Genomic DNA, 57,136 nt, shown 5'->3' on the forward strand with positions numbered 1-57,136 from the left:
AAGCGCCTCTGTCTAACGACAGAAGCGCTATATATAGTGAGATCTTTTGTAACTTATTCAGCTGCAGCCTCCTCAGTTGCAGGTGCCTCAGTTGCAGGAGCCTCCTCAGCCTTTGTTGCCTTGCGACTACGGCGAGTCTTCTTAGCAGCCTTAGGAGTCTTAGCCATGTTCTCATCAAAGTCAACGAGCTCGATGAAAGCAATCTCAGCTGCGTCACCCTGACGGGTACCCAACTTGATTACGCGAGTGTAACCACCAGGACGGTTAGCTACCTTCTCAGCTACCTCACCGAAGAGAGCCTTAACGGCATACTTGTTCTGAAGATAACGGAAAACAACACGACGTGATGTAGTTGTATCATTCTTTGAACGAGTGATTAATGGCTCAACATACTTCTTAAGAGCCTTTGCCTTTGCGAGGGTCGTAGTGATTCTTTTGTGCTCGCTCAAGATAAGAGATGAAGCCATGTTAGCCAACATCGCGTTACGATGAGAAGCAGTACGACCTAAATGGTTGAATTTTTTATTGTGTCTCATTTTAATTTTTGTTCTTTTTGGACAAAGGATGCATTAAGCATCCTTGTCTAATTTATACTTTGAAATATCAGTTCCAAAAGACAGATTCAGACTCTCGAGCAAATCATCAAGCTCTGAGAGCGATTTCTTACCGAAGTTGCGGAACTTCAAGAGGTCAGTCTTATTATACTGTACCAAATCACCAAGTGTCTCAACATCAGCTGCCTTCAAGCAGTTTAGAGCACGAACGCTGAGGTTCATGTCTACGAGACGAGTCTTAAGCAACTGGCGCATATGAAGAACTTCTTCATCAAACTCTTGATTGTTCTCCTGATCTGGGCTTTCAAGAGTAATCTTCTCATCTGAGAAAAGCATGAAATGATAAATAAGAATCTTCGCAGCCTCTTTCAGTGCATCCTTAGGACTAATGGAACCATCTGTCGTAACCTCAAGAACGAGCTTATCATAATCGGTCTTTTGCTCAACACGATAAGGTTCAACTGCGTACTTTACATTACGAATAGGGGTGTAGATGGAATCGATTGGGAGAACGTTAACATCTGTGCAGAATTGACGATTCTCATCAGCAGGAACGTAACCGCGTCCCTTATTAATAGTCAAATCAATCTGCATCGAAGCTTTGGCATCTAAATGACAAATCACCAAATCAGGGTTTAACACTTCAAATCCAGTCAGATACTTACCAATGTCACCAGCTTTGAATTCTGTAGAATTCTCAACGGTGATACTAACTTTCTCATTCTCGAATTCTTCTACTACTTGCTTGAATCGAACTTGTTTGAGATTCAAGATAATGTTGGTAACATCTTCCTTCACACCAGGAACTGAAGAGAACTCGTGCTCAACACCCGCAATACGGATGGTGTTCACTGCGTAACCCTCCAATGATGAAAGGAGAATGCGGCGCAAGGCGTTACCAATGGTCACGCCAAAGCCAGGCTCCAAAGGACGGAATTCAAATTTTCCGAACTGGTTATCAGCCTCCAGCATTACTACTTTATCAGGTTTTTGAAATGCTAATATCGCCATTAATTTAATGATTTATTTAGAGTACAACTCAACGATTAACTGCTCCTTGATATTCTCTGGAATGTCAGCACGCTCTGGCTTGTGCAAGAACTTGCCGCTCTTTGAATTATCATCCCACTCGATCCATGGGTACTTGCTATGGTTGAAACCTGCAAGTGCTGCTTCAATAACTTCGAGAGACTTAGACTTCTCACGAACAGCAACAACCATACCTGGCTTAACTGCAAATGAAGGGATATTAACTACCTTGCCATCAACAGTGATGTGCTTGTGACCAACCAACTGACGTGCAGCAGCACGAGTAGGAGCGATACCAAGACGGAACACCACATTATCGAGACGGCACTCAAGGCTCTGAAGAAGAACCTCACCAGTAATACCTTCAGCCTTTGCTGCCTTCTCAAACATATTACGGAACTGACGCTCTAATACACCGTAAGTGTACTTAGCCTTCTGCTTCTCTGCCAACATGACACCGTACTCAGACATCTTGCGACGACGATTGTTGCCATGCTGTCCAGGAGGGAAGTTTCTCTTGGACAAAACTTTGTCTGCGCCGAAGATTGGCTCACCAAAACGACGCGCAATTTTAGATTTCGGACCTATATATCTAGCCATAATATTAATAAAATGCTATATTGTTTGTATCAATGAATGCTATTATACACGACGACGCTTTGGAGGGCGACATCCGTTGTGTGGTAATGGAGTAACGTCTACAATCTCAGTAACCTCGATACCTGCACCGTGTACGGCACGGATAGCAGACTCACGACCGTTACCTGGACCCTTAACGTAAGCCTTAACCTTGCGAAGACCAAGATCGAAAGCTACCTTAGCACAATCCTCAGCTGCCATCTGAGCAGCATATGGAGTATTCTTCTTAGAACCACGGAAACCCATCTTACCAGCAGAAGACCAAGAGATAACCTGACCCTCGTTATTAGCAAGAGATACAATAATGTTGTTAAATGAGCTATGTACGTGAAGCTGACCCAATGCGTCAACACGTACGTTTCTCTTCTTAGATGTTGCTTTTTGCTTTGCCATAATTAATTTCCTCCTTAGAATTACTTAGTAGCCTTCTTCTTATTAGCAACAGTCTTCTTCTTACCCTTGCGAGTACGAGCATTATTCTTGGTGCTCTGACCGCGAACAGGAAGACCATTACGATGTCTAACTCCACGATAGCAACCAATATCCATCAGTCGCTTAATGTTCATTTGGATCTCAGAACGGAGATCACCTTCAACCTTGAACTCAGCGCCGATAATTTCACGGATCTTGGCTGCCTGATCGTCAGACCACTCGCTGACTTTCAGGTCACGGCTTACACCTGCCTTATCCAATATCTTTGCTGAACTACTTCGACCAATACCGTAGATATAGGTCAATGCGATTTCGCCACGCTTATTCTGGGGCAAATCTACTCCAACAATTCTTATTGCCATTGTTTAATAAAAAATTAATAAATTAATACCTTTGCGTTAAAAGCGGTGCAAAAGTACAACTTTTTTTTTTAACAGCCATACTTTTACAGAACTTTAACATTAGCCCTGACGCAATTTCATCTTAGGGTTCTTCTTGTTGATAACGAAGAGACGACCCTTACGACGTACAATTTTGCAATCAGCTGAACGCTTCTTCAATGATGCTCTTGTCTTCATAACCTTATATGTGATAATTATTTGTATCTAAAAACAATTCTACCCTTTGTCAAGTCATATGGACTCATTTCCACCTTAACTTTATCACCAGGTAAAATCTTAATGTAATGCATTCTCATCTTACCAGAGATGTGGGCAGTAATGTCGACACCATTCTCTAATTCAACGCGGAACATCGCATTTGATAATGCCTCTACAATTGTTCCATCTTGCTCAATAGCGGCCTGTTTTGCCATAATTAAAAATTTTGTCCTTCTAAATGTTCAACTTCTACGAATGAAGATAAAATTTCAGCTTTACCTTTTCGAACAACAATAGTATGCTCGTAATGAGCAGCCGGTTGACGATCTCTAGTAACTATACTCCATTTATCTGGTAGTATACCAATTTGACGGTCGCCCATAGTTATCATCGGCTCGATGGCTAAGCACATGCCTTCCTTTAACAAAATACCAGAGCCCCTACTACCATAATTACGTACCGGAGGATCCTCATGCATATCCTTGCCAATGCCATGACCTGTTAACTCCCGCACAACACCATAGCCATATTGTTGACAATGGCTCTGTACAGCGTAACCAATATCACCCAAATGTTTTCCTACTACAGCCTGTTCGATACCTAGATATAAAGATTCTTTAGTCACCTTAAGAAGTTGCTTAATATCAGAAGATATTTCTCCAACGGCAAAAGTATAACAACTATCTCCATTGAAGCCATTCAAAAGAGTTCCACAGTCGATGGAAATGATATCACCATCATTGAGAACGTCCTTTTCACTAGGAATGCCATGTACAACCACATCATTGATAGATGTACATATACTAGCGGGAAAAGGCTCTCCATATGGATTAGGAAAATTCTTAAACGTTGGAATTGCCCCGTGATCACGGATAAACTCCTCTGCTATCCTATCCAAATGGAGAGTCGTTACACCTGGTTTTATATGTTTACCTAATTCAACAAGTGTTTTACCAACTAACTGGTTAGCTTGTCGCATCAGGTTAATTTCATCCTCTGTCTTCAGAAATATCTTCATTTCAAAAGATAAAGATTAATATGCTGCAACACCACCCTGACGAGTATGACCAGAATTGAGAAGGCCATCATAGTGGCGCATAAGCAAATGACTTTCGATCTGCTGCAAAGTATCAATAACGACACCTACCAAAATCAACAGAGAAGTACCTCCGAAGAATTGTGAGAAGGCCTGCTGCACATCGAGAAGTCCTGCAAGAGCAGGCATAATCGCAATAAATGCAATAAATAATGAACCTGGTAAAGTAATACGAGACATTACGGTATCAATGTACTCAGCTGTATCCTTTCCTGGTTTAACACCTGGAATGAAACCATTATTGCGTTTCATATCCTCTGCCATCTGGGTAGGATTCAATGTAATCGCAGTATAGAAGTATGTAAATGCAATAACCAAGATTACATAAACAACATTGTAAAGCAAACTACGATTATCCATCAACTGCTGAACAACGCTACTAGCATTCTCAGACTGATAGCGAACTATAGCCAATGGAATAAACATCAAAGCCTGAGCAAAGATGATAGGCATTACGTTAGCAGCAAAAAGCTTCAAAGGAATGTACTGACGTGCACCACCATACTGCTTATTACCAACCAAACGCTTCGCGTATTGAACAGGGATTTTACGTGTTCCCTGCACCAAAAGAATTGAAGCACAGACAACAGCATAAAGAATCAGAATCTCTACGATAAACATAATCAAACCACCAGCGGAGATAGCCTGCAAACGCGAAGTAACCTCTTGAACGAATGCCTGAGGCAAACGTGCGATGATACCAATCATAATAATCAGAGAGATACCATTTCCAACACCCTTATCAGTGATACGCTCACCAAGCCAAAGGATGAACATACTTCCTGCTGCAAGAATGATAGTAGCTGGAATCATAAAGACTGTCCAGCTAATACCAGTTGCAAGAGCATTAGCAGCCTGCATCTTCAAATTCAAGAGGTAACTAGGAGCCTGAAAGACCAGAATGGCTACAGTCAGGACTCTAGTATACCATTGTATTTTCTTGCGGCCGCTCTCGCCCTCTCGCTGCATCTTCTGGAAATAAGGTACAGCGACAGCAAGAAGCTGCATTACAATTGAAGCTGAGATATAAGGCATAATTCCCAATGCGAAGATAGACGCATTAGAAAATGCACCACCAGAGAACATGTCCAAAAGCGACATAAGACCGCCAGAGGTCTGCGACTGTAATTTTTCCAACATGCTCGGATTAATGCCAGGAAGCACCACAAACGAGCCAAAACGGTAAATAGCCGTAAACAGAAGAGTGATGAGGAGTCTCTGACGGAGATCCTCTATCTTCCAACAGTTCTTTAGTGTCTCAATAAACTTTTTCATTTACTTAGATTATAGTTGCGTTACCACCTACTGCCTTGATTGCTTCTTCGGCAGTCTTTGAGAAAGCATTAGCTTCAACTTCCAATTTTGCTTTAAGTTCACCGTTACCGAGAACCTTAACGAGCTCCTTACCATTGGTAAGAGCAGCAGCCTTAAGTTCCTCAATACCGATCTTTGTAAGGTTCTTTGCTTCAGCAAGAGCCTGAAGAGTTGAAAGGTTTACTGCGAAGTACTCCTTATGGTTGATATTCTTGAATCCAGCCTTTGGAACACGACGCTGCAATGGCATCTGACCACCTTCGAAACCAATCTTTCTCTTATAACCAGAACGAGCCTTGGCACCCTTGTGACCACGTGTAGAAGTACCACCGAGACCAGAACCTGGACCACGACCAATACGACGACGTGAATGGGTAGAACCTGCAGCAGGTTTCAAATTATTTAATTTCATAATCGTTCCTAATTTATAAAGATTAATTAATCAACTACACTTACGAGGTGATGAACCTTACGGATCATACCACGGTTGCTAGGAGTATCCTCTACTTCAACAACCTGAGAAATCTTGTGGAGACCAAGACAAGCGAGTGTACGCTTCTGATCTACTGGAGCACCGATTTTACTCTTAATCTGCTTGACTTTAATTGTTGCCATATTCGATATTTCCTAATTAACCGTTAAATACTTTATCCATACTGATACCACGCTCACCTGCCACTGTGTATGCATCACGCATCTCAGCAAGAGCAGCAATAGTAGCCTTTACAAGGTTGTGGGCATTTGAAGAACCCTTAGACTTTGCAATGACATCCTTGATACCAACGCTCTCAAGAACAGCACGCATAGCACCTCCGGCCTTCAAACCTGTACCGGCAGCAGCTGGCTTAATGAGAACCTTAGCACCACCGAATGCAGTCTCAACCTCGTGAGGAACTGTACCCTTGAGTACAGGAACCTTAACCAAGTTCTTCTTTGCAGCCTCAGTGCCCTTAGCGATAGCAGCTGTAACCTCACCTGCCTTACCAAGACCGTAGCCGATTACGCCATTACCGTCACCAACAACGACGATAGCAGCGAATGTGAAAGTACGACCACCCTTAGTAACCTTAGTTACACGGTTGATAGCAACCAAGCGATCCTTAAGTACTTCTTCGTTATTTACTTTTACTTTATCCATTGCCATAATCGTTTAAAATTTAAGACCACCGTTACGAGCACCCTCAGCCAACTGCTTTACGCGACCATGGTAAAGATAACCATTACGGTCGAAAACTACTGCCTCAACGCCAGCAGCCTTTGCCTTCTCAGCAATGAGCTCGCCAACCTTAGTTGCCTGCTCCTGCTTAGGCATCTTCTCCAAACCAAGTGAAGAAGCTGATGCAAGTGTAGTGCCTGTCAAATCGTTAATAACCTGAGCGTAAATCTGCTTGTTAGAGCGGAATACACTAAGACGTGGACGCTCAGCTGTACCGTTCACACTCTTACGAATGCGGAACTTTATCTTAATTCGTCTTTCTACTTTCTTTGTTGTCATAATCGTAAATAATTAAAATTACTTAGCTGAAGCACTCTTACCAGACTTTCTGCGAATAACTTCACCCTTAAAGAGAATACCCTTACCCTTATAAGGCTCAGGCTTGCGGAAAGAACGAATTTTTGCACAAACGAGTCCCAACAACTGCTTGTCACATGACTCCAATGTCAAGATTGGGTTCTGGTTTCTTTCAGACTTAGTCTCAACCTTAATCTCCTTAGGCAACTGGATGAAAATAGGGTGAGTGTAACCCAAAGCAAACTCAATAATGTTGCCCTGGTTAGAAACACGATAACCAACACCTACCAATTCCAAAACCTTTGTATAACCAGCGCTAACACCAACAACCATGTTGTGGACGAGAGAGCGATACAAACCGTGGAAAGCCTGCTTCTGCTTAACATTTACAGGACTATTTTCATCGATTTCAAAGCTAATATGACCATCTGCATTGATAAACTTGATAGATGGATCAATCCACTGAGAAAGTTCACCCTTAGGGCCCTTTACTGTACAAACGTGTGAATCGTTGTCATAGTTTACAGTAACACCTGCAGGGATACTAATTGGCAATTTTCCTATTCTAGACATATAAAAGCCTCCAATTAATAAATATAGCAAAGAACCTCGCCACCGATCTTAAGATCAGAAGCCTCTTTGTCTGTCATTACACCTTTGGATGTAGATAAGATTGCGATACCTAATCCGTTAATAACTCTAGGCATGTCCTTGTAACCAGTGTACTTACGCAAACCTGGAGTAGACACGCGCTTCAAACACTTGATAGCGTTTTGCTTTGTAGTTGGGTTGTACTTCAAGGCAACCTTGATTGAGCCCTGAGGACCATCCTCTACAAACTTGTAGTTGAGGATGTAACCTTTCTCGAAGAGGATCTTTGTAATCTCTTTCTTCAAGTTAGACGCAGGAACTTCAACAACACGGTGATGTGCCATGATTGCGTTTCTGAGTCTTGTCAGATAATCTGCTATTGGATCTGTCATAAAATATAAATGTTTAATTAATCGGGACTACCCCGACAATATTAAATAAAAAAATTCTTTGCCTTTAAAGATTACCAGCTAGCCTTCTTTACACCAGGAATCAAACCTGCAGAAGCCATCTCACGGAACTGGATACGAGAAAGACCAAACTGGCGGATATAACCCTTAGGACGACCAGTGATCTTGCAACGGTTGTGAAGACGGATAGGGTTTGCATTCTTTGGGATAGCCTGAAGCTTACGAGCTGCCTCGTATGCTTCGGCTGGATCATTAGAAGTTGCAATAATCTTTTTCAGAGCTTCGCGCTTTTCAGCGTAACGAGCTACAAGCTTTGCACGCTTAATCTCGCGAGCTTTCATTGATTCTTTTGCCATATCTCTTAATCTTTATTTGCGTTCTTGAATGGAAGACCGAAAGCCTTCAAAAGAGCAAAACCTTCCTCGTCTGTCTTAGCAGTTGTTACGAAGGTAATGTTCATACCCTGAATACGATCAATCTCATCGATATTGATCTCTGGGAAGATGATCTGCTCTGTGATACCCAATGTGTAGTTACCACGACCATCAAACTTGCTCTCAATACCCTTGAAGTCGCGGATACGAGGAAGAGAAACACGAACGAGTTTCTCCAAGAACTCGTACATACGCTCACGACGCAATGTTACCATAACACCGATAGGCATCTTCTTACGAAGCTTGAAGTTTGCGATATCCTTCTTAGAATATGTAGCAACAGCCTTCTGACCGGTGATAGCAGTAATCTCATTGATAGCTACGTCAACAAGCTTCTTGTCCTGAGTAGCGTCACCGAGACCCTGGTTGATGACAATCTTCTTCAATACTGGAATCTCCATAGCAGAAGAATAGTTGAACTGCTTCTGAAGAGCTGGTGCGATTGTCTCCTTATATACTTTCTTTAACTGTGCTGTATCCATTACTTGATTTCCTCCCCTGACTTTTTAGCGATGCGAACAACGTTTTTACCCTCATGCTTGATAGCAACGCGAGTAGCCTTGCCACTCTTAGGATCGATCAAACTCAAATTTGAGATATGAATAGGAGCCTCCTGCTTTACGATGCCTCCCTGAGGATTCTGAGCAGATGGCTTAGTGCTCTTAGATACCATGTGCACACCCTCAACGATGGCACGGTTCTCGTCAACGAGGACCTTGAGCACCTTACCTGTCTTGCCCTTATCAGCACCGGCAATAACGATAACGGTATCGTCTTTCTTAATATGTAACTTACTCATTACTTTTTACTTTTTTAATATTAAAGAACCTCAGGTGCCAAAGAAACGACTTTCATATTAACTGCACGAAGCTCACGAGCAACAGGACCGAAGATACGGCTACCACGAAGCTCACCTGCATTGTTGAGCAATACACAAGCGTTATCGTCGAAACGGATATATGAACCGTCAGGACGACGAATCTCCTTCTTTGTGCGAACAATCAAAGCCTTTGATACTGCACCCTTCTTCAAATCACTTGATGGCATAACGTTCTTGACAGCAACGACAATTACGTCACCAACACTTGCGTAACGACGGCCTGTACCACCGAGAACTCGAATGCAGAGAGCCTCGCGAGCGCCGCTGTTATCACATACTGTAAGTCTTGATTCAGTCTGTATCATAATTACTTAGCTTTTTCTACGATTTGTACTAATCTCCATCTCTTTGTCTTAGACAGAGGACGAGTTTCCATGATCATAACTGTATCACCTACGTTAGCCTCATTGTTCTCGTCATGCGCATGGTACTTCTTTGTCTTCTGGACAAACTTACCATAAATAGGGTGCATCTCCTTGAACTTAGCTGCAATAACAATGGTTTTATCCATCTTGTTGCTGATAACAACACCCTGTCTTACTTTTCTTAAATTTCTTGTTTCCATCTGGACCATTATTATTTGTTAAGTTCTCTCTGACGAAGTTCAGTTTTCATACGTGCGATATCACGACGAGCAACCTTAATCTCTGATGGATTCTCAAGTGGAGTAACATTGTGGTTGATCTTCTTCTTGTTCAAAGCGTCAACAGCTGCCTCCAACTTCTCAACCAATTCCTTGGTCTCGATATTTTTAATTTCTGCAATCTTCATAATTAAGCGTTTTTATCGTAATCACGTCTAACAATAAACTTAGTCTTCACTGGAAGTTTCTGAGCACAAAGGCGAAGGCCTTCTTTAGCGATATCGAAACTTACACCCTCTACTTCGAAGAGAATACGACCTGGTGTAACAGGTGCAACCCATCCTGCTGGATCACCCTTACCTTTACCCATTCGGACATCTGCAGGCTTGCGAGTGATTGGCTTATCAGGGAAAATTCGGATCCAGACCTGACCCTGACGGTTCATGTAGCGGTTCAATGCCACACGAGCTGCCTCAATCTGACGGCTATCGATCCACTTTGACTCAAGAGTCTTGATGCCGAAAGAACCGAATGCCAATTGTGTACCTCTGTGAGCGTTGCCTTTGTTGCCACGACCATCTTGAGGTCTTCTATATTTTACTCTTTTTGGCTGTAACATGATAGCTTTCTAAAATTTAACGGTTATTGTTTCTTTTACGATTACCACCACGGTTGTTAGAGCGACCGTTTCCACGGTTGTTATTATTGCTCTTGTTGTCCTGAGCGAAATTTGGAGTAAGATCAGCCTTACCATAAACCTCACCACGGCAAATCCAAACCTTGATGCCAAGCAAACCTACCTTAGTAAGAGCCTCGCACTGGCAATAGTCGATGTCTGCACGGAAAGTGTGAAGAGGAGTACGACCCTCTTTGTACATCTCCTTACGTGCCATTTCAGCACCGTTCAGACGACCTGTAATCTGAATCTTGATACCCTCAGCACCAGCACGCATAGTGTTAGCAACTGCCATCTTGATAGCGCGACGATAAGCAATCATGTGCTCAATCTGGCTCGCGATGTTCTTACCAACGATGGTAGCATCAAGCTCAGGCTTCTTAACCTCGAAGATGTTGATTTGAATCTCCTTCTTGTAGAGCTTCTTCAACTCTTCCTTCAACTTATCTACATCCTGACCACCTTTACCAATGACAATACCTGGACGGGCTGTGCAAATAGTAATGGTAACAAGTTTCAATGTACGTTCGATAACGATACGAGAAACACTTGCCTTAGCAAGGCGCTCGTTAAGATACTTACGGATTTTCTGATCCTCTACGAGGTTGTCACCGAAGTTCTTACCACCGAACCAATTTGAATCCCAACCACGGATAACACCAAGTCGGTTACTAATCGGATTAACTTTCTGTCCCATTCTACTTAATTATTTTTCGTCATTAGTTTTTGCATCAACAAAGAGAGTTACATGGTTAGAACGCTTACGGATTCTATAACCACGACCCTGTGGTGCAGGTCTCATACGTTTCATTGTAACGCCTTCGTCAACGAAGACCTTACTGATATAAAGCTCACCGTCTTCAGCCTTGCGATTATTCTTTGCTTCCCAGTTAGCGATAGCTGAACGGAGTAATTTCTCAACGTCAGCAGATGCCTGCTTCTTAGAGAAGCGAAGTACTCCGAGTGCACGGTTTACCTCCATACCACGAATCATGTCTACAACGTAGCGCATCTTACGTGGAGAAGAAGGAACGCCTACCAACTTAGCGAAGTACAAGTTTTTACGGGCTTCTTTCAATTTCTCAGCCGCAATATGTTTTCTTGCTCCCATTATTTACTTAAATTTTTAAATGGTTTAACCCTTAGCTTACTTTCTGTTACCAGAGTGACCGCCAAAGCGACGTGTTGGAGCGAACTCTCCAAGCTTGTGGCCAACCATATTCTCTGTAACATAAACAGGGATAAATTTATTACCGTTATGAACTGCAACAGTATGTCCTACGAAATCAGGAGATATCATTGAAGCTCTAGCCCATGTCTTAACAACATTCTTCTTGCCACTCTCGTTCATAGCGAGAATCTTCTTCTCGAGAGAAACGTTGATGTATGGACCCTTTTTAAGTGAACGACTCATAATTTACTCTTTATTTTTTGTTAGCTCTTTCGATAATATACTTGTTAGAAAGCTTCTTAGGTGCGCGAGTCTTAAGACCCTTAGCGTACAAGCCCTTACGTGAACGTGGATGACCACCACTCTGGCGACCTTCACCACCACCCATTGGGTGATCAACAGGGTTCATAACAACACCACGGTTGTGTGGACGACGACCCAACCAGCGTGAACGACCAGCCTTACCAGACTGCTCAAGAGCATGGTCAGAGTTACCAACACTACCAACTGTAGCCTTACAAGCACTCAAAATCTGGCGTGTTTCACCAGAAGGGAGCTTAATTACACAATAACTGCCCTCACGAGAAGTCAACTGAGCAAAATTACCAGCCGAACGAACCAACAAAGCACCCTGACCAGGACGCAACTCGATGTTGTGGATCACTGTACCTACAGGGATGTTTGCCAATGGAAGACAGTTACCGATTTCAGGAGCAGCCTCTGCACCTGACATCAAAGTAGCGCCTACCTGAAGTCCGTTAGGAGCAATAATGTAACGTTTTTCACCATCAGCGTAGTAAAGCAAAGCGATACGAGCCGAACGGTTTGGATCGTACTCGATTGTCTTAACAACTGCTGGAACACCATCTTTCTCACGTTTGAAGTCGATTAAACGATACTTCTGCTTATGACCACCGCCAATGTAGCGAACGGTCATCTTACCGGTGTTGTTTCGACCGCCGGTAGAACGCTTACCGTAAACGAGAGACTTCTCTGGCACGGATGCAGTAATATCCTCGAACGTGCCAATAACCTTGTGTCTTTGACCCGGAGTAACCGGTTTTAATTTACGTACTGCCATTTTTTATTTTAAATATTGCTGTAAAAATCAATTGTATCGCCCTCCTTAAGAGTAACGATTGCCTTCTTGAACGCATTCTTCTGACCCTTAACAAGACCTGCCTTTGTGTAACGAGCAGAGCGCTTGCCAGCGTAGCGAATAGTGTTCACGTCAACTACTGTAACATTATACAGACTCTCAACTTCCTTCTTAATCTCGAGCTTATTAGCCTCAGGACGAACAACGAAGCCATAGCGGTTAGGCTGCTTGTCTGTAATCTTGGTCATCTTCTCAGTAACCAATGGTTTGATAATAAATGCCATATTCTAATATCTCCTTTTTACTTTGTTAAGATCTGGTCGATAGTCTCAAGCGACTTTTCTGTAATCACTACAACATCTGCGTTCAAAATTTTGTACGAATTGACGTTAGATGCGAGGATAACCTCAGCGCGCTGTAAGTTACGTGCAGACAAATATACGTTTTTATTTGATTCTGGCAAAACAAAGAGTACTTTTTTGCCCTCGATTTTAAGATTCTTAAGAACACTTAAGAATTCTTTAGTCTTTGGAGCCTCGAATGTGAAATCTTCCAACATTACAATTGCGCTCTCCTGTGCCTTGTAAGACAAAGCAGACTTACGAGCAAGAATCTTTACTTTTTTGTTGAGCTTGAAGCGGTAATCACGTGGTTTAGGACCAAATACGCGAGCACCACCTACGAGTACAGGTGAGTTAATATCACCACGGCGAGCACCGCCACCGCCCTTCTGACGACCAAGCTTACGAGTAGAACCGCTCATCTCGCTTCTCTCCTTAGACTTAGCTGTACCCTGACGCTGGTTAGCGAGATACTGCTTTACGTCGAGGTAGAGAACGTGATCGTTAGGCTCAATGCCGAAGACTGCATCATTAAGAGCTACCTTGCGGCCGGTCTCCTGACCTTTGATATCTAATACGCTAACTTCCATTATTTCTCAATTAAAACAGTTGAACCTTTGCATCCAGCGAAAGAACCCTTAACGATAAGGAGATTCTGCTCTGGAATTACCTTTAACACCTGAAGGTTCTGAGTTGTTACTCTATCACCTCCCATTTGGCCGCCCATGCGCATACCCTTGAATACCTTAGCAGGGTAAGAACATGCACCAATAGATCCCGGCTTACGGGCGCGGTCATCCTGACCATGAGTAGACTGACCTACACCACCGAATCCGTGACGCTTAACAACGCCCTGGAAGCCTTTACCCTTTGATGTACCAATTACGTCAACGAACTTGCAGCCGTTGAAGATTTCAACTGTAATGGTGTCACCGAGGTTGTACTCCTCATCAAACTTGAACTCGGCCAAGTGCTTCTTAGGTGTTGTGCCTGCCTTCTTGAAGATTCCCATCATAGGCTGAGAAGTACGCTTCTCCTTAGCCTCGCCGAAACCTAACTGATAAGCCTTGTAACCATCCTTTTCTACGGTCTTAACCTGGGTTACAACACAAGGACCTACTTCGATAACAGTGCACGGAATGTTCTTACCGTCGGCACTGAAAACGGATGTCATTCCGATTTTCTTTCCAATTAATCCTGGCATTTCAATTTAATTTTTAATAATTAGACTTTGATTTCTACTTCTACACCACTTGGCAATTCAAGCTTCATCAAGGCATCAACTGTCTTAGCTGTTGAGCTGTAGATGTCAATGAGACGCTTGAAATCTGAGAGCTGGAACTGCTCGCGAGACTTCTTGTTAACGAAAGTACTACGGTTTACAGTAAAAATACGCTTGTGTGTTGGCAATGGAATAGGACCACTAACGATAGCGCCTGTTGCCTTTACAGCCTTCACAATCTTCTCAGCTGACTTGTCAACCAACTGGTGGTCGTAAGACTTCAGCTTAATTCTGATTTTCTGACTCATTTTTAAAATTAAGTTATTATTATATGAATTATTTTAGTCTAAAGGAAGAAGAGGTACGCTGCTTAAGAGTCATTCGCTAAGCAGCGCCTCATCTTACCGTTATTTCTTTGTTATTAAAGAAGTTCTGCGTGACCCTTAACCTCCTCCAACACAGCCTTAGCAATTGTTGAAGAAAGAGGTGCATGATGATCGTACTCCATAGAACTTGTTGCACGACCAGAAGTGATAGTACGCAAAGCTGTTACATAACCGAACATCTCAGCCAATGGAACCATTGCCTTTACGATGCGAGCACCGCTACGACCTTCTTCCATACCCTGAACGAGACCACGTCGCTTATTCAAGTCACCGATTACGTCACCCATGTTCTCTTCTGGAGTAACAACCTCTACCTTCATGATAGGCTCCATCAAAACAGGACCAGCCTTAGGGCAAAGTACCTTGAATGCCTGATGTGCTACCAACTCGAATGACAACTGGTCAGAGTCAACTGGGTGGAAGCTACCATCGGTCAAAGTTACCTTCAAACCTGTCATTGGGAAGCCACCGAGTACACCATTTGACAAACAGTCAGCGAAGCCCTTCTGTACTGATGGGATGAATTCCTTAGGAACGTTACCACCCTTAACCTCGTTGATGAACTGCAAGTCGCCCTCCTTGTAATCCTCGTCCTTAGGACCGATGGTTACATCGATACAAGCGAACTTACCACGACCACCAGACTGCTTCTTGTAAGTCTCACGGCTCTGAGCTGTCTTAGTGATAGCCTCCTTGTAGTTAACCTGAGGTTTACCCTGGTTACACTCAACCTTGAACTCACGCTTCAAACGGTCGATGATGATATCCAAGTGGAGCTCACCCATACCAGAGATGATTGTCTGACCGCTCTGCTCATCAGTACGTACTGTAAAGGTTGGATCCTCCTCAGCCAACTTAGCGAGACCGTTATCCAACTTAGCGATGTCAGCCTGGCTCTTAGGCTCAACTGCGATAGAGATTACAGTATCAGGGAATGTCATAGACTCCAATACAATTGGGTGATCCTCATCACAGAGTGTATCACCAGTACGGATATCCTTGAAACCAACACCTGCACCGATATCACCTGCGTCGATTGACTCCATTGGAATTTCCTGCTTAGAGTTCATCTGGAACAGACGGCTGATACGCTCGCGCTTGCCAGAACGTGGGTTGTAAACATAAGAACCAGCAACAACCTTACCTGAGTAAACGCGGAAGAATACCAAGCGGCCCATGAATGGGTCAGTAGCAATCTTAAATGCGAGAGCAGATGTTGGCTCATCCTCAGATGGCTTACGATCCTCTTCCTCTTCTGTATCAGGGTTAGTACCGATGATATTTGGAGTATCCATTGGTGATGGCAAGAATGCACATACATAGTCGAGCAATGGCTGAACACCCTTGTTCTTGTATGAAGAACCGAGCAACATTGGGCAGCATTCCATAGCGCAGCAACCCTTACGGATAGCAGCAAGGAGTTTCTCCTCTGGAATATCCTGACCATCGAGATAGAGCTCCATAACCTCGTCATCGAAGTTAGCAGCACCCTCAAGAAGCTTATCACGCCACTCTGCAGCCTCGTCAGCCAAATCTGCAGGAATTTCCTCTACGTCATACTCAGCACCCATAGTCTCATCGTGCCAGAGAATAGCCTTCATCTTGATCAGGTCAACTACACCCTTGAAGTTCTCCTCTGCACCAATAGGAATCTGAATAGCAATAGGATTAGCACCCAAGATATCCTTCATCTGCTGAACTGTCTCAAAGAAGTTAGCACCTGAACGGTCCATCTTGTTTACATAACCGATACGAGGTACATTGTACTTGTCAGCCTGGCGCCATACTGTCTCTGACTGTGGCTGTACACCGTCAGCTGCAGAATATGTAGCAACAGCACCATCGAGTACACGGAGTGAACGCTCAACCTCAGCAGTGAAGTCAACGTGTCCCGGAGTATCGATCAAGTTAATCTTATAAGACTTACCGAGATAGTTCCAGTTACAAGTTGTAGCTGCAGAAGTGATAGTAATACCACGCTCCTGCTCCTGGACCATCCAGTCCATTGTAGCAGCACCATCGTGTACCTCACCGATCTTATGAGTCTTACCTGTATAGAACAAGATACGCTCAGATGTTGTTGTCTTTCCGGCATCGATGTGCGCCATGATACCGATGTTACGTGTCAAATGTAAATCGCGATTTGCCATTTTCTTTTAAACCTATTTTATATGTTAAATTAGAATCTGAAGTGAGCAAATGCACGGTTAGCCTCAGCCATACGATGCATATCCTCCTTACGCTTGAAAGCGCCACCCTGATTGTTATAAGCATCCATAATCTCAGCAGCAAGCTTGTCTGCCATAGTCTTACCACCACGCTTGCGAGCGAAGCTGATAAGGTTCTTCATAGAGATACTTTCCTTACGGTCAGGACGAATTTCTGTAGGAACCTGGAAGGTAGCACCACCAATACGGCGGCTCTTAACCTCAACCTGTGGAGTAATATTATCGAGAGCCTGCTTCCAAATTTCAAGTGCAGACTTCTCCTCGTTAGCCATCTTAGCCTTTACGGTATCGAGTGCATTGTAGAAAATCTCATAAGATGTATTCTTCTTACCATCATACATCAAATGATTTACGAATTTAGAGACCTTCTGGTCGTTGAAGACTGGATCTGGGAGGATCACTCTCTTCTTTGGTTTTGCTTTTCTCATTTTTAATCGAAAAAATTTAAATTCTGCATGGGGCTGTATATCGTTCTTCAACACTCGCACCCGAGTATTTACTCAACCTGTTACTTCTCCAGCAAAACGTTTAATAAAATAATCTTTTTACCTAAACTCTCGACCTTCTCCGACCGTGAGTTTTCGGATTTCTTTTAATTTTGTCCGGATTTAGAATTACTTCTTAGCCTTTGGACGCTTAGCACCGTACTTAGAACGACGCTGTGTGCGGTTTGCAACACCTGCGGTATCAAGAGTACCACGAACGATGTGATAACGAACACCAGGAAGGTCCTTTACACGACCACCACGAACCAATACGATTGAGTGCTCCTGCAAGTTGTGTCCCTCTCCTGGAATGTAAGAGTTAACCTCCTTAGAGTTTGTCAAACGTACACGGGCAACCTTACGCATTGCCGAATTAGGCTTCTTTGGAGTTGTTGTGTAAACACGAACGCAAACACCACGACGCTGAGGACATGAATCCAAAGCTGGAGACTTGCTCTTGTCTACCAAAACTCTTCTGCCTTTTCTTACTAACTGTGAAATAGTAGGCATAATTTTACTTTTTAATTTATTATTTTGTTTTTTATTATTGTCTTATTTCCGTATAAGCCACCACATTATGGGGTTTTTCGGGGTGCAAAGTTACGATTTTTTCTGCAAACTACCTAATATTATAGGTAACTTTTGAAAAAGGATCCTAAATTTTAACTTTATATAACTATTAAAAACAAAACTTATAAAGAAAAAGTGGAATTTAGCAGGAAATTTAGTCTTAGTATGTATGTTCTATGGATTAAGCCTCACCTTTTGGTGTGCCGAATGGAGCGATAGTACGATCCTGCTGCTCTTCAGCCATCTTAATCTTACCGAAAGTCTGCTCATAATTATATACATTACTCTGCAAGGCCTGAAGCAAACGCTTAGCGTGCTCTGGTGCCATGATGACACGGCTCTTGATCTGAGGTGCCGGCATTCCTGGGAGTGCACAAGCAAAATCCAAAATGAAATCTGAGCTAGAATGGGTAATCAATGCCAAGTTTGAATATGTACCTTCTGCTACTTCTGGGCTGATACCCATCTGGAACTGATTCTGCTGTTCCTTATTCTTATTTTCTTCCATAATTTTATCAAGTTAATAGGGTTAAACTTTAATTTATGATGCAAATTTACAAATAATATCTGGAAAAAACGAATAATCTGCCAATTATTTTGTGTTAAAAGTCCTTTCACACTAAAACGCTTCAAAGACACAAGCTTAGTATGAAAGGACTTTTGAAATATAAATTCTTTTTTATCTGAAGAACCGGTCTGTCAGAAGCGGCTCTTCTCTGCATTACCAGCACCTGAGCCCTTATACTTTCTATGACCGGAATTGAATTTATAGACCACCCGGACACCAATTTCACGGGCACTATTATAACTATCCTTCGTCAAGGTTGCATGGTCACCATACATGGCCCATTGGTCTTTCTGACTTCTGAAGATATCTTCTGCATAGAAATTAACAGTCAAAGCTTCATCCAAAAATGTCTTAACCATTCGCATAGAGGCAAAATAACCAGAGCGATACCGGCGGAAGGCATTATAGGATGTAGTATTGGCATGAAGGGTCACCCATGAAGTCCAAGTAGAACTCAACTTAAACTTGTTGTTCCATGTAATACCCAAGGCAGGCTTCGACAAACCACGAGGAGCACCATATTTTTCCGCATCAAAAAAAGGCTTCTGAAAGAAGACTTGCCATGTAGGCTGATACCAATCGAACTTGGGAGCAGCTATGACATACGCTGTCATCGTCTGCTTGCTGGAAAAGTTCACATTTCTCAAGAAGGCTATATCCTGATGATTATAAAGGGTAACATACCAGATGATGGGATTGTCCTCATAAAGATACTCCACACCAAACGAAATCCAGTTGCACATCACATCCAATGAAACATCATGAGCAATGGTAGGACGAAGATAAGGATCGCCACCTTCATACATATAGCGATTATCATACTGCACCTCATTGCGCAAGGAACTATAAGAAGGACGCTTTGTCTTGCAGGTATACGCCAGAGATGCCGCCCATGGTTCCTTATTCCATGACAGGGTCAGGTTGGGAAACCAATTGCTATAATTCCTGCTAGGCTCTTCTTCATACTTACCGAAAGAATAATACTTGGCAGACACATACTCGTATCTCAATCCTGCATCCATTGAAAACGAGCCTAAAGGATATGAAAAGGCAAGAAATCCCGCCAAATTATCTTCCTTCATGTCGGTAGAAGCATCCGCCACAATACCTTCCGCATTGATATATTCTCCGCTACTGTGGGTATGGCTCACTTCGCTTCCTAACTCCAACTGCCCCTTGGCTATGGGATAAGAAAGAACCAGTTTGCCTGCAAGCAACTGATTATGGCGGCGACTCGCAGTATGGATTTCCCGATTTTCCAATACGGTAGCCTCTTCTGTTTCCAACATATCCCGCCCAGTTTTTTGCCAGAGACAGGTTCCATTAAAGTCTATTCCCAGTTTATTGACCTTTCCCACATAGTAAGCATTCAACTCATGGGTAGGACTACCTATATCATCGAACAATACTTTCTGTTTGATGATATCCACAGGTTGTCCCTCATTGAATATTTCCTGCTGTCCATCAACATGCCCTTTCGCATAGGGTTCGCATTCTAAATCATAAGAAGCACCGATAGAGTTTTCATCATTGAGGTCGTAATTGAAACCAAAGTTTACTTCTCCCATTGTATTGCGATAGGATAAGGGATCATACTGGTTTACGGTAACATTCTTCGTTCCTTCAATATGCTGAATTAGCGAAGTAGCCTCCTTATGCCCTCTTGTATATCCCCAAAGAGACCCAAACAAGTTGAGCTTTTCACTCTGATAATTGAGACTAAGCTGTTCTGACCCTCCCAGATATCCATTATACCATACCATGGAATTCAAGGATCCACTCACCCCTTCGCCCTGCTTCTTGACGGTTCGGATACGTATGACAGAGCTAACCGTGGCATCATATCTTGCACCAGGCGAAGTAATGATTTCCACATTCTTGATGGCATCAGACTTCAGGCGCTGCAATTCCCTGGAATCTCTCACCTGCTTATTGTTGATATATATAATAGGTGTACCCTTGCCATAAACGCTGATGACATCGGTACTACTTACATTGATGCGAGGTAATTGTCGGAGTACATCAACGGCATCTCCTACTTTTGACAAATCAGAATGCTGTATGTCTATGAGCATTCCTTCACGTCCCATCTTGAAAGAAGGCAATTTCGCCTTCACCGTAACACCATTGATATGCATGGTACTCTCCTTCAACACCACATTTCCGACTTTTCCCACATTATATATATTATATAAGGTGTAATAACCCACACAACTTACTTTGGCGAGAACCTTCTTCATGCCACAAGGTATCACGAAATTGCCGCTGGCATTGGTCACACCACCTGTGAGAAAGGAAGAATCCCTGGGATTAAGTAAAGCCACATTGGCAAACTCCACTGGTCGATGACGTTCATCAATCACCCGGCCCATCAATTTGGTAGGTTCCTTTTGGGTACATTCCACGAATATCAAGCTATCCTCTATCGTAGCCTTCATCGGATAAAATCCAAAGACCCGCCCCAAAGCTTCCTGCAAATCGAGATTACGGAAAGAGGTAGTGACGGTGAAATCTTCCAGTTCATTATAAATAAAACTGATTTTATATCGACGGGTTGCCTTGTCTAAATCCTTCAGGACTTCAGACATGGAACGGTTGCTATAGCTTCGAGAGATGCGCTGTCCAAACGATGCCTGTACCAACAGACACATCAGGAAAGCGAACATATATTTCTTCATAATCTTTATATTGATTTGATACATATTACAAATAAGCCAACTTGTAAACAGACCTGTCAGCGACAGGGTTATTCTACAACAAGTTGCTCATTGTCCAAAGAGAGAACTATCTGCTGTGAATGATTCAATTCATCCACTACACTCTGCAGACTGTTCTCGCTGTTCCATTCATAATAGAAACGAAGCTGCTTGGCTTCCTGGTTCTGGAACACAATCTTCACTCCATAATACTCTGCCATTTCTCCGAGCATCGTTTCTAAGGAAACATTGTCGAAAGTCTTATGCACAATTTCCTTCTTGACATCAGATGACGTAGCTTTATCACTGACAGCAGCAGTATTTGGACTGGATGCTACTTTTACCTGAGACGTATCCCCTGCCGATGTTTCTTCTACCTGACGATGCGAACTGAATGCATGAATGGCAGCAAAGGCGATACCAGACAGCAAACATACACCTATAAAGGAAGCAGCGAGTTTGCGCCAATCAAAACGGGACTTCACTACCGGATGCTGTTCAGCAAACAATTGCCATTCCTTATCTACATCCAAATCTTTCTCCGTCGCTTCTTTATCAAAAGCCATACGCATCTCCATCATCGTGAGATAGGTCTGGCGAGACTCCTCATCTTGGAGAATCTCTTTCATCTGAGACTCAGAATAATGCTCTGGGTGCTCAATCATGTCGATTACTTGTGTTAACTTATCCATTGTTCTTGGGATTAAAATGTTCTTTTATTCGTTTGATACCTTGAGCAAGATGCTTATAGACGGCAGCCTCACTGATACCTAACTCTTCTGAGATTTCATGATAAGTGAGTTTCTGGCGATAATGCATATTGACCACGCGCCGGGTTTGGAGCGTCAATTCTTCATCTACAAAACGAAGCATCTGATCTGCCTTGCTCATCTCATGGTCTATCTCGCGAATGATTCGGTTTTCATCATGCACGATATCTACCGTATGGTCCACTTTAAGACCAGCCTTGACCTTTTCGTGAAAGGTCATCTTTCTGAGATAATTCAAACATCGGTTTCGAGTAAGAACGAGAAAGTAACCTTCCGTACTTTTAGGTGGAAGCCGAAGCTTTCCACTGAGCAAATCTGCAAAAATATCGCTCACCACATCCCTTGCGGTCTCTTCATCGCCTAGAATCATCCTCGAAACGAGAAACATCTTTGAATAATGCTGGCGAAAAAGTTGTTCTATCTTTTCCATTTCTATTTTTATCTGTATTGTTTATCCCAAGAACACATCAAGGTACAAAATTCCCAACCCATGAAGAAGAAAAAATATAAAAAGTTAGCGCATAACGGTTGACCACCGCATGCACATCACCTGTCATGCAAGCGCATATCAGCTGATATGCAAGCGCACAACAGCTGTTGTGCGACCAGAGATACTAGCTTTTCCAAAAACTTTAGCTGTCTTTTCCAACAATATATCAATAGCATACAAAAGAAAAAGAGGGTGCATCATAATCTTATGACACACCCTCCTTATTATATATGTGACTCTATTCTACTGATTAGTCCACGATAGGAGTATCTGCATAGTCGAGTACATTCTTTCTATTAGCTTGCATACGCTCGTACTCTTCCTTAGAGCCGACGATGAGCTTCTCCCACTGACGGAGACCAGTACCTGCAGGAATCAAGTGACCGCAGATTACATTCTCCTTCATACCCTCAAGGTAATCAACCTTACCACGGATAGCAGCCTCGTTCAAGACCTTAGTAGTTTCCTGGAAGGAAGCAGCACTCATGAAGCTCTTTGTACCAAGAGCAGCACGGGTGATACCCTGAAGAATCTGAGTAGAAGTAGCAGCTACTGCATCACGAACCTGTACAAGTTTCTTGTCACGACGCTTCAAGGCAGAGTTTTCATCACGCAATCTGCGTGCTGTGATAATCTGACCTGGCTTAAGTTCGGTGCTGTCGCCGGCATCGGTAACAACCTTCTTACCCCAGATACGATCATTTTCCTCAGCGAAGTCGAGCTTGTCAACCAACTCCTGCTCCAGGAATGTGGTATCACCTGGATCGTCGATACGAACCTTACGCATCATCTGACGTACCACAACCTCGAAGTGCTTATCGTTGATAGCCACACCCTGGAGACGGTAAACGTCCTGAATCTGGTTAACGATATACTCCTGAACAGCAGTAGGACCCATGATGGCGAGGATATCGCCAGGAGTTACACTACCATCAGAAAGAGGAGTACCAGCACGTACAGCATCATGCTCCTGTACCAGAATCTGCTTAGAGAGAGATACGAGATACTTCTTCTGATCACCAGTCTTAGATGTTACGATGATCTCACGGTTACCACGCTTTACCTTACCCATGGTTACCTCACCATCGATTTCTGATACGACAGCAGGGTTAGATGGGTTACGAGCCTCGAGAAGCTCGGTAACACGTGGAAGACCACCGGTGATATCACCAGCACCACCAACCGCACGAGGAATCTTAACCAACACCTCACCAGTCTTGATAGTCTGACCATCCTCAACAATGAGGTGACCACCTACAGGGAAGTTGTATGTACCAACTACCTCACCATTAGCATCGATAACATCACAAGAAGGAACCATCGCCTTATTCTTTGAATCAGTGATGATCTTCTCCTCCAAACCAGTGGTCTCATCGACCTCGGCACGGTAGGTCTGATCCTTCTGAACGTCATTGAACTTCAATGTACCTGCATACTGGCTGACGATAACGGCGTTGAATGGGTCCCAACGGGCAATCACAGTATCCTTTTCAACAACTTCACCTTCCTTATGATACAGAGAAGAACCGTAAGGAACATTCAATGTAGCAAGGATGATGTTTGTATTTGGATCAACGAAACGGATTTCGGCCAAGTGGCTTACTACCTTCTCGCACTTGATATCATTTCCTTCCTCATCTTCCTCGATGAAAGGAACAGTGCTCAATTCATCAAACTCGATACGAGACTTGTTCTTCGCAGCAATCTTAGCATTGGCAGCAGCGTTAGACGCAATACCACCGGCGTGGAATGTACGGAGAGTAAGCTGAGTACCAGGCTCACCAATAGCCTGAGCTGCGATGACACCGACAGCCTCACCAAGCTGAACCATGCGGGCTGTAGCCAAGTTACGACCGTAACACTTCATGCAGACACCCTTCTTGCTCTCACAGGTAAGTACGGAACGAATCTCAACGCTCTCGATAGGAGACTCATCGATTGCCTTAGCCTTTGGCTCAGTAATTTCCTCACCTGCCTTGACTATCAACTCACCTGTAGTTGGGTGGATAATGTCATGAACTGATACACGACCCAGGATACGCTCATAGAGTGAAGAAATAATCTCATCACCATTCTTCAATGCTGTACATACCAGACCGCGCAATGTACCACAATCCTCCTCAGTAATGATGACGTCATGAGAAACGTCAACAAGACGACGAGTCAGGTAACCAGCATCGGCAGTCTTCATAGCGGTATCCGCAAGACCCTTACGGGCACCATGAGAAGCGATAAAGTACTCCAACACTGACATACCCTCCTTAAAGTTAGAAAGGATAGGGTTCTCAATGATCTGCGCACCCTCTGCACCAGCCTTCTGAGGCTTAGCCATCAAACCACGCATACCTGACAACTGCTTAATCTGATCCTTAGAACCACGGGCTCCGGAATCAAGCATCATGTATACAGCGTTGAATCCCTGGTCAGCTTCAGTCATCTCCTTCATCAAGATGTTACCCAAATCGGTATTTACGTGAGTCCATGCATCGATAACCTGGTTGTAACGCTCCTTGTTGGTGATGAAACCCATGTTATAGTTGTTGGTGATTTCCTCAACCTCCTTGCGGCCACGCTCAACGATAGCCTCCTTCTCTGGTGGGATAATGATATCACCAAGGTTAAATGACAAACCTGCAACGTATGCCATACGATAACCCAAGTTCTTGATACCATCGAGGAATTCACATGCCTCAGCCATACCTACGGCCTTGATTACACTAGAAATCAAGCCACGGAGAGTCTTCTTGGAGATGACATCGTTGAAGAATCCTACCTCATCAGGGATGATACCATTCACAATAACACGACCTACAGAAGTCTCAACCATACGCTTCTGAATCTTACCGTCAACCAAGTCGTCAACGACAACCTTTACCAAAGCGTGGAGATCACAACGCCCCTCGTTACGGGCAATCAAAGCCTCCTCAGGACCGTAGAATGTCAATCCCTCGCCCTTTGCACCTGGACGAATCTTTGTAATATAGTAGAGACCAAGCACCATATCCTGAGAAGGAACGGTGATAGGTGCACCATTAGCAGGGTTCAGAATGTTATGGCTCTGGAGCATCAGAATCTGAGTCTCCAAGATAGCCTCATTGCTCAATGGAAGGTGAACAGCCATCTGGTCACCATCGAAGTCGGCGTTGAACGCTGTACATGCCAATGGGTGCAACTGGATAGCCTTACCCTCAATCATCTTAGGCTGGAAAGCCTGAATACCGAGACGGTGAAGTGTAGGGGCACGGTTCAACATAACCGGATGACCCTTCATCACGTTCTCGAGGATATCCCAGATAACAGGCTCGCGACGGTCAACAATCTTCTTGGCACTCTTAACAGTCTTGACAATACCACGCTCAATCAACTTGCGGATGATAAATGGTTTGTAAAGCTCAGCAGCCATCAACTTAGGAAGACCACACTCACCCATCTTCAACTCAGGACCTACAACGATTACCGAACGAGCAGAGTAGTCAACACGCTTACCCAACAAGTTCTGACGGAAACGACCCTGCTTACCCTTCAAAGAGTCAGAGAGAGACTTCAATGGACGATTGCTCTCACTCTTGACAGCAGAACTCTTGCGAGAGTTGTCGAACAAGCTGTCAACAGCCTCCTGCAACATACGCTTCTCGTTTCGGAGAATCACTTCAGGAGCCTTGATTTCAACCAATCTCTTCAAACGGTTGTTACGGATGATAACACGACGATAGAGGTCGTTCAAGTCTGATGTAGCGAAACGACCACCGTCCAGCGGTACCAATGGGCGAAGCTCTGGAGGAGTAACAGGAATAATCTTCATGATCATCCATTCAGGCTTGTTAATACCCTTGCTGGCACGGAAACCCTCTACTACCTGAAGACGCTTCAAAGCCTCAGTCTTACGCTGCTGGCTAGAATCGTTGTTAGCTCGGTCACGAAGTTCGTATGACAGATTGTCGAGGTCTACATCCTGAAGAAGCTCATAGATAGCCTCTGCACCCATCTTGGCAATGAACTTGTTAGGATCAGAATCATCCAAACGATCATTTTCCTCGCTGATCTGGTTGTCGATAATGTCGATATACTCATCTTCTGTCAGGAGATCGAGCTTATGAGAACCGTTTACTTCCAATCCATCAGCATCTGTCTTACCTTCCATCACACCAGGCTGGATAACTACATACTTCTCGTAGTAGATAACAGCATCAAGTTTCTTGGTTGGCATACCGAGGAGGTAACCAATCTTGTTAGGAAGAGAACGGAAATACCAGATGTGAGCTACAGGAACAACGAGTTCGATGTGACCAGAACGCTCACGACGAACCTTCTTCTCAGTAACCTCTACACCGCATCGGTCGCAGACGATTCCCTTGTAGCGGATGCGCTTGTACTTACCGCAGGCGCACTCATAGTCCTTGGTAGGACCAAAAATGCGCTCGCAGAAGAGACCATCACGCTCCGGCTTGTATGTTCGATAATTAATGGTTTCAGGCTTAGTAACCTCACCATACGAATTTTCCAGGATCTCCTCAGGAGAAGCGAGACCGATGGTAATCTTCGTAAAATTATTCTTTACCTTTGTATCTTTTTTGAAAGCCATGTTTCTATATCTTAATTAGGGGTTCTCAAAATTAATCCAGCTTGATGCTCAAGCCAAGGCCGCGAAGCTCATGGAGCAATACGTTGAGTGACTCTGGAATGCCAGGTGTTGGCATTGGATCACCCTTCACGATTGCCTCGTATGCCTTGCTACGTCCTACAACGTCATCTGACTTGATAGTCAGAATCTCCTGCAATACGTGGCTGGCACCGAAAGCCTCGATGGCCCAAACCTCCATCTCTCCGAATCGCTGACCACCAAACTGTGCCTTACCACCAAGTGGCTGCTGAGTAATCAGAGAGTAAGGACCGATGGAACGTGCGTGCATCTTATCCTCAACCATGTGACCCAACTTCAAGAAGTAAGTCATACCAACTGTAGCTGGCTGGTCGAACTGCTCACCTGTCTCACCATCATAGAGGTAAGTAGAACAGAAGCGAGGCAAACCAGCCTTATCTGTCCATTCAGAAAGGTCTTCCAGCTTAGCACCGTCAAAGATAGGAGTAGCGAACTTAACACCCAACTTCTTACCTGCAGCACCGAGGATACACTCAAAGATCTGACCAAGGTTCATTCGAGAAGGCACACCCAATGGGTTCAATACCATATCAACAGGACGACCGTCTGCCATGAATGGCATATCCTCAAGACGAACTACCTTAGAAACGATACCCTTATTACCGTGACGACCAGCAAGCTTATCACCTACCTGAATCTTACGCTTCTTAGCGATGTAAACCTTAGCCATCTGAAGAATTCCTGATGGAAGCTCATCACCGATAGTAATAGCAAACTTGCGACGCTTCAACTCAGCATCAAGCTGCTTGTACTTGCGGATATAGTTCATGATCAAACGCTGGATCAAACCATTGGTATGGTCATCATCTGTCCAACCATTAGACTGAACACCATCATACTCCAGGTTCTTCAAGGCAGTAGCAGTGAACTTGCTACCTTTGGTAATGATTTCAGCACCTGTATAATCCTTGACGCCCTCAGAAGTCTTTCCCTCTGTCAGAGTGAGCAACTTATCAACGAGGATATCCTTCAAGTCGTCTCCCTTTGCCTCGTACTCCTCATCAATCTTTGCAAGTATAATCTTATCCTGCTTCTTGGATTCACGAGTCTTCACTGCACGTGAGAACAACTTCTTGTCAATAACAACACCACTCAAAGATGGATTAGCCTTCAATGAAGAATCCTTCACATCACCAGCCTTGTCACCGAAGATAGCACGGAGCAACTTCTCTTCTGGTGAAGGATCGCTCTCACCCTTAGGTGAAATCTTACCAATCATGATATCGCCTGGTTCAATTCTAGCACCTACGCGAACGATACCATTATCATCGAGGTCCTTTGTAGCTTCTTCGCTTACGTTTGGAATATCGGAAGTAAATTCCTCTACACCACGCTTAGTCTCACGAACATCAAGAGAATACTCGTCTACGTGAACAGAAGTCAACACGTCATCGCGAACCATGCGCTCAGAGATAACGACGGCATCCTCATAGTTATAACCCTTCCAAGGGATATAAGCAACGAGCAAGTTACGACCCAAAGCCAACTCACCATTTTCAGTAGCATAACCCTCAGTCAGGATATCGCCAGCCTTCACACGTTGACCCTTATTGCAGATAGGACGCAAGTCGATGGTCATATTCTGGTTGGTACGACGGAACTTAGGAATACGATACTCCTTCAAAGCAGGCTCGAAGCTTACGAACTCATCATCCTCTGTACGATCGTAAAGAATACGGATGGTTGTAGCATCTACATATTCGATAACACCCTCGCCTTCTGCAGTAACCATAGTACGTGAATCTTCACAAACCTGCTTCTCAAGACCAGTACCTACGATAGGTGCATCATTGTGAAGCAATGGAACAGCCTGGCGCATCATGTTACATCCCATCAACGCACGGTGACCGTCATCATGCTCCAAGAATGGAATCAAACCTGCTGATACAGAAGCAATCTGCTGAGGTGACACGTCAACATAATCAACGTCTGCAGGAGGAACAACTGGGTAATCAGCATCCTGACGGCACTTAACAACGTCACGGATAAATTCACCTTCTTCTGTCAAAGGAGCATTACCCTGACCAATAATCTTAGCCTCTTCATCCTCAGCGGTCAAGAATACGACATCAGCATTATCCATGTCAACCTTGCTGTCGTTAACCTTACGGTAAGGAGTAACGATAAAGCCAAGGTCATTGATCTTTGCATACATACAGAGAGAAGAAATCAAACCGATGTTTGGACCTTCAGGACTCTCAATAGGACAAAGACGACCATAGTGAGTATAGTGTACGTCACGAACCTCGAAACCTGCACGCTCACGAGACAAACCACCAGGACCGAGGGCAGAAAGACGACGCTTGTGAGTTACCTCAGCCAATGGGTTGGTCTGGTCCATGAACTGAGACAATGGGTTTGTACCGAAGAATGAGTTGATAACACTAGAGATGGTCTTGGCATTGATCAAATCTGTTGGTGTAAACACCTCATTGTCACGAACGTTCATACGCTCACGGATTGTACGGCTCATACGTGCCAAACCGATAGAGAACTGGTTAGCCAACTGCTCGCCAACGGTACGAACACGACGGTTAGACAAGTGGTCGATATCATCAACTGTAGCACTTGAGTTGATGAGCTGAATCAAATATTTGATAATCTCGATGATATCGTCCTTCGTCAAAACGCGGACATCCATATCTGTATCGAGACCCAACTTCTTATTAATACGGTAGCGACCTACCTCACCCAAATCATAACGCTTGTCTGAGAAGAACAAGTTCTGGAATACTTCGCGTGCACTGGCATCATCAGCAGGATCAGCATTACGCAACTGACGATAAATGTAGTTGACTGCCTCTTTTTCAGAGTTACTTGGGTCCTTTGCCAATGTATTGAAGATGATGGTAAACTTGTTAGCAGCCTCTTCATTCTTGTGAAGAAGAACAGTAGAAGCACCACTCTCAACAATCTCCTCGATGTTATCGACAGTCAACTCGGTTTCACGTTCCATGATAACCTCGTTACGTTCGATAGATACAACTTCACCAGTATCCTCATCAACGAAGTCCTCATACCAACTCTTCAGGACACGTGCAGCAAGCTTGCGACCGATAGCAGCCTTCATATTCTTCTTGTTAACCTTAACCTCCTCAGCAAGGTCGAAAATCTGGAGAATATCCTTATCCTGCTCATAGCCGATAGCACGAAGCAAGGTAGTAACAGGCAACTTCTTCTTACGGTCGATGTAAGCATACATCACATTATTGATGTCAGTAGCAAACTCAATCCAGCTACCCTTGAAAGGAATGATACGGGCAGAATAGAGAAGAGTACCATTTGCATGAACACCCTGTCCAAAGAACACACCAGGTGAACGGTGCAACTGAGAAACAACAACACGCTCAGCACCATTGATGACGAATGTACCGTTAGAAGTCATGTAAGGGATAGTACCCAAGAATACATCTTGAATGAAAGTACCGAAATCCTCATGGTCAGGATCAGTACAATACAGTTTCATCTTAGCCTTCAAAGGTACGCTATATGTAAGACCGCGCTCCAAGCACTCATCAATAGAATAACGAGGAGGGTCAATATAGTAATCCAAGAACTCAAGAACGAAATTATTACGAGTATCGGTGATAGGGAAATTCTCAGAGAACACCTTATACAAACCGTCATTCTTGCGTTCCTCAGGCGGAGTATCCAACTGTAAGAAGTCCTTAAAAGACTTTAACTGCACATCGAGAAAATCCGGATATGGGTACGGATTATGGACGCTGGCAAAATTTACTCTGTTATCAACAATTTTTGTAGCCATTAGAAGTTATTAAATGGGGTTTTATTAACATGATAATAAAAGACACAAAAAGGTTAGGACTCGCCTACTAGGAGAATCCTAACCATTATGTAAGAGATGTAATTAATCTAATTACTTGAGCTCTACCTTAGCACCAGCCTCTTCGATAGCCTTCTTAAGGTTCTCAGCCTCGTCCTTAGATACACCCTCCTTGATTGTAGAAGGAGCACCGTCTACGAGATCCTTAGCCTCTTTCAAGCCGAGACCACAAGCCTCCTTAACAGCCTTTACTACCTGGAGCTTAGCGCCACCAACTTCAGCGAGAACTACGTCGAAAGAAGACTTCTCCTCAGCTGCAGCTGCACCACCAGCAGCAGGACCAGCAGCTACAGCTACAGCTGCAGCAGCAGGCTCAATTCCATACTCGTCCTTGAGGACTGTTGCCAACTCATTAACTTCCTTAACAGTAAGATTTACTAACTCTTCTGCAATAGCTTTGATATCTGCCATTTTATTCTAAATTTTTATTTGTTTATACTATTAAAATTGATAACATTGTGATTGATTACTCAGGACGCTCGCCCAATGTCTTAAGCACACCGTGAATAGTGTTGCTTCCTGATTGAAGAGCAGAAACAACGTTCTTTGCTGGAGACTGGAGCAAAGCAACAATCTCTGCGATAACCTCGCTCTTGCTCTTGATTGCTGAAAGTTCTGCGAGCTTGTCTGCACCAACATAAAATCCTTCCTCTGCATAAGCAGCCTTCAATGCTGGGATGCCTTCCTTCTCGTATTCCTTCAACAACTTAGCTGGTACATTAGCTACGTTAGTGAACATAACTGCTGTAGTACCCTTCAAGCTGCCATAAAGCTCAGAGAAATCGATGTCTGATGCCTCAAATGCCTTGTGAAGCAAGGTATTCTTAACAACAACCATCTTAATCTCACTCTTGAAACACTTGCGACGAAGATTGCTTGTCTTCTCTGCATCCAATCCTGTAACATCTACAAGATAGAAGTGAGGGAATTCCTGAAGCAACTGTCCAAGTTTGGTGATGATAGTATCTTTAACTTCTTTCTTCATTTTACAAAACTTTTAGAGTTATTCAACTGATTTAGGATCAATCTTGATACCCTTACTCATAGTGCTAGAAATAAAGATACTCTTGATATATGTACCTTTAGCAGCAGCAGGCTTCAACTTGATAACTGTATTGATGAACTCCTTAGCATTTCCGTAGATCTGCTCTGAGGTCATACTAACCTTACCGATTGAAGTGTGGATAATACCAGCCTTATCAACCTTAAAGTCAATCTTACCTTGCTTAACTTCCTTAACTGCCTTAGCAACATCCATAGTTACAGTGCCACTCTTAGGGTTTGGCATCAATCCACGAGGACCGAGAACACGACCCAAAGGACCAATCTTACCCATGCAAGATGGCATTGTGATGATGACATCAATATCTGTCCAACCACCCTTAATCTTCTCAACATATTCGTCGAGACCTACGTAGTCAGCGCCTGCTTCCTTAGCAGCAGCTTCCTGATCAGGAGTACAGAGAGCGAGCACGCGAGTAACCTTACCGGTACCGTTTGGCAATGAAACAACGCCACGAACCATCTGGTTAGCCTTACGTGGGTCAACACCTAAACGTACATCAATATCAAGAGATGCATCAAACTTGGTTGTGGTAATTTCCTTAACCAACTCTGCAGCCTCTTTCAAAGTGTACATCTTCCCTGCTTCAACCTTATCAGCTACTGATTTTTGATTTTTTGTCAGTTTACTCATTTTTCTAATTGAAGTTTTAAATTATTTACCAGGGAAGTCTCCCTTTACAGTAATACCCATACTTCTTGCAGTACCAGCGATGAGCTTCATAGCTGACTCTACAGTAAAGCAGTTCAAGTCCTTCATCTTATCCTCAGCGATTACCTTTACCTGATCCCAAGTAAGAGAAGCAACCTTCTGACGATTAGGCTGAGCAGAACCACTCTTGATCTTTGCAGCCTCTTTCAACTGTACAGCAGCAGGAGGAGTCTTGATAACGAAATCGAACGACTTGTCAGTGTAGTATGTAATAACAACTGGCAATACCTTACCTGCTTTGTCCTGGGTACGGGCGTTGAACTCCTTGCAGAATCCCATGATATTAATACCTTTAGAACCCAGAGCAGGTCCTACTGGAGGTGAAGGATTTGCAGCGCCACCTTTAATCTGTAATTTGATTAATCCAGCAACTTCTTTAGCCATTTTCTTGTTAATATTTAAAATTGAAACTTATAAAAGGATCTAAAATTCTCGTAACAGAATCCTATTCCTTTTCTACTTGCATAAAACCTAATTCCAACGGAGTTTTACGTCCGAAGATCTTAACCGTTACCTTCAGCTTATGTTTCTCCAAGTTAACCTCTTCGATAACACCACTGAATCCACTGAATGGACCTTCCATTACCTTAACAGTATCATTAACGAGATAAGGACAATCTAGATTCTCCTCAAATTCAGTCTCTTCTGCTGCTCCCAACATTCGATTGATCTCTCTCTGTGGGACAGGTGTAGGCTCATCCAATCCTCCAAGGAAACCAAGAACGTTAGGCATGAAACGCAGTGTATGCGCAACATCACCCTTCAGTTTAGCCTCCACAAAAACATAACCTGGAAGAGATACTTTTTCTTTAACGACTCTCTTACCATTACGCACAGCCGCATGCTTCTCAACTGGTATAAGCACCTGAGAAACATTTGCTGCAAGTAAGTCATTGTGCTTCATCTCAGCTTCGATGTATTCTTTCACCTTAGCCTCTTTACCGCTTACGGCCTTGAGCACATACCATTTATTTCCTGCGTCTGCCATTTCCTTTAAAAATTAACCTGGATAAACAACACCCATAAAGGCTTTGAATATAGAGTCCATCGCGAACACCACCAATGCAATGACTAGGGAAGCAGATAATACAACCATTGCACTATGAGTAAGTTCGGCACGTGATGGCCAAGTAGTCTTATGCGCAAGTTCATCGTAACATGCCTTGCAATAATTTACTATTTTATTCATATTATCTTCTATTTTGCACGGGTTGAAGGGCTCGAACCCTCGACACCTGGTTTTGGAGACCAGTGCTCTACCAACTGAGCTAAACCCGTAAGTTGACTTCCGCCTCCGCAGAAGCAGAAGTCATATATAGTAAGTCTAGATAATTCTAAAATTACTGAACATCGTCGAGAAGTGCTGTAATCTGACCAGAACCTACTGTACGACCACCCTCACGGATAGCGAAACGAAGACCCTCGTTCAAAGCAACCTTGTAGATCAACACTACCTCAATCTCTACGTTATCACCAGGCATTACCATCTCAACTCCCTCTGGAAGCTTGATTTCACCTGTACAGTCCATAGTACGGAGATAGAACTGAGGACGATACTTGTTACCGAATGGAGTATGACGTCCACCCTCTTCCTTCTTCAATACATAGATAGAAGCCTTGAAGTGATCGTGAGGAGTAATAGCACCTGGGTGTACAACTACCATACCACGCTTAACTTCTGCCTTGTCAATACCACGGAGAAGCAAACCTACGTTATCACCTGCCTCACCCTCAGCGAGTACCTTACGGAACATCTCAACACCAGTGATAACAGACTTCTTATCCTCACCAAGACCGAGCAACTGAACTTCGTCACCTACCTTGCAACGACCAGTCTCGATACGACCAGTAGCAACAGTACCACGACCTGTGATTGAGAATACGTCCTCGATAGGCATCAAGAATGGCTTGTCAACCTCACGCTCAGGCTCCTGAATCCACTCATCAACTACGTCCATCAAGTTCTCAACAGACTTAACCCACTTCTCTACACCGTTCAAAGCACCGAGAGCAGAACCGCGTACGATTGGAGTATCCTCCTCATAACCGTACTGTTCGAGGATCTCATGAAGCTCCATCTCAACGAGCTCAAGCATCTCCTCATCGTCAACCATATCACACTTGTTCAAGAAAACAACCAAGCGAGGAACGTTTACCTGACGTGCAAGAAGTACGTGCTCACGTGTCTGTGGCATAGGACCATCAGTAGCAGCACAAACCAAGATAGCACCATCCATCTGAGCAGCACCAGTAACCATGTTCTTTACATAGTCAGCGTGTCCAGGACAGTCAACGTGCGCATAGTGACGCTTTGCAGTCTCATACTCGATGTGAGCAGAGTTGATAGTGATACCACGCTCTTTCTCCTCAGGAGCATTATCAATCTGATCGAATGACTTAACTTCCTCAGTTGTACCGAGCTTCTCATTCAATACCTTAGAGATAGCAGCGGTCAGAGTAGTCTTACCATGGTCAACATGACCAATTGTACCAATGTTAACATGCGGTTTGGTACGCACGAATTCTTCTTTAGCCATAGCTTTTCTTTTTATTTATATAAATGAATAATCTGTTCCTCTACCATCCTAAAGCATCTAGAACGATAGAGCTGTAACTGAGAGTTGAACTCAGGACCTCTTCCTTACCAAGGAAGTGCTCTACCACTGAGCTATTACAGCAAGTTAATAAATTGAGCGGAAAACGGGGCTCAAACCCGCGACCCCCAGCTTGGAAGGCTAGTGCTCTATCAACTGAGCTATTTCCGCTTATCAAAGAAAGTGGGTAGTGATGGATTCGAACCACCGAAGGCATAGCCAGCAGATTTACAGTCTGCCCCATTTGGCCACTCTGGTAACTACCCATAAACTTTCCTTTCGAGCCTCTTGTCGGATTCGAACCAACGACCCCGAGATTACAAATCACGTGCTCTGGCCAACTGAGCTAAAGAGGCAATCTTTACAGCCGCAATACGGCTAAGTTTTCGACCTATCGGAAAACGGCTGCAAAGATACAACTATTTTTTGAATCCACAAAATTTTTTCGTGTTTTTTTTATCGATTCCTTGTTTTTTCTTTAAATTTGGTCAATTGAACCTTCATAGAATCCACTGCCTGGTCAACTCCCTCCTCAAAAGTATCGCATGTCTTCTCCACGAACAAATGGGTTCCTGGGACTGCAACATCGAGATGGACTTCCTTGTTAAGGGCAGTAGCAGGTTTTACGACCTTTAATTGCACCTCTACTTTCTGTATATCTTCATAAGTTTTCTCCAACTTGGCGATTTTCTTCTCGATAAACGCCTGTAACTTCTCAGTAGCGTCGAAATGAATCGACTGAATCTTAATTTCCATAGTGACCTCCAATTTTAAAAGGTTATGCCCTTGGATGGGCTTCATTATAAACTCGCTTTAACTGTTCGAACGTTGTATGCGTATAAATCTCCGTAGTAGAGAGCTTGGCATGTCCCAACAGTTTTTTCAAACTTTCAATACCAACATGATGATTCAACATTGCCGTAGCAAACGTATGTCTCAAGACATGTGGGCTTTTCTTTTTCAACGAGCAGACCCTCGAGAGGTTTTCCTTCACAATAGAGCGAACATTAGCAGTACTCATCCTCATCCCCTTTCTAGAAAGAAACAAAGCATCCGACTTTCGCTCCAAGCTAAGATTCCTTAGCCTTATATATCCTTGTAAAGTTTCACTAAGCTCGTCACCAAACGGAATGACACGCTGCTTATTTCCCTTTCCCGTGACCTTCAACTCTTTATTCAGAAAGTTGACATCCTCATCATTCAAGCCAACCAGTTCCGAGACTCGCATCCCAGTTTCATAGAACGTTATAATTAAGGTACGCGCACGTACACTATTATAATCAGTCCCCCACTGTTGCTTATCCAGCAAATCCTCCAACTCACTCTCTTTCAAGAATTGCGGCAGAGGTTTTTCTTTTTTCGGCCCTTGGACTTGATAAACAGGATCACTTCCCACATAATGCCTCGACAAGGCAAAACGATAAAAAGTCTTCAAAGCACTCAACCTTCTACAGACTGAAGTAGCCTTATTTCCCTCGTCAATCATCTGAGCCATCCAGTTACGGACGAGATCAGCATCAACGGTTTCCCAAGAGAAGGAATCAGACAAGTCCCTAGCAAACTTCTCGAAGTGTTTCAAATCATCCCGATAGCTTTCTACTGTCCTTTGCGACCTATTCAGTTCACACTCTAAGTATTCTAAGAACTTGTCAATATTCAGCATAAGGTTGCTCATTCTGTTATTCGGCAACGAAGTTACGAAAATTAATTCAAACTACCAAATTTTTTGAGGATTTTTTACTATTATTCCTCGTTTGCGCGCAACTGCTGTACGTAAATGGCGTGTTCCATCTTGAGACGCTTCAAAACAGATGGCTTGTCGTACTGCTGACGAGCACGCAACTCCTTAACAACACCTGTCTTTTCAAACTTTCTCTTAAACTTCTTGAGAGCTCTCTCGATGTTCTCACCGTCCTTAACTGGTACAATAATCATTTTTTTGCTTTTAATTTATAATGTTAAACTTATATTATTTCTTGCGTAATGGGCATGATGCCACAATTTGCGGGTGCAAAATTACATCTTATTTTTCAGATAACCAAGAATTTAGACGTTTTTTTTGTTTTAACGCCTTCATTTTATGGTTTTTGTGGCATTTTCCAGCCATTTTTTCTCCTCTTCATCAAGATAAGGAGCCAATTCTGCATACACCTTAGCATGATATTCATTGAGCCAAGCCAGCTCTTCCGGCATGAGCATTGTCAAATCAATTGGTGCTGTATCTATTGGACAAAGGGTTAGAGGTTCTATCTGTAAGAACTTACCGAATTCCGTTTTCATATAATCGGAAAGCAAGACTGTATTTTCGATACGTACTCCAAACTTTCCCGCCAGATAGAGTCCTGGTTCATCCGTCAAAGTCATGCCGGCACGTAATGGAGTCGGCATATACTCCATTCGGATTTGGTGAGGTCCTTCATGCACGCTCAGATAGGATCCAACACCGTGACCTGTACCATGCAGGAAATTGAATCCTTCTCTCCACATGCACTCTCGTCCCAAAGCATCGAGTTGAGTACCGGAAGCGCCATCAGGGAATTTAGCCAATTCCAACTGAATATGAGCCTTCAGTACCAACGTATAGATGTGTTTCATTTCCTCGGTAATCGGCCCGAGAGCAATGGTACGGGTAATATCAGTAGTGCCATCCTGATATTGTGCACCAGAATCAAGGAGCAGCAATCCCTCCGGCTTCAAAGGAATATCAGTTTCCGGCGTTGCCTCATAATGAACGATAGCTCCATGAGCCTGATATCCGGCAATTGTGTCAAATGAGATATCACGGAACAATTTCTGTTCTGCACGCAAAGCAGTCAACTTCTTATCGATTGAGATTTCGGTTTCCCCTCCAGCCTCAACAGCCGGAAGCAGCCATTTGAGGAATTTCACCATCGCCACACCGTCTTTCAACATCGCACTACGATATCCGGCAATCTCGGCCTCATTCTTCACAGCCTTCATTGCCGGTATTGGGGAAGAAGCTTGAACTATCTCCTGACATCTTACTGCTTTCCAAAGATAATAGCTGGTTTCGTTACCATCCAGGAGAATATTATATTCAGAATAAGCCTTCAGCCCCTCTTCCACCTTATTATATTTATATATAGAGACACTGTTGGATTCCAGATATGCACGTATCTCGGAGCTGACTTTAGCTTCATCAACAAAAAGTGACACCTTGTCCGAAGCTATCAGGAGATAGCTGACAAACACAGGGACGCAATGCACATCAGTACCACGCAGATTCAGAGTCCAGGCGATATCATCCAGGGCAGAAACCAACATGCCATCAGCATGCTGAGCTCTTAAAGCCTGTCTGATACGCTTAATCTTAGAAGAAACATCCTCACCAGCAAATTCCATTGGCTGAATTTCTACAGGTTTCAAAGGAATGGAAGGACGATCTTTCCAAATTTCCTCCAACGGATCAAAATTGGTACGAACCGTGATGCCACCTGCTTTACGCAAATCAGCAATCAATCCAGAAGTTGAGGAATAGGAATTAACCCATCCGTCCAAACCCACTTCTGGAGAGTCTACATCCTGCAGCTCCTTCCCCAGCCATTCTGCAATCGAAAGAGTTCCCGGAATTTTCAATTTCATCAACTGAAACTCAGTACCTTTCAACTGTTCCTCAGCAGCAAGAAAATAGCGGGAGTCTGTCCACAACGCAGCAGAATGCATGGTCACGACTGCTGTTCCTGCAGAACCATCAAAGCCTGATATCCAAGCCCTACCCATCCAATGGTCAGCAACATACTCACTTTGATGAGCATCAGTACTAGGAAAAATGAACGCAGCAAGATGCTCACGCTTCATAACCTCCCTTAAACTTTCCAATCTTTGATTAATCATATTCATCGGCACACATTATTATAATTATGCATTTCGTTTATTACTACCATTCCTCTCTGGAAAGAGAAGAAAATATAGTATTTTGCTAATTAGAGATTACAAAGATACGAATTTTAAGAATTAATCACAAATTTAAGCGGAAATAAATGCACGTTTTACATTACTTTTTAGTAATTTTGCGGTCGGAAAGCCAAAAGAGCGAGATTTACGGTCTTTTTATCTGATGACAATCCAGCAAAACAAAAGTTGCAACACATTGCAACTCAGTAAGCAAGAAATTTATAAACATCTTAAATAAAATATTGTAGTTATGGAATTTTTAACAAATGACAAGCTCGTTATCGTCGGTGCAGGCGGTATGATTGGTTCAAACATGGTTCAGAGCGCTTTGATGCTCGGTCTTACTCCTAATATTTGTCTCTACGACATCTTCGAGCCAGGTGTTCACGGTGTTTTCGATGAGATTCAGCAGTGCGCATTCCCTGGTGTTAACGTTACTTATACAGTAAATCCAGAGGAAGCTTTCACTGGTGCTAAGTACATCATCTCTTCTGGTGGTGCTCCTCGTAAGGAGGGTATGACTCGTGAGGACCTTCTCAAGGGTAACTGCAAGATCGCTGCTGAGTTCGGTGACAATATCAAGAAGTACTGCCCAGAGGTTGAGCATGTAGTTGTTATCTTCAACCCAGCTGACGTTACAGCTTTGACAGCTCTTATCCACTCTGGTTTGAAGCCAAATCAGTTGACTTCACTCGCAGCTCTCGACTCTACTCGTTTGCAGCAGGCTTTGGCTCTCGAGTTCGGTGTACAGCAGGATAAGGTTACTGGCGCTCACACTTATGGTGGTCACGGCGAGCAGATGGCAGTATTTGCTTCTCAGGTTAAGGTTGACGGCAAGCCATTGGCAGAGATGGGTCTTTCTGACGAGCGTTGGGAGGAGATCAAGCACCACACAGTACAGGGTGGTTCTAACATCATCAAGCTCCGTGGCCGTTCTTCATTCCAGAGCCCAGCTTACAACGCAGTTAAGATGATCGAGGCTGCTATGGGTGGTGAGAAGTTCACATTGCCAGCAGGTTGCTATGTAAACTGCGACAAGTGCGGTTTCAAGAACGTAATGATGGCTATGCCTACTACTATCGACAAGACTGGTGTTCACTTCACAGAGCCTACAGGTACTGAGGAAGAGCTCGCTAGCCTCCAGAAGTCTTACGAGCACCTTTGCAAGATGCGCGATGAGATCGTAGAGCTTGGCATCGTACCTCCAGTAGCTGAGTGGAAAGAGATGAACCCTAACTTGTAATTCTCCACTTCGGATTTTTAGAAGTTAACTCGATAAGGGCTGAATCGTGAAAATGCTTCATGATTCAGCCTTTTTTGATTTCCATTTTTCCTGCCTTCAGCAACTTTATCCGCAAATACGCCATAAAGTTACACTTTTCAGTAAATCAGGTTATACGACTTTGGCATTATTTTTGTAATTTTGCAAACAGAAATAACAAATAAAAAAGGATAATAGAAAATTATGGAATTGATAAAGAACAAATCATTCGGAGGCGAGCGCCCTCTCTTCGGTGCTCACGATGTGCGTTTAGAAGATATTACGATTACAGATGGCGAATCGGGCATCAAGTGCTGCCAAAACATAGAATGCCACCATTCCAAGTTTTATGGCAAATACCCTTGGTGGCATGTGGATGGTTCCCTCATCACAGACTGCTACTTCGCCCCAGAAAGCCGTTCCGCCATCTGGTATAGTGATAATATGGTGATGAAAGACTGCACCATCGATGGTCCTAAGTTCTTCCGCGAAATGAAGAACCTGGAATTGGAGAACGTCAACATCACGGATGCAGACGAGACTTTCTGGAAGGTAGATGGACTGAAACTGAAGAACGTAAAGCTCCACGACGGCACCTATCCATTCATGTTTTCCAAGAACATCTATGTAGATGGACTGGAGAGCGATTCCAAGTATGTATTCCAATACTGCAGGAATGTGGAGATTCACAACGCAAAGATTACAACCAAGGACAGTTTCTGGGAATGCGAGAATGTAACCGTCTATGATTCGGAACTGAATGGTGAGTATCTGGCCTGGCACAGCAAGAACATCAAGTTCGTACGTTGCCACATCAACGGCGAGCAGCCTCTCTGCTACATGGACCATGTAACTCTGGAGGATTGCACCTTTGATAAGGAATGCGACCGTGCCTTCGAGGATTGCACCAACATCGATGCACAGATTAAGGGAAGTATCACCAATATCAAAAACCCTATCTCCGGAAGAATCGAGGCAGACGAAGTGGGAAGCGTAACATATACTGAGTTTGCCAAAGCGCCAAAGGGTGCATGTAAAATCACAGATAAATCGAAATAGTTTAAGAGGTAATTACAGAAATGACAACAATCAAGTAAATTACTTATTGTTCCCATAACTAATTATTCTTACACTTAACTGAAATCTCCGTTCATAGACACTGAACGGCCGTTCAAAAGCTTTGAATGTACGTTCAATGTCTTTGAACGGAGATTCAAAGTCTACGAACGAAGATTTCGATTAGGAGAAAAAGAGAATCATCCTATATAAATAAGAGATTTATCCTATATAGATAGAAGAAACAACATAGATAGAAAACAAATATGAAATACAATTTTGATGAAATCATCGAACGTCGTGGAACCAACTCATACAAATGGGATCTGGTGAAGGAAGACGGCGTTATTCCGATGTGGGTAGCAGATATGGACTTCCAGACTGCTCCCTGCATCATCGAAGCTCTGCAGAAGCGCGTAGCTCATGGAATCTTCGGCTATACCCTCGTACCTGATTCTTATTACGAGGCTATCATCAGCTGGTTCTCCCGCCGCCACCAGTGGAAGATAGAGAAAGACTGGATTCTCTATACTTCAGGCGTTGTACCAGCCATTTCTTGCTGTCTGAAAGCCATCTGCATGCCTGGCGAAAAGGTATTGGTACAGACACCTGTCTACAACTGCTTCTTCTCCTGCATCACAAACAGCGGCTGCGAAGTAGTAGAAAACGAACTGAAACGTGTGGGCAACTGCACTTATGAGATTGATTTCGAAGACTTCGAGCGCAAATGTGCCGACGAGAAGACCACAGCCTTCATCCTCTGCAATCCTCACAATCCAGCCGGAAGAGTATGGAAGAAAGAGGAACTGGAGCGAATGAACGACATCTGTCTCAGGCACGGTGTAAAGGTCATCGCAGATGAAATCCATTGCGAGCTCATCATGCCAGGCTATCAGTATACTCCATTTGCCAGCATCAGCGAGGCTTGCCGTGACAACTGCGTAGTATTGAATTCTCCATCAAAGTCATTCAATATTGCAGGACTTCAGATAGCCAACATTATCAGTCCGGATGCAACATTGCGCCGCCGCATCAACCGTGCCATCAACATCAACGAGGTTTGTGACGTAAACCCATTCGGCGTTATCGCTCTCCAGGCTGCCTACAACGAGGGTGAGGAATGGCTCGACGACCTGAACCAATATCTCTACGAGAACTATCAGGCAGTAAAGGAATTCTTCAATACCGAATTGCCACAAGTTCGCGTTACCCGCCTTGAAGGCACCTACCTGGTATGGCTCGATATCCTGCCATTCGAACTGTCAAGCGACGAGGCTTATGAGAAGCTGATGAATGATGGCAAGGTATTCGTCAACAGCGGTACGATGTATGGCAGAAAGGCTGGCCAGGGCTACCTGCGCCTCAACATCGCCTGTCCTCGCAAGACCCTGATGCAGGGCCTGATCCGCATAGCTCGGGTTCTCAGCCAGTATATGGATGAAGAGGATTTGAGCGGATGCCCTGCATAAAAGAGCGAAGAAAGAGAAAAGATTTCTAAATAAAATGTTTAAAACAAGATAATATGGAAAATGAAGTTTTGAAAGCCATTAAGGAGAGAAGAAGTATTCGTCGTTTCAAGGCAGACCAGATTACCGACGAAGAGTTGAAGACTGTATTGGAGGCCGGCACATGGGCAGCAACAGGTCATGGAACCCAGGAGCCATTCATCATAGCAGTTCAGAATCCTGAGATTTGCGCACAGCTTCGCAAGATGAACGCAGACATCATGGGTGTAGAGAGTGATCCATACTACGGAGCGCCAACCATCGTCATCGTCCTGGCTCCAGAAAGTAATGTGAACGGAGTAAAAGACGGCAGCCTCATCTTGGGCAATATGATGCTTGCAGCCCACTCTATCGGCCTTGCATCTTGCTGGATTAACCGTGAAGACGGCATGTTTGCATCAGAAGAAGGCAAGAAGTTGATGAAGGATTGGAATCTTCCTGAAGGTTTGATGGGAGTAGGAGCTCTGGCTTTAGGTTACGCATCTGCTCATCCTCATACCGTAAAGCCTCGCAAGGAGGATTACTACCGCATCATCAAATAAAAAAAAGCAAAAAAAACAATGCAAGCATGGAAGGAAACAAATAGAATTCTATGCCAAACATCAAAAAAAAGGTCTCATGATTTCAAAAACCATGAGACCTTTTATTTATATATAAGATTCTATATATTATATAATGTAACTAAAGTTTCCCACCCCAAAATAATGGGGTAAAAATAACTGTTTCTCAATAAAAAGTTGTATCTTTGTAATCGCTAAAGAAAAAAAACAACGATTTAAAGAGTAACTGTTATGGATGCAAAATTAAGACTCATGGGATGAATCATGTGGAATAGGGAATGCTGATAAAGCCGAAAATCATGTCTTATATTGCCAAATTGTCCATTGGGGCGATATGGCGAAAGTAGTATTCCAGTCAGCCAGCGTCCACTTCCAAATCTTCAGTTTTGCGCCTATCAGTGACTGCACCCCGCATTTCAGGCTTGCATTGAATGCGAATGTCGGATCACCTTTTGCCGGCACCGTGATGGAAGCATCGGCATCAAGTCCTAACCGCGGGCCGACAGCGATTTCCGGACCGGCGAAACCGTAGATCATCGCATCGCAAGAGACATAGAAGCCTATGCCTGTTCTCAAGTTCACGTTGCCCTTGATGACATCCATGGAAAACTTGTTCTCTATCTGCCTGTATTCACCATAGGCCTTCCATGAGCCCTCATAGAGGACACCGGCCTTGAGTTTATTCTCAAACCTATACGACAGGCCGGTGCTGAGGCTGCCTGTCAGCGTACCGTCAACCTTGAAAATGACACCAGGACTGAAAGTGATGCTCACGGGGACAATGCCAGCCATGAAGACCGCGGTATAGCCGGGAAAACTTATCAGCCGCTTGGTGAACTTGTCTTTTGGCAATGTAAGGCTCTTGCCAACATTCAAGTTCATTTCGGGCTTGAAAGCGAGTCCGCCATAGACACCGGCATCAAATTTCTTTAACGTTATGCCTTTCTTAAACGAGAAGCCGGTCTTTAATTGCAGCTTGGCGTTGACCTTTGCCTTAACGGGAACTTTCAGTCCGATGCTCGCATCCGCTTTTGAATCCAACTTGATGTTTGCTTTCAGCGTGACATCCTTATTGACAATAGCCCAGTCGATGTCAGACTTGTCCAGATCCTCTGCCGTTGCATAAGCATAGCCGTCCGTCCCGGAGGCCCGGGTGAACTGGCTGCGTGCAAGTGCCATGTCTTCCGTCACCTGCACGTCCTCTCCAGCGCCACCATTGTCGGTATAGAGGATAACTGCCGGATGGATGGTGTCTCCCTCCATATATCGGGCGGACATGTCTTCAACGGCATTGGTGCCACCGGCGCGCGTCCAGGCTTTTGCGGCTTGATGGTTGACATGGATTTTTGTATCGAAATTTATCTCCGCATCCTCCGGCAGTACGTCTGCCAACGAAGCGCTCTTGTCAACAGTGAGCACATAGCGGCCGTTATCCAGCATTTCAGATGTGACGCGCCGGATGTAAGGAAGGCTGTTCACTTTTTGCCATACCGCCATTGGTCTGCCAGAGAAGCGGGTGATGCCCATCTTGTCGGCCAATGCCTTGCTGACAGCAATCCGTGTGGTGTCGGCATTTAGGATAATGACATCATCGGATGCCGTGAAGTGGTGGTAGGTCAGTGAGATAGCGGATGAGTCAGCCGTCTCAGCCCCGCTGCCTCCCGGGGATGCTGCGTCGTCTGAGCAACCTGTTACAAAGAAGGCAGGGATTATCAGCATGATAGCTAGCCAATGAAAGCAATTGGCTTGCCTTAGTGCCGGAATAAGTTTGAATAAGGTCTTGTTCATCATGCCAGTGTTAAATTATTTTATCTTGAAGTTAAACGTCTTGCCATATTCGCGAAGAATGGACAGACGGAGCGTCTTTTCAGAAAGGTCGTAGAGGGCTGACCATTGGGTCTGCGACGTGAGTTCCTCGGTCGGAGGCTGTGAGACGGCCTGAAGCAGCGGCATGGCATCGGCCGCTTTCAGTACATAGTTGTTGGCACGCAGGGTGTTTCTCAGTGTATCATAACGCACCTTGCCGTGTTTTGATCCCCAGCCGTCGGTAGTGCCAACCATCGTCGGCGAGACATAGAAATTGGTGACACAGCGCAGGGTGTCGTTCCCTTTCAGCACCTCCATTACTCTCGGTGTGGTCTCGCCTTTGGAACGGGTATATTCCACAATGGCATAGTCGCCAGTGGCATCGGCCATGAAGTAGTGGTAGTTGCCGCGTCCGCTGCCGCGCATGTCCATATCGTAACTGCCCAGGAGCTGTATGGCCTCATTCACGGTTGAGGCCTTGTCGAGCAACATTCTTATAGCTGTCGTCGTACCAATGCGCGGCTTGCCTGTCTGCTGGTTGGTCTGGTTCTCGTTAAGTGACAGCACACCGATGGCAAAGCCGTCCTCATTGATGCCGTCGAGGGCGGCATAAGGCAGTCCCATCAAGAGTGAGAGATCAGTTGTTCCATCGGTATAGAACCCCTTGCCATAGCCTAAGTTCATGCCATCGACCATCGAAATGGACCGTTTCCCGCCAGCCGGTGCCGTATGCACTAAGATGGCCGCTATTGACTTGTAGCTCTTTCCGTCGGCAGTGGAATGACGGTAGTCGTAGTTGCGTCCCATCATGAAGTTGCCGCTTTGACGCTCAGGTGCAGCGAAGGCGCTACAGCCTGTGCCAAGAGAGACCTTTGCCTGACTTTTAGGAATACTGTCATAGAGCAGGTAGGCGATGTAGCTGAAGAGCTGGTTGGTTTGTGTGTAACCGGCCTTCAGTACGTCATCCAGTCTGTAATCGGCCGTATAGTCGATTTCGTACAGTCGGCCGGTCCCGTCAACATCCCTCATGGCATGCAGCATTGCCAGTTTGCCGTCGTCTTTGATGTAGGCTGCTGGATTGTGTGTGATGACGGTCGGAGCATCGTTGTCATCATTGCCGCACGAAGTTGTAAGGATTGCAATAATCACGCACGCTACTGACAACAAGTGGCGTGTGAGAATAGTGTTGGAGCATCTTTTCTTTAGCATTTGTTTCTTTGTCATATTTGTCATATTTGTGATATTTGTTAATATTCGCACCGGTTGGTGTCGGCAAAGATACGAAATGTTTAAGACATACGAAAGTCCAACCTCTGTGGAACAGAGATTTTTGTGCGTAGAACAAAAACTTGCTGTTAGCGCAATAGCTAAGTTTGCTGATAGAGCAAAAATTGTGGATAGCGCAACTTTGGCCTCAGCCATTTGCGATAGCCCTCTTTCGCCATTTGGACGGCGGACAGCCTTCTTTCGTCGTGAATATCTTCGTGAAATAGCTCAGCGAAAGAAACCCCGATGCCTCGGATATAGCGGCGACCGTCAGTTCCGGATGCTGCACCAACTGTTGTTTGGCGTAGGCAATGCGGAGTTCGGCAATCCATTCGCGGAATGACACGTGATAAACCATCTTGATGTATGATGAGAGGTAGGTGCGGTTGGTTACGAGTGTGGCTGCCAGTTCCTCAATGGTCAGCCCTTGACGGGTATAGCCGTCGGCAGTAATCCACTTGTCCAACCGCTCCTTGATGGTGGCGTGATAAGTTGGAAGGAGCGCATCATCATGTTCATTGCAGTTAAGCGTTTGGCTTGTTTCCTCCATCATCTCTTTCTCTAAAATACTTTCCACCTGTTCGTAAAAAAGCAGATAGTTCAGATAGGAGCAGTAAAGATAAATGTAGAAAGGAATGCTCGACAAAATCCAAAGGAAAACGAAGCGGTCGGGGAGGAAAGTGAGCAGTCCGCAGCCAACGCCATATATCAGCGCCCACCATGTGAAGATGGACATCCAGTGGATGTAGGCGCCGATGTCCTCTGAGTGCATGTCGTCGAACAGTCGCACGGCACGGCGGTATGTGAGGATGATGTTGCGTGAAAGACAGATGCCGTAGGCAATAAGCCAAAGTGCCATGAGTGCAATTGCGGCATGTTGCATTGTGCCCTTTGACACGCCCAACAACAGCACAATGGAGAGAAGAACGTAGGCCAGCCATCCAGCGATATGCATAAGGAACCGCCTCACTGTAAAGTAATGGGGCTTGAGCAGTACCATGAAAGCGCAGTTGAAGAGCCAGTAAGTAAGGTAATAGGTGGAGAGATTCATCATGATGGCTGCCTCTTTCCAAAGAAACCGGGGAGCCACAAATAAATGCACCGAATAATTGGCTGACAGTGCCAGCAGCGCTCCGGCCATGAGGCGACGCGACATGAGATAATTACTGAAGATGCGCTTGTCGGGTGTCTTTGCCAAAAGAAAATAGAAAGCAAAGAACAGCATCAGCACAAGAGCTATGCCGAGGGAATTGTCGTATAATGTGTAATTTGGAGAAATCATGATGTTGCGATAAATGTTGTTTGTCAATATCTGTATGGCGGAGTCAATTAGCAAGTGCAAATTTATGATTTATGCCTTAATTCCGCAACTAAGCGTGTAATTTGTTATTAACAAAAGTTTCCCTCCCAAAAATAATGGGGTGAAAATAACAGTTTCTCGATAAAAAGTTGTATCTTTGTAATCGCTAAAGAACAAAAACAACGATTTAAAGAGTAACTGTTGTGGATGCAAAATTAAGCAATTTTTCTGAGTTATCAAACATATTAAGTATTAAAAGTTCATAGCGAACCAATTTAATGGCACTTTTTACCCGTTTTGCCAAACAGCGTAATGCCGAGAACCCAAACGCCATCCGCTTTAACGAGTCTACGGAATCGAAACTGAAGGTTGCCGTTGACATGATAAAGAGAGCTTGGAGTCATAAGTGCCTGCGAGCCAAGTATGTTCTTTGTGACAGCTGGTTTACTTGTGAATATCTCATCGCCGAAGTTAGAAAGCTTGGCAAAGGAGCCTTGCATCTTGTAGGATTGGCGAAAATGGAAAAGAAGTGGCATAAAAAACTTTTTAGGTAACCGTTAAAATGCCCTGTTTATAGGGATTGATGGAACATTAAGGACTCAAAAATGCCCTATAAACTGGGATGGGAAACCTTAGTAATGTAATCCTTTTATACATTATAATTTAACCTTTGCCAAAACCTTACCGGTGGCACCCGAAAGACTCGCTACGAAGGCTCCAGCCTTATCACCAGCCTGCTTCAGGAAAGCCGCATCGTTCATCATGGAACTCATCAAGCCCTCGAAGTCCTCATAGGTATTGATTTCAAAACCGCCACCCGACTTCAGCAAGCCCTGAGCCTCCTGGAACTTCTTGTTGTTTGGACCAAAGATAACCGGCATATTCCATACAGCAGCCTCCAGGGTATTATGAATACCCACACCAAAACCGCCGCCGATATAAGCCACATCGCCATAGTTATACATGCTGCTCAGCAATCCGAAGCAATCGATAATCAGCACATCAGCCTTGGCTGCCTCCTCAGGAGTAGTCTGTGTATAGCGCACCACCTTCTTATCCTTCAAGAGAGAAAGAATCAGCTTCAGATGTTCCTCAGCAATCACATGAGGAGCAATCAGCAGTCGCCAATCCTTATGCTCATTGAAGAAACGGATAAAGATTTCCTCATCTGGAGGCCAGGAGCTACCAGCTACGAATACCTGATAGTCAGGATGAGATGCTTTCTCAGAAGACGCAGCAGAATCAGAACCAGCCATCCCACTTCTGAAAGCTTCGCAGATAGGCAAGTGCTTTGCCGCCTGCTTAATCTGGAGCACACGGTCGAAACGGGTATCTCCTACCACATCCACATCAGTGATTCCGATGCTTTCAAGCAATCGCTTGCTTTCCTCATTCTGAACAAAGAAACGGGTAAAGCACTTCAACACACCAGCATAACTCCTGCCATACCACTTGAAGAACACCTGATCCTCACGGAAAATACTGCTCACACTATAGGTAGGAATATTGCGATGCTTCAGGATATGAAGAAAATTAGACCAGAACTCATACTTGATGAAGAAAGCCATCACAGGACGTACAAGGCGGAGGAAACGAATGGCATTCAGACGGGTATCTACTGGCATATAACAGATGATGTCTGCACCCTCATAGTTCTTGCGCACCTCATAACCTGAAGGAGAATAGAAGGTAAGCAAAATCTTATACTGCGGATATTCCTTGCGGATGCGTTCCATCAAAGGACGTCCCTGTTCAAACTCGCCGAGCGAAGCCGCATGAAACCAAATGTACTTAGCTGTAGGATCCACCTTCTGCTTCAATATCTTGAAAGCCTCACGTTCGCCACGCCACATCTTGCGCACCTTTTCATTAAACAAGCTGGCTATGGCTATGCCCCAAAGGACGAAATAGATTACGATATTATAGATCATGATATTTCTTTATATTGGTTACTATCTATAAATACGTGAACTCTCTGAGGAAAATGCCGCCACATGTGCAGAACATATTTCCCCAGAGAGATATTTATATCTGTGAATTAACCCAAAACTTCGATAGCCTTGCGAAGACGACGCAATGTCTCCTCCTTACCGAGGAAGGCAGAGATGTCGAACATTCCTGGGCCCTTACCCTCACCCACAAGAGTCAGGCGGAAGGCGTTCATCACATCACCGAGCTTATAGCCCTTGTCCTCTACCCATTTCATCACGATAGGCTCCTGACCCTCGATTGAGAAATCCTCAATACCCTCGAGTACCTCAGCGAGTTCGGTCATCTGCTGTGCAGAATACTCCTTCCAGCGCTTCTTGGCTGTCTTTGCATCATACTCTGTAGGAGGAATGAAGAAGAATGAGCACAATGGCCACAACTCATAGACGAAGTTCACACGGTCCTTCATCATGTGTACCACCTGCTTTACGCGGTCCAGAGTCTCCTCTACACCATTGTTTGCCACAATAGGTGCAAAGAGATTGGCAATCTCATCGTCACTCTTCATGAGGATATACTCATGGTTGAACCAGATGCCCTTCTTGAAGTCAAACTTGGCACCAGCCTTAGAGCAACGGGAGATATCGAATGCCTTCACCAACTCATCGAGAGAGAAGATTTCCTGCTCTGTACCAGGATTCCAGCCTAGGAGCGCCAGGAAGTTGACTACAGCCTCTGGGAAGTAGCCACTCTCACGATAACCAGAAGAAACCTCACCCGTCTTAGGGTCATGCCACTCCAATGGGAATACAGGGAAACCAAGGCGATCGCCATCACGCTTAGAGAGCTTACCCTTACCCTCTGGCTTGAGGAGCAAAGGCAGGTGGGCGAAGCGAGGCATAGTATCCTCCCAACCGAAAGCCTGATAAAGGAGAACGTGCAATGGAGCACTAGGCAACCACTCCTCACCACGAATCACGTGAGAGATTTCCATCAAGTGGTCGTCCACGATATTTGCCAGGTGATAAGTAGGCAATTCATCAGCACTCTTATAAAGCACCTTGTCATCCAGGATATCGCTCATCACCTTCACATCGCCACGAATCATATCGTTCACGTGAATCTCCTGACCCGGTTCAATCTTGAAGCGTACAGTATATTGCTTACCATCTGAGATGAGCTGATCTACCTCCTCCTTGGAAAGGGTAAGAGAGTTGCGCATCTGCATACGGGTATGAGCATCATACTGGAAGTTCTGAATCTCGGCACGCTTTGCCTCCAACTCCTCTGGAGTATCAAAAGCGATGTAAGCCTTGCCGTTGTCCAGGAGCTGCTGCACATACTTCTTATAGATGTCGCGACGCTCACTCTGGCGATAAGGACCATGCTCACCACCGAAGCTCACACCCTCGTCAAACTGGATGCCGAGCCATTTGAAAGATTCCAGGATATACTCCTCAGCTCCAGGAACGAAACGATGAGAGTCAGTATCCTCAATACGGAACACAAGCTCACCACCATGCTGGCGAGCAAACAAATAATTATAGAGGGCGGTACGAACACCACCAATGTGCAATGCACCTGTAGGACTTGGGGCGAAACGCACCCTTACTTTTCTATCTGTCATGTCTTATTTTATAGCTTATTTCAAATTTTTCTGCAAATTTACATCTTTTTTTGCGATTATAATAGTTTTTTTTCGTATTTTCGCACTGTAAATAGAATAATTAGACGAAAATGAGCATATTCAACAACCCAGAACACAATTATTGGCGTAATTTTGCCACAAAAGCAGTTCTTATCTGCGTAACCGTTGCCATCATTGTTTGGTTCTTGCCACACAATGAAGGAAGACAGTATCGGTATGATGTAGGAAAGCCTTGGATGTACGGTTCCGTCATCGCAAAATTTGATTTTCCTATTTACAAGACAGATGAATCTATCAAGCATGAGCAAGACTCTTTGCTGAAACAGTTTCTGCCTTATTATACCGTCAATCCTAATACGGAAAATGTACAGGTGCACCGGTTCCGACACGACTTCAGCCAGGGCATTCCCGGACTGCCTAAAGAGTATGTTGAGCTCATAGCCCAGCAGCTGCACAAAATCTATCAAACCGGAATCATCAATACCCCGGAATACAACCGTATCTATAAAGACTCCACGAGCATGATTCGCATCATCAGCGGAAAGAATGTCCGTAGCGTCCCTATCGGCAGTTTCTATTCTACCATTGCTGCCTACGAGCGAATATTCTTCGACGAAAGGATAGCCGCACAGCGCCAGATTCTGTCACGCTGCAACCTTAATAATTATATCGAGGCAAACCTCATTTACGACAAAGAACGAAGTGAAACCGAGAAGAATGATATGCTCAGCAGTATTCCGCTCGCCAGTGGCATGGTGATGAGCGGTCAGAAAATCATAGACCGTGGTGAAGTGATTACCGACAACACCTACCGTGTGCTTTGTTCTTTTGACAAAGAGATGAAGCGCCGCAGTTCTACAGCAGACGAAATCACGACAACCATCATCGGTCAGATTCTTTTCGTCTTCATCCTGGTCATCATGTTCACCAGCTACCTCAGCCTGTTCCGGAAAGACTATTTCGACAAGCCCCGCAGTATCACCATGCTCTATGCGATGATAACGCTGTTCCCTATTTTTGTTTCACTCATCATGAGTCATAACTTCTTCAGCGTTTATATCATCCCATTTGCCATGACACCAATATTCGTGCGCGTCTTCATGGATTCGCGTACAGCATTCATCACCCATGTCACGATGATACTTATCTGTGCGGCAGCCGTAAAATACCAGTACGAGTTTATCATCGTACAGTTGGCTTCCGGTCTGGTTGCCATCTATACGTTACGCGAACTTTCCAAGCGTTCTCAGATATTCATCACAGCCTTGCTGGTTGCCCTTGCCAGTGGCGTGGTATACTTTGCACTTCAGCTGATGCAGGATAATCAGGTGTTCAATATCGATCGCAATATGTACACCTATTTTACCATCAACGGTATTTTCCTCCTGTTGTCTTACCCGCTGATGTATATCATCGAAAAGATGTTCGGATTCACCTCCAACGTGACGCTCTTCGAGTTGTCAAACACCAACAAGGGACTGCTCCGCAATCTGAGTGAGATAGCACCGGGTACCTTCCAGCATTCCATCACCGTAGGTAACCTGGCTGCAGAAATCGCCAACCGCATCGAGGCAAACAGTCTGCTGGTACGTACAGGAGCCCTCTATCACGATATCGGAAAAATGACCAACCCGGTTTTCTTTACCGAAAATCAGGCTGGCGTAAATCCACACGACCAGCTGAGTGACCTGGAAAGTGCACAAATCATCATCAATCACGTATACGAAGGCTTGAAGATGGCAGAGAAGGTTGGCTTACCGGGCATCATCAAAGACTTCATTACTACGCATCATGGCATGGGAATCACCAAATTTTTCTATGTCAACTATTGCAATGCCCATCCTACAGAGGTGGTTGATAAATCCCTATTCCAGTATCCGGGTCCTAACCCTTTCACCCGTGAACAGGCGATATTGATGATGGCAGATACTGTAGAAGCTGCCTCCCGTTCAATGCATGAATATACCGAGGAAAGCATCAGCAACCTGGTGAACAAGTTGATTGATGGTCAGGTAGCTGATGGTTTCTTCAAGGAATGTCCGATTACATTCCGCGATATAGCCCTTGCCAAACAGGTTCTTATCGAACGTTTGAAGGCAATTTACCACACTCGCATCTCCTATCCTCATTTAAATGGAGATGCCAAGAGTGCAACAACAGCCAAGGCATAGAAAACGCCATGTAAGGCAATCCCCCAAAACGGCAACAATGAGCCCATTATTTTGCACACAAATTAACTTCTGTGCAGATTAATGGGCTTTTTGCGTTAATATACTTTAAATAAACACGCCAAACGACAGTAAAATAGAACATTCTTGTTACCTTTGCGGACGTTTTTGTTTAAAATAATTAAAATGAAGAAACTAAAATTAGTTAGTCTTGCCATTGCGATGGCTTCAGCAGCCCCTTCTTTTGCAGGTGGTTTGCTCACTAACACCAATCAACATGTAGCATTCAACAGAATGATGAGCCGTGAGGCTTCTATTGGTATCGACGGTGTTTATTACAATCCAGCAGGAGTTGTATTCATGGGTGAAGGAAAGCATCTTGCCATCAACTGGCAGTTGGCTTACCAGACACGTAGCATTGAGAATGATTATGCATTGTTCACAAACAATGTGAACAATCCTATTACTCCTCGTACATTCAAGGGCAAGGCTTTTGCACCTGTTATCCCTTCTTTCCAGTATGCTTATAATAAAGGTAGATGGTCTCTCCAGGCTGGCTTCGCCCTCACCGGTGGTGGCGGTAAGTGTACTTTTGATAATGGATTGGGCTCTTTCGAGAAAATCGTAGCTGAGACTGCAATGGCTGCTTGCGGTTTGGCAAGAACTGTTGACAACGTATTGGGCAATACACTTGGACAGCCAGGAATGCAAATGTTTACAACCGACCAAGCTTTCGGTCAGAAAGGCGAATATAGTTACAATAGCTATATGCATGGTCGTCAGTACTATTACGGTCTCTCTGTAGGTGCTGCATACAAATTCAGCGACAATTTCAGCGCATTTGCAGGCGTACGTGGTGTCTATGCTTCAACAAACTACTATGGATATGTTGAAAACATCAAGGTAGGCAACATGCCTCTGTACAAGGTTCTCGACCCTAACAAGGAAAATGCAGCCAACATTGAATTGAGCTGTGACCAGAGCGGCATCGGCTTTACTCCTATCATCGGTGTAGACTTCAAGACAGGCAAGTGGAACTTCTCTGCAAAATATGAGTTCAAGACTCGCATACGTTTGAAGAACAAGGCTGTAAATCAGGCTCCTAGTATCAGTGCTCTCCCAGACAACTTGTCCAGACAGATGGTTGAAACATTGACTCAGGTGTTCACAAATAAGGGGATGACTCCAGAGAATGCTCAAGCTGTAGCAGCAAATACTACTCAAGCTGTTTTGACTAACGATGATGTAGTAAAGACAATGGCTGGCTTGAAGACCGAGTTCGACGCCAAGCTCGAAGAGGCTATCGGCGAATACGAAGATGGCAAGAAGATTGCTGGTGATATGCCTGCTTATCTGGCACTCGGTGTTGGCTACAGTCCAGTAAATACAGTAAGAGTAAACGTAGGTTTCCACTGGTTCGATGACAAGCACGCTACATCTTACAACAACCGACAGGAGAAGTTAAAGCGTGGTACATTGGAGTACAACGCAGGTGTCGAGGTAGACGTAAACAAGAAGATTACCTTGAGTACTGGCTGGCAGAATACCAACTATGGTTTGCCTGATGAGAACCTTGACACCCCAACTTCAAAAAGATACATGGACGACAAATCGTTCGTTGTCAGCTCCAACTCTGCTGCCATCGGTGGTGTCTACCACATCAATAAGAAGATGGATTTGAACGTGGCTTATTTCCATACCTTCTATCAGCACAAGAAGACTTCAGAGAATGTCCAGCTCACAGCCCAGAAGAACTTCAGCTACAACTCTGACTATACTCGTAACAACAATGTGTTTGCAGTTGGTCTCGACATCAATTTCTAAAAAGAATTCACTTTCTTTTCATAAGAAAACACATAACTACAATTATAAAGGCTATCCCGCAGCAGGCAGGATAGCCTTTTCAATTATAGCGGATCTACATCATAGTAGATTTGCAAAGCTCCATATCTCGGATCTTTCAGCATCATGTTCTGGGCATACTTCAAGTATTCCCTTACCTTCATCTGGTCGATTCCATTCTCCAACTTGATGACTAACTTGCGGATATTCATGGTCTTTACCCTTGCTACGGCTGGCTTATCCGGACCTAGCACACGCTCACCAAACCATCCTCTTAAGGTTTTGCCCAGTTCAAAACTAGCCTGCTGACATATCTTTTCATGCTTATGTTTCAGGAACACGTTGATAAGATGAAAAAAAGGCGGATAATGAAACATCTTTCTCTCTTCCAGGATTCCCTTGAACAATCCCTCGTAATCATTATGCACCACCTGTCCGATAACTGACAAGGTAGGATTCTTGGTTTGCAGGATTACCAGTCCCCGCTTTCCCTTTCTTCCTGCTCTTCCACTCACCTGTGCCATCATCATAAAAGCATGCTCATAAGCACGGAAATCAGGATAGCTGAGCATCGAATCAGCATTCAGGATACCCACCACACTCACTTTATCGAAATCCAAGCCCTTCGAAATCATCTGCGTACCTATCAGAAGGTTCGTCTTTCCCGAAGAGAAATCGGATATCAGTCGCTCATAGGCATTTCGGGTACGGGTTGTATCTAAGTCCATTCGGGCGATACGGGCTTCGGGGAAGATTTCTGCTATCTGGTCTTCGATGCGTTCCGTTCCTATTCCCCTGCCCATCAACTCGGTACTTCCACAGTTCGGACATTCCGTTGGTACAGGATAGGTATAGCCGCAATAATGACAGGTCAGGAGATTGATACTCTTATGCAACGTAAGCGATACGTCACAGTTCTTGCATTTTGGTACCCATCCGCACACCTTGCATTCTATCATCGGAGCAAATCCTCTTCGGTTTTGGAAGAGGATGGCTTGCTCTCCATTCTTCAATGCCTGTCTTACTGCCGCCAGAAGTTGAGGAGAATAAGCTCCTGTCATCATCTTGCGATGGCGCAGATCTTTCACATCCACCACTTGTATCTCTGGCAGTTGGATGTCCTTATATCTTGTTTTCAGTTCTACCAGTCCGTATTTCCCCTGCTGCGCATTATAATAACTCTCCATGGAAGGAGTAGCTGTTCCCAGCAGAACCTTGGCGTCAGCATACAT

63 protein-coding genes and 5 tRNA genes (1 of these 68 cut by a window edge) are annotated in these 57,136 nt (G+C 44.3%); 7 read left to right on the top strand and 61 right to left on the bottom strand.

Annotated elements, in window-relative coordinates; translation table 11 throughout:
- Positions 1-53: 53 nt before the first annotated feature.
- The 55 genes from rplQ to ACQRBJ_RS01375 all read right to left on the bottom strand — a co-directional run bounded on the left by rplQ (position 54) and on the right by ACQRBJ_RS01375 (position 39,509).
- Positions 54-536: a 50S ribosomal protein L17 gene (gene rplQ, locus ACQRBJ_RS01105; protein ID WP_294969712.1), complete on the bottom strand. Its 483-nt coding sequence runs from the start codon at positions 534-536 to the stop codon at positions 54-56.
- Between the two features lie 33 nt (positions 537-569).
- A complete protein-coding gene (locus ACQRBJ_RS01110; RefSeq protein WP_153125320.1) occupies positions 570-1,565 on the bottom strand; it encodes a DNA-directed RNA polymerase subunit alpha in 996 nt (331 codons plus the stop codon).
- Between the two features lie 12 nt (positions 1,566-1,577).
- Complete coding sequence (rpsD, locus tag ACQRBJ_RS01115) at positions 1,578-2,183, bottom strand: 30S ribosomal protein S4 (protein WP_217760887.1); 606 nt, start codon at positions 2,181-2,183, stop codon at positions 1,578-1,580.
- Positions 2,184-2,225: 42 nt separating this feature from the next.
- A complete protein-coding gene (rpsK, locus tag ACQRBJ_RS01120) occupies positions 2,226-2,615 on the bottom strand; it encodes a 30S ribosomal protein S11 (protein WP_294969718.1) in 390 nt (129 codons plus the stop codon).
- A 20-nt stretch (positions 2,616-2,635) separates the two neighbouring features.
- Positions 2,636-3,016, bottom strand: coding sequence for a 30S ribosomal protein S13 (gene rpsM / locus ACQRBJ_RS01125; protein WP_022252022.1), 381 nt, complete (start codon positions 3,014-3,016; stop codon positions 2,636-2,638).
- A gap of 99 nt (positions 3,017-3,115) precedes the next feature.
- The gene (gene rpmJ, locus ACQRBJ_RS01130; protein WP_006848814.1) at positions 3,116-3,232 is read right to left on the bottom strand and encodes a 50S ribosomal protein L36; all 117 of its coding nucleotides are present in this window, start codon (positions 3,230-3,232) and stop codon (positions 3,116-3,118) included.
- A 17-nt stretch (positions 3,233-3,249) separates the two neighbouring features.
- Positions 3,250-3,468: a translation initiation factor IF-1 gene (gene infA / locus ACQRBJ_RS01135; RefSeq protein WP_006848815.1), complete on the bottom strand. Its 219-nt coding sequence runs from the start codon at positions 3,466-3,468 to the stop codon at positions 3,250-3,252.
- A gap of 2 nt (positions 3,469-3,470) precedes the next feature.
- Positions 3,471-4,271 carry a type I methionyl aminopeptidase gene (map, locus tag ACQRBJ_RS01140; RefSeq protein ID WP_445302664.1) on the bottom strand — a complete coding sequence of 267 codons (801 nt, stop codon included), beginning with the start codon at positions 4,269-4,271 and terminating at the stop codon, positions 3,471-3,473.
- Between the two features lie 15 nt (positions 4,272-4,286).
- A complete protein-coding gene (secY, locus tag ACQRBJ_RS01145; RefSeq protein ID WP_294969724.1) occupies positions 4,287-5,624 on the bottom strand; it encodes a preprotein translocase subunit SecY in 1,338 nt (445 codons plus the stop codon).
- 4 nt (positions 5,625-5,628) lie between these two features.
- A complete protein-coding gene (gene rplO / locus ACQRBJ_RS01150; protein ID WP_294969726.1) occupies positions 5,629-6,075 on the bottom strand; it encodes a 50S ribosomal protein L15 in 447 nt (148 codons plus the stop codon).
- Between the two features lie 26 nt (positions 6,076-6,101).
- On the bottom strand, positions 6,102-6,278 hold the full coding sequence (gene rpmD, locus ACQRBJ_RS01155) for a 50S ribosomal protein L30 (protein WP_153125311.1): 177 nt from the start codon (positions 6,276-6,278) through the stop codon (positions 6,102-6,104).
- A gap of 16 nt (positions 6,279-6,294) precedes the next feature.
- Positions 6,295-6,807 (bottom strand): 30S ribosomal protein S5, encoded by a 513-nt coding sequence (gene rpsE / locus ACQRBJ_RS01160; RefSeq protein WP_117662536.1) that lies wholly within the window; start codon positions 6,805-6,807, stop codon positions 6,295-6,297.
- 6 nt (positions 6,808-6,813) lie between these two features.
- Entirely contained in the window at positions 6,814-7,158 is a 345-nt protein-coding gene (gene rplR, locus ACQRBJ_RS01165; RefSeq protein ID WP_022122151.1) for a 50S ribosomal protein L18, read from the bottom strand.
- Positions 7,159-7,176: 18 nt separating this feature from the next.
- Positions 7,177-7,749 carry a 50S ribosomal protein L6 gene (gene rplF, locus ACQRBJ_RS01170; RefSeq protein WP_295348157.1) on the bottom strand — a complete coding sequence of 191 codons (573 nt, stop codon included), beginning with the start codon at positions 7,747-7,749 and terminating at the stop codon, positions 7,177-7,179.
- Positions 7,750-7,763: 14 nt separating this feature from the next.
- Entirely contained in the window at positions 7,764-8,159 is a 396-nt protein-coding gene (gene rpsH, locus ACQRBJ_RS01175) for a 30S ribosomal protein S8 (RefSeq protein ID WP_006848822.1), read from the bottom strand.
- 71 nt (positions 8,160-8,230) lie between these two features.
- Positions 8,231-8,533, bottom strand: a complete 303-nt coding sequence (gene rpsN / locus ACQRBJ_RS01180) for a 30S ribosomal protein S14 (protein WP_089543921.1) — start codon at positions 8,531-8,533, stop codon at positions 8,231-8,233.
- A 5-nt stretch (positions 8,534-8,538) separates the two neighbouring features.
- Positions 8,539-9,093 (bottom strand): 50S ribosomal protein L5, encoded by a 555-nt coding sequence (rplE, locus tag ACQRBJ_RS01185; protein ID WP_288231472.1) that lies wholly within the window; start codon positions 9,091-9,093, stop codon positions 8,539-8,541.
- Positions 9,093-9,410, bottom strand: a complete 318-nt coding sequence (gene rplX / locus ACQRBJ_RS01190) for a 50S ribosomal protein L24 (protein WP_089543922.1) — start codon at positions 9,408-9,410, stop codon at positions 9,093-9,095. Before rplX ends, rplE begins: the two co-directional genes overlap by 1 nt.
- Before the next feature lie 20 nt (positions 9,411-9,430).
- Entirely contained in the window at positions 9,431-9,796 is a 366-nt protein-coding gene (gene rplN, locus ACQRBJ_RS01195) for a 50S ribosomal protein L14 (RefSeq protein ID WP_294969736.1), read from the bottom strand.
- A 2-nt stretch (positions 9,797-9,798) separates the two neighbouring features.
- Positions 9,799-10,065, bottom strand: a complete 267-nt coding sequence (gene rpsQ, locus ACQRBJ_RS01200; RefSeq protein ID WP_006848827.1) for a 30S ribosomal protein S17 — start codon at positions 10,063-10,065, stop codon at positions 9,799-9,801.
- A gap of 2 nt (positions 10,066-10,067) precedes the next feature.
- Positions 10,068-10,262, bottom strand: coding sequence for a 50S ribosomal protein L29 (rpmC, locus tag ACQRBJ_RS01205; RefSeq protein ID WP_006848828.1), 195 nt, complete (start codon positions 10,260-10,262; stop codon positions 10,068-10,070).
- Between the two features lie 2 nt (positions 10,263-10,264).
- A complete protein-coding gene (gene rplP / locus ACQRBJ_RS01210; RefSeq protein WP_006848829.1) occupies positions 10,265-10,693 on the bottom strand; it encodes a 50S ribosomal protein L16 in 429 nt (142 codons plus the stop codon).
- 16 nt (positions 10,694-10,709) lie between these two features.
- Entirely contained in the window at positions 10,710-11,447 is a 738-nt protein-coding gene (gene rpsC, locus ACQRBJ_RS01215; protein ID WP_153125305.1) for a 30S ribosomal protein S3, read from the bottom strand.
- A gap of 9 nt (positions 11,448-11,456) precedes the next feature.
- The gene (rplV, locus tag ACQRBJ_RS01220) at positions 11,457-11,861 is read right to left on the bottom strand and encodes a 50S ribosomal protein L22 (RefSeq protein WP_006848831.1); all 405 of its coding nucleotides are present in this window, start codon (positions 11,859-11,861) and stop codon (positions 11,457-11,459) included.
- A gap of 36 nt (positions 11,862-11,897) precedes the next feature.
- Positions 11,898-12,164: a 30S ribosomal protein S19 gene (gene rpsS, locus ACQRBJ_RS01225; protein ID WP_006848832.1), complete on the bottom strand. Its 267-nt coding sequence runs from the start codon at positions 12,162-12,164 to the stop codon at positions 11,898-11,900.
- 10 nt (positions 12,165-12,174) lie between these two features.
- Positions 12,175-13,002 carry a 50S ribosomal protein L2 gene (gene rplB / locus ACQRBJ_RS01230; RefSeq protein WP_089543925.1) on the bottom strand — a complete coding sequence of 276 codons (828 nt, stop codon included), beginning with the start codon at positions 13,000-13,002 and terminating at the stop codon, positions 12,175-12,177.
- Positions 13,003-13,010: 8 nt separating this feature from the next.
- The gene (rplW, locus tag ACQRBJ_RS01235; protein ID WP_006848834.1) at positions 13,011-13,304 is read right to left on the bottom strand and encodes a 50S ribosomal protein L23; all 294 of its coding nucleotides are present in this window, start codon (positions 13,302-13,304) and stop codon (positions 13,011-13,013) included.
- A gap of 17 nt (positions 13,305-13,321) precedes the next feature.
- Complete coding sequence (rplD, locus tag ACQRBJ_RS01240) at positions 13,322-13,951, bottom strand: 50S ribosomal protein L4 (protein WP_153125301.1); 630 nt, start codon at positions 13,949-13,951, stop codon at positions 13,322-13,324.
- On the bottom strand, positions 13,951-14,565 hold the full coding sequence (rplC, locus tag ACQRBJ_RS01245; RefSeq protein WP_153125299.1) for a 50S ribosomal protein L3: 615 nt from the start codon (positions 14,563-14,565) through the stop codon (positions 13,951-13,953). The genes rplD and rplC overlap by 1 nt, the downstream gene beginning before the upstream one ends.
- A gap of 20 nt (positions 14,566-14,585) precedes the next feature.
- Positions 14,586-14,891, bottom strand: coding sequence for a 30S ribosomal protein S10 (gene rpsJ / locus ACQRBJ_RS01250; protein ID WP_006283658.1), 306 nt, complete (start codon positions 14,889-14,891; stop codon positions 14,586-14,588).
- A gap of 113 nt (positions 14,892-15,004) precedes the next feature.
- The gene (gene fusA, locus ACQRBJ_RS01255) at positions 15,005-17,119 is read right to left on the bottom strand and encodes an elongation factor G (protein WP_294969745.1); all 2,115 of its coding nucleotides are present in this window, start codon (positions 17,117-17,119) and stop codon (positions 15,005-15,007) included.
- 29 nt (positions 17,120-17,148) lie between these two features.
- Complete coding sequence (gene rpsG, locus ACQRBJ_RS01260; protein WP_153125295.1) at positions 17,149-17,625, bottom strand: 30S ribosomal protein S7; 477 nt, start codon at positions 17,623-17,625, stop codon at positions 17,149-17,151.
- Positions 17,626-17,811: 186 nt separating this feature from the next.
- Positions 17,812-18,192: a 30S ribosomal protein S12 gene (gene rpsL, locus ACQRBJ_RS01265; protein WP_006848839.1), complete on the bottom strand. Its 381-nt coding sequence runs from the start codon at positions 18,190-18,192 to the stop codon at positions 17,812-17,814.
- A gap of 241 nt (positions 18,193-18,433) precedes the next feature.
- Positions 18,434-18,760, bottom strand: coding sequence for a DUF3467 domain-containing protein (locus ACQRBJ_RS01270; protein ID WP_153125293.1), 327 nt, complete (start codon positions 18,758-18,760; stop codon positions 18,434-18,436).
- Between the two features lie 191 nt (positions 18,761-18,951).
- Positions 18,952-21,498, bottom strand: coding sequence for a TonB-dependent receptor domain-containing protein (locus ACQRBJ_RS01275; RefSeq protein ID WP_445302665.1), 2,547 nt, complete (start codon positions 21,496-21,498; stop codon positions 18,952-18,954).
- A 68-nt stretch (positions 21,499-21,566) separates the two neighbouring features.
- Positions 21,567-22,208 carry a DUF4974 domain-containing protein gene (locus ACQRBJ_RS01280; protein ID WP_445302666.1) on the bottom strand — a complete coding sequence of 214 codons (642 nt, stop codon included), beginning with the start codon at positions 22,206-22,208 and terminating at the stop codon, positions 21,567-21,569.
- Positions 22,201-22,716 (bottom strand): sigma-70 family RNA polymerase sigma factor, encoded by a 516-nt coding sequence (locus ACQRBJ_RS01285; protein WP_295348167.1) that lies wholly within the window; start codon positions 22,714-22,716, stop codon positions 22,201-22,203. The genes ACQRBJ_RS01280 and ACQRBJ_RS01285 overlap by 8 nt, the downstream gene beginning before the upstream one ends.
- Before the next feature lie 310 nt (positions 22,717-23,026).
- A complete protein-coding gene (gene rpoC / locus ACQRBJ_RS01290) occupies positions 23,027-27,358 on the bottom strand; it encodes a DNA-directed RNA polymerase subunit beta' (protein WP_294969760.1) in 4,332 nt (1,443 codons plus the stop codon).
- Between the two features lie 31 nt (positions 27,359-27,389).
- Positions 27,390-31,202 (bottom strand): DNA-directed RNA polymerase subunit beta, encoded by a 3,813-nt coding sequence (gene rpoB, locus ACQRBJ_RS01295; RefSeq protein ID WP_294969762.1) that lies wholly within the window; start codon positions 31,200-31,202, stop codon positions 27,390-27,392.
- A 111-nt stretch (positions 31,203-31,313) separates the two neighbouring features.
- Positions 31,314-31,691, bottom strand: a complete 378-nt coding sequence (rplL, locus tag ACQRBJ_RS01300; RefSeq protein ID WP_089543935.1) for a 50S ribosomal protein L7/L12 — start codon at positions 31,689-31,691, stop codon at positions 31,314-31,316.
- A 55-nt stretch (positions 31,692-31,746) separates the two neighbouring features.
- Entirely contained in the window at positions 31,747-32,265 is a 519-nt protein-coding gene (gene rplJ, locus ACQRBJ_RS01305; RefSeq protein WP_294969765.1) for a 50S ribosomal protein L10, read from the bottom strand.
- An 18-nt stretch (positions 32,266-32,283) separates the two neighbouring features.
- Positions 32,284-32,976: a 50S ribosomal protein L1 gene (gene rplA / locus ACQRBJ_RS01310; protein WP_294700320.1), complete on the bottom strand. Its 693-nt coding sequence runs from the start codon at positions 32,974-32,976 to the stop codon at positions 32,284-32,286.
- Positions 32,977-32,997: 21 nt separating this feature from the next.
- Positions 32,998-33,438 carry a 50S ribosomal protein L11 gene (gene rplK / locus ACQRBJ_RS01315; RefSeq protein ID WP_089543938.1) on the bottom strand — a complete coding sequence of 147 codons (441 nt, stop codon included), beginning with the start codon at positions 33,436-33,438 and terminating at the stop codon, positions 32,998-33,000.
- A gap of 61 nt (positions 33,439-33,499) precedes the next feature.
- Positions 33,500-34,042 carry a transcription termination/antitermination protein NusG gene (gene nusG / locus ACQRBJ_RS01320; RefSeq protein WP_445302667.1) on the bottom strand — a complete coding sequence of 181 codons (543 nt, stop codon included), beginning with the start codon at positions 34,040-34,042 and terminating at the stop codon, positions 33,500-33,502.
- A gap of 12 nt (positions 34,043-34,054) precedes the next feature.
- Positions 34,055-34,243 carry a preprotein translocase subunit SecE gene (gene secE / locus ACQRBJ_RS01325; protein ID WP_006848848.1) on the bottom strand — a complete coding sequence of 63 codons (189 nt, stop codon included), beginning with the start codon at positions 34,241-34,243 and terminating at the stop codon, positions 34,055-34,057.
- A gap of 16 nt (positions 34,244-34,259) precedes the next feature.
- Positions 34,260-34,332, bottom strand: a tRNA-Trp gene (locus ACQRBJ_RS01330).
- A 62-nt stretch (positions 34,333-34,394) separates the two neighbouring features.
- Positions 34,395-35,591 carry an elongation factor Tu gene (tuf, locus tag ACQRBJ_RS01335; protein WP_295348174.1) on the bottom strand — a complete coding sequence of 399 codons (1,197 nt, stop codon included), beginning with the start codon at positions 35,589-35,591 and terminating at the stop codon, positions 34,395-34,397.
- Positions 35,592-35,660: 69 nt separating this feature from the next.
- Positions 35,661-35,732 (bottom strand) — tRNA-Thr (locus tag ACQRBJ_RS01340).
- Between the two features lie 14 nt (positions 35,733-35,746).
- A tRNA-Gly gene (locus tag ACQRBJ_RS01345) sits at positions 35,747-35,819 on the bottom strand.
- 13 nt (positions 35,820-35,832) lie between these two features.
- Positions 35,833-35,914 (bottom strand) — tRNA-Tyr (locus ACQRBJ_RS01350).
- A 16-nt stretch (positions 35,915-35,930) separates the two neighbouring features.
- Positions 35,931-36,004, bottom strand: a tRNA-Thr gene (locus ACQRBJ_RS01355).
- Between the two features lie 100 nt (positions 36,005-36,104).
- On the bottom strand, positions 36,105-36,404 hold the full coding sequence (hpf, locus tag ACQRBJ_RS01360) for a ribosome hibernation-promoting factor, HPF/YfiA family (protein ID WP_217760866.1): 300 nt from the start codon (positions 36,402-36,404) through the stop codon (positions 36,105-36,107).
- Between the two features lie 22 nt (positions 36,405-36,426).
- Entirely contained in the window at positions 36,427-37,308 is an 882-nt protein-coding gene (locus ACQRBJ_RS01365) for a tyrosine-type recombinase/integrase (RefSeq protein WP_445302685.1), read from the bottom strand.
- An 83-nt stretch (positions 37,309-37,391) separates the two neighbouring features.
- Positions 37,392-37,583 carry a 30S ribosomal protein S21 gene (gene rpsU, locus ACQRBJ_RS01370; RefSeq protein ID WP_006848852.1) on the bottom strand — a complete coding sequence of 64 codons (192 nt, stop codon included), beginning with the start codon at positions 37,581-37,583 and terminating at the stop codon, positions 37,392-37,394.
- Between the two features lie 138 nt (positions 37,584-37,721).
- Positions 37,722-39,509 carry an aminopeptidase P family protein gene (locus ACQRBJ_RS01375; RefSeq protein WP_445302668.1) on the bottom strand — a complete coding sequence of 596 codons (1,788 nt, stop codon included), beginning with the start codon at positions 39,507-39,509 and terminating at the stop codon, positions 37,722-37,724.
- A gap of 304 nt (positions 39,510-39,813) precedes the next feature.
- Between ACQRBJ_RS01375 and ACQRBJ_RS01380 the strand changes: the two genes are divergently transcribed.
- The 4 genes from ACQRBJ_RS01380 to ACQRBJ_RS01395 all read left to right on the top strand — a co-directional run bounded on the left by ACQRBJ_RS01380 (position 39,814) and on the right by ACQRBJ_RS01395 (position 43,927).
- On the top strand, positions 39,814-40,806 hold the full coding sequence (locus ACQRBJ_RS01380; RefSeq protein ID WP_270531200.1) for a malate dehydrogenase: 993 nt from the start codon (positions 39,814-39,816) through the stop codon (positions 40,804-40,806).
- Positions 40,807-41,028: 222 nt separating this feature from the next.
- Complete coding sequence (locus tag ACQRBJ_RS01385) at positions 41,029-41,883, top strand: DUF3737 family protein (RefSeq protein WP_445302669.1); 855 nt, start codon at positions 41,029-41,031, stop codon at positions 41,881-41,883.
- Between the two features lie 263 nt (positions 41,884-42,146).
- Positions 42,147-43,349, top strand: coding sequence for a MalY/PatB family protein (locus ACQRBJ_RS01390; RefSeq protein ID WP_445302670.1), 1,203 nt, complete (start codon positions 42,147-42,149; stop codon positions 43,347-43,349).
- A gap of 53 nt (positions 43,350-43,402) precedes the next feature.
- Positions 43,403-43,927, top strand: a complete 525-nt coding sequence (locus tag ACQRBJ_RS01395; RefSeq protein WP_218416625.1) for a nitroreductase family protein — start codon at positions 43,403-43,405, stop codon at positions 43,925-43,927.
- A gap of 315 nt (positions 43,928-44,242) precedes the next feature.
- Here ACQRBJ_RS01395 and ACQRBJ_RS01400 read toward each other — a convergent pair whose 3' ends face one another.
- The 3 genes from ACQRBJ_RS01400 to ACQRBJ_RS01410 form a co-directional block, all read right to left on the bottom strand.
- A complete protein-coding gene (locus ACQRBJ_RS01400) occupies positions 44,243-45,736 on the bottom strand; it encodes a hypothetical protein (protein WP_235389781.1) in 1,494 nt (497 codons plus the stop codon).
- A 12-nt stretch (positions 45,737-45,748) separates the two neighbouring features.
- On the bottom strand, positions 45,749-46,975 hold the full coding sequence (locus ACQRBJ_RS01405; RefSeq protein WP_445302671.1) for a carcinine hydrolase/isopenicillin-N N-acyltransferase family protein: 1,227 nt from the start codon (positions 46,973-46,975) through the stop codon (positions 45,749-45,751).
- Between the two features lie 190 nt (positions 46,976-47,165).
- Positions 47,166-47,900, bottom strand: coding sequence for a helix-turn-helix domain-containing protein (locus ACQRBJ_RS01410; RefSeq protein WP_445302672.1), 735 nt, complete (start codon positions 47,898-47,900; stop codon positions 47,166-47,168).
- A 695-nt stretch (positions 47,901-48,595) separates the two neighbouring features.
- Between ACQRBJ_RS01410 and ACQRBJ_RS01415 the strand changes: the two genes are divergently transcribed.
- Positions 48,596-48,871, top strand: a complete 276-nt coding sequence (locus ACQRBJ_RS01415) for a hypothetical protein (protein WP_294969659.1) — start codon at positions 48,596-48,598, stop codon at positions 48,869-48,871.
- A gap of 102 nt (positions 48,872-48,973) precedes the next feature.
- On the opposite strand, the gene ACQRBJ_RS01420 is transcribed toward ACQRBJ_RS01415, so the two are convergent.
- Positions 48,974-50,245 carry a glycosyltransferase N-terminal domain-containing protein gene (locus ACQRBJ_RS01420; protein WP_295348221.1) on the bottom strand — a complete coding sequence of 424 codons (1,272 nt, stop codon included), beginning with the start codon at positions 50,243-50,245 and terminating at the stop codon, positions 48,974-48,976.
- Positions 50,246-50,355: 110 nt separating this feature from the next.
- Entirely contained in the window at positions 50,356-51,873 is a 1,518-nt protein-coding gene (gene gltX, locus ACQRBJ_RS01425; RefSeq protein ID WP_445302673.1) for a glutamate--tRNA ligase, read from the bottom strand.
- A 110-nt stretch (positions 51,874-51,983) separates the two neighbouring features.
- Here gltX and ACQRBJ_RS01430 point away from each other — a divergent pair, with 110 nt between their 5' ends.
- Both ACQRBJ_RS01430 and ACQRBJ_RS01435 read left to right on the top strand, forming a co-directional pair.
- Positions 51,984-54,065 (top strand): HDIG domain-containing metalloprotein, encoded by a 2,082-nt coding sequence (locus ACQRBJ_RS01430; RefSeq protein WP_295348192.1) that lies wholly within the window; start codon positions 51,984-51,986, stop codon positions 54,063-54,065.
- A gap of 183 nt (positions 54,066-54,248) precedes the next feature.
- The gene (locus ACQRBJ_RS01435; RefSeq protein WP_294969653.1) at positions 54,249-55,886 is read left to right on the top strand and encodes a hypothetical protein; all 1,638 of its coding nucleotides are present in this window, start codon (positions 54,249-54,251) and stop codon (positions 55,884-55,886) included.
- An 83-nt stretch (positions 55,887-55,969) separates the two neighbouring features.
- Here ACQRBJ_RS01435 and priA read toward each other — a convergent pair whose 3' ends face one another.
- Positions 55,970-57,136 carry the 3' portion of a replication restart helicase PriA gene (gene priA, locus ACQRBJ_RS01440; protein WP_445302674.1) on the bottom strand. It continues 1,107 nt past the right edge of the window, so only the last 1,167 of its 2,274 coding nucleotides appear in the window; its start codon lies beyond the right edge, outside the window — the gene reads right to left on this strand; its stop codon occupies positions 55,970-55,972.

This window comes from Prevotella sp. SGI.167 (assembly GCF_050313615.1).
GTDB lineage: Bacteria > Bacteroidota > Bacteroidia > Bacteroidales > Bacteroidaceae > Prevotella.

Bases quoted from the DNA above. Each gene is read 5' to 3' on its own strand.
- rplQ (WP_294969712.1), bottom strand. From the start codon at position 536: ATGAGACACAATAAAAAATTCAACCATTTAGGTCGTACTGCTTCTCAT.
- ACQRBJ_RS01110 (WP_153125320.1), bottom strand. From the start codon at position 1,565: ATGGCGATATTAGCATTTCAAAAACCTGATAAAGTAGTAATGCTGGAG.
- rpsD (WP_217760887.1), bottom strand. From the start codon at position 2,183: ATGGCTAGATATATAGGTCCGAAATCTAAAATTGCGCGTCGTTTTGGT.
- rpsK (WP_294969718.1), bottom strand. From the start codon at position 2,615: ATGGCAAAGCAAAAAGCAACATCTAAGAAGAGAAACGTACGTGTTGAC.
- rpsM (WP_022252022.1), bottom strand. From the start codon at position 3,016: ATGGCAATAAGAATTGTTGGAGTAGATTTGCCCCAGAATAAGCGTGGC.
- rpmJ (WP_006848814.1), bottom strand. From the start codon at position 3,232: ATGAAGACAAGAGCATCATTGAAGAAGCGTTCAGCTGATTGCAAAATT.
- infA (WP_006848815.1), bottom strand. From the start codon at position 3,468: ATGGCAAAACAGGCCGCTATTGAGCAAGATGGAACAATTGTAGAGGCA.
- map (WP_445302664.1), bottom strand. From the start codon at position 4,271: ATGAAGATATTTCTGAAGACAGAGGATGAAATTAACCTGATGCGACAA.
- secY (WP_294969724.1), bottom strand. From the start codon at position 5,624: ATGAAAAAGTTTATTGAGACACTAAAGAACTGTTGGAAGATAGAGGAT.
- rplO (WP_294969726.1), bottom strand. From the start codon at position 6,075: ATGAAATTAAATAATTTGAAACCTGCTGCAGGTTCTACCCATTCACGT.
- rpmD (WP_153125311.1), bottom strand. From the start codon at position 6,278: ATGGCAACAATTAAAGTCAAGCAGATTAAGAGTAAAATCGGTGCTCCA.
- rpsE (WP_117662536.1), bottom strand. From the start codon at position 6,807: ATGGCAATGGATAAAGTAAAAGTAAATAACGAAGAAGTACTTAAGGAT.
- rplR (WP_022122151.1), bottom strand. From the start codon at position 7,158: ATGACAACAAAGAAAGTAGAAAGACGAATTAAGATAAAGTTCCGCATT.
- rplF (WP_295348157.1), bottom strand. From the start codon at position 7,749: ATGTCTAGAATAGGAAAATTGCCAATTAGTATCCCTGCAGGTGTTACT.
- rpsH (WP_006848822.1), bottom strand. From the start codon at position 8,159: ATGACAGATCCAATAGCAGATTATCTGACAAGACTCAGAAACGCAATC.
- rpsN (WP_089543921.1), bottom strand. From the start codon at position 8,533: ATGGCAAAAGAATCAATGAAAGCTCGCGAGATTAAGCGTGCAAAGCTT.
- rplE (WP_288231472.1), bottom strand. From the start codon at position 9,093: ATGGATACAGCACAGTTAAAGAAAGTATATAAGGAGACAATCGCACCA.
- rplX (WP_089543922.1), bottom strand. From the start codon at position 9,410: ATGAGTAAGTTACATATTAAGAAAGACGATACCGTTATCGTTATTGCC.
- rplN (WP_294969736.1), bottom strand. From the start codon at position 9,796: ATGATACAGACTGAATCAAGACTTACAGTATGTGATAACAGCGGCGCT.
- rpsQ (WP_006848827.1), bottom strand. From the start codon at position 10,065: ATGGTCCAGATGGAAACAAGAAATTTAAGAAAAGTAAGACAGGGTGTT.
- rpmC (WP_006848828.1), bottom strand. From the start codon at position 10,262: ATGAAGATTGCAGAAATTAAAAATATCGAGACCAAGGAATTGGTTGAG.
- rplP (WP_006848829.1), bottom strand. From the start codon at position 10,693: ATGTTACAGCCAAAAAGAGTAAAATATAGAAGACCTCAAGATGGTCGT.
- rpsC (WP_153125305.1), bottom strand. From the start codon at position 11,447: ATGGGACAGAAAGTTAATCCGATTAGTAACCGACTTGGTGTTATCCGT.
- rplV (WP_006848831.1), bottom strand. From the start codon at position 11,861: ATGGGAGCAAGAAAACATATTGCGGCTGAGAAATTGAAAGAAGCCCGT.
- rpsS (WP_006848832.1), bottom strand. From the start codon at position 12,164: ATGAGTCGTTCACTTAAAAAGGGTCCATACATCAACGTTTCTCTCGAG.
- rplB (WP_089543925.1), bottom strand. From the start codon at position 13,002: ATGGCAGTACGTAAATTAAAACCGGTTACTCCGGGTCAAAGACACAAG.
- rplW (WP_006848834.1), bottom strand. From the start codon at position 13,304: ATGGCATTTATTATCAAACCATTGGTTACTGAGAAGATGACCAAGATT.
- rplD (WP_153125301.1), bottom strand. From the start codon at position 13,951: ATGGAAGTTAGCGTATTAGATATCAAAGGTCAGGAGACCGGCCGCAAG.
- rplC (WP_153125299.1), bottom strand. From the start codon at position 14,565: ATGCCAGGATTAATTGGAAAGAAAATCGGAATGACATCCGTTTTCAGT.
- rpsJ (WP_006283658.1), bottom strand. From the start codon at position 14,891: ATGAGTCAGAAAATCAGAATTAAGCTGAAGTCTTACGACCACCAGTTG.
- fusA (WP_294969745.1), bottom strand. From the start codon at position 17,119: ATGGCAAATCGCGATTTACATTTGACACGTAACATCGGTATCATGGCG.
- rpsG (WP_153125295.1), bottom strand. From the start codon at position 17,625: ATGAGAAAAGCAAAACCAAAGAAGAGAGTGATCCTCCCAGATCCAGTC.
- rpsL (WP_006848839.1), bottom strand. From the start codon at position 18,192: ATGCCTACTATTTCACAGTTAGTAAGAAAAGGCAGAAGAGTTTTGGTA.
- ACQRBJ_RS01270 (WP_153125293.1), bottom strand. From the start codon at position 18,760: ATGGAAGAAAATAAGAATAAGGAACAGCAGAATCAGTTCCAGATGGGT.
- ACQRBJ_RS01275 (WP_445302665.1), bottom strand. From the start codon at position 21,498: ATGAAGAAATATATGTTCGCTTTCCTGATGTGTCTGTTGGTACAGGCA.
- ACQRBJ_RS01280 (WP_445302666.1), bottom strand. From the start codon at position 22,208: ATGGATAAGTTAACACAAGTAATCGACATGATTGAGCACCCAGAGCAT.
- ACQRBJ_RS01285 (WP_295348167.1), bottom strand. From the start codon at position 22,716: ATGGAAAAGATAGAACAACTTTTTCGCCAGCATTATTCAAAGATGTTT.
- rpoC (WP_294969760.1), bottom strand. From the start codon at position 27,358: ATGGCTTTCAAAAAAGATACAAAGGTAAAGAATAATTTTACGAAGATT.
- rpoB (WP_294969762.1), bottom strand. From the start codon at position 31,202: ATGGCTACAAAAATTGTTGATAACAGAGTAAATTTTGCCAGCGTCCAT.
- rplL (WP_089543935.1), bottom strand. From the start codon at position 31,691: ATGGCAGATATCAAAGCTATTGCAGAAGAGTTAGTAAATCTTACTGTT.
- rplJ (WP_294969765.1), bottom strand. From the start codon at position 32,265: ATGAAGAAAGAAGTTAAAGATACTATCATCACCAAACTTGGACAGTTG.
- rplA (WP_294700320.1), bottom strand. From the start codon at position 32,976: ATGAGTAAACTGACAAAAAATCAAAAATCAGTAGCTGATAAGGTTGAA.
- rplK (WP_089543938.1), bottom strand. From the start codon at position 33,438: ATGGCTAAAGAAGTTGCTGGATTAATCAAATTACAGATTAAAGGTGGC.
- nusG (WP_445302667.1), bottom strand. From the start codon at position 34,042: ATGGCAGACGCAGGAAATAAATGGTATGTGCTCAAGGCCGTAAGCGGT.
- secE (WP_006848848.1), bottom strand. From the start codon at position 34,243: ATGAATAAAATAGTAAATTATTGCAAGGCATGTTACGATGAACTTGCG.
- tuf (WP_295348174.1), bottom strand. From the start codon at position 35,591: ATGGCTAAAGAAGAATTCGTGCGTACCAAACCGCATGTTAACATTGGT.
- hpf (WP_217760866.1), bottom strand. From the start codon at position 36,404: ATGGAAATTAAGATTCAGTCGATTCATTTCGACGCTACTGAGAAGTTA.
- rpsU (WP_006848852.1), bottom strand. From the start codon at position 37,583: ATGATTATTGTACCAGTTAAGGACGGTGAGAACATCGAGAGAGCTCTC.
- ACQRBJ_RS01375 (WP_445302668.1), bottom strand. From the start codon at position 39,509: ATGAATATGATTAATCAAAGATTGGAAAGTTTAAGGGAGGTTATGAAG.
- ACQRBJ_RS01380 (WP_270531200.1), top strand. From the start codon at position 39,814: ATGGAATTTTTAACAAATGACAAGCTCGTTATCGTCGGTGCAGGCGGT.
- ACQRBJ_RS01385 (WP_445302669.1), top strand. From the start codon at position 41,029: ATGGAATTGATAAAGAACAAATCATTCGGAGGCGAGCGCCCTCTCTTC.
- ACQRBJ_RS01390 (WP_445302670.1), top strand. From the start codon at position 42,147: ATGAAATACAATTTTGATGAAATCATCGAACGTCGTGGAACCAACTCA.
- ACQRBJ_RS01395 (WP_218416625.1), top strand. From the start codon at position 43,403: ATGGAAAATGAAGTTTTGAAAGCCATTAAGGAGAGAAGAAGTATTCGT.
- ACQRBJ_RS01400 (WP_235389781.1), bottom strand. From the start codon at position 45,736: ATGATGAACAAGACCTTATTCAAACTTATTCCGGCACTAAGGCAAGCC.
- ACQRBJ_RS01405 (WP_445302671.1), bottom strand. From the start codon at position 46,975: ATGACAAAGAAACAAATGCTAAAGAAAAGATGCTCCAACACTATTCTC.
- ACQRBJ_RS01410 (WP_445302672.1), bottom strand. From the start codon at position 47,900: ATGCAACATGCCGCAATTGCACTCATGGCACTTTGGCTTATTGCCTAC.
- ACQRBJ_RS01415 (WP_294969659.1), top strand. From the start codon at position 48,596: ATGGCACTTTTTACCCGTTTTGCCAAACAGCGTAATGCCGAGAACCCA.
- gltX (WP_445302673.1), bottom strand. From the start codon at position 51,873: ATGACAGATAGAAAAGTAAGGGTGCGTTTCGCCCCAAGTCCTACAGGT.
- ACQRBJ_RS01430 (WP_295348192.1), top strand. From the start codon at position 51,984: ATGAGCATATTCAACAACCCAGAACACAATTATTGGCGTAATTTTGCC.
- ACQRBJ_RS01435 (WP_294969653.1), top strand. From the start codon at position 54,249: ATGAAGAAACTAAAATTAGTTAGTCTTGCCATTGCGATGGCTTCAGCA.